The organism is Novosphingobium sp. NPDC080210 (assembly GCF_050281025.1).
Taxonomy (GTDB): Bacteria; Pseudomonadota; Alphaproteobacteria; order Sphingomonadales; family Sphingomonadaceae; genus Novosphingobium.
In genome coordinates, this window is the sequence record NZ_JBNNWL010000003.1 from 111,706 (window position 1) to 169,376 (window position 57,671).

Sequence of the window (57,671 nt, forward strand, 5' to 3'; positions counted from 1 at the left end):
GCAATTGCTGCAGGTAATCGTTGCGCAGGCCCGAGATCTGTCCGCGGATATCGGCAATGCCGCGTTGCATCCGCAGGATCTCGGAACGGCTGACGTCCCCAGTCGCCAGCAGCGGGCGGTTGAGGTCCAGTTCCTGCTGCGCCAGCGATGCCGTGGCTTCCAGGCTGGCGACACTGGCGCGCAGGGCCTCGCGCCGGCGCAGGTAGAGCTGGCGCTGGTTGGCCACGAATTCGGGATGGCTCTCCAGCCCGGCCGGGAAGACCAGCGGGCGGTCGAATAGTTCGGCCTTGATCCGCGCCATGCGGGCGGTGTGCGCGGCAACGGCGGCTTCGCTTTCCTCCACGCCCGCGCGCAATTGCACTTCATCCAGCCGGACAAGCACGTCGCCCTTGCGCACGCGCTGCCCCTCGCGCACGTTGATTTCGGCGATGACGCCGCCTTCCGCGCTCTGGATGATCTGCGTGCGGCCACTGGGGATCACTTGCGCTTCGGCGCGGGTGACCTGATCGAGTTCGGCCCAATGCGTCCAGACGAGGAAGATCAGCACCGCCCCGCTGGCAAGGGCAATGATCGTGCCGGAAAGTCCCCAGCGTTTCATGGCACTGTCCCTCCGCCAGGTCTGGCTGACTGCGCCTGCTCCGCCAGCTTTTTCAGGACCTCCTCGGTCGGTCCGTCGAGCGCGACCTTGCCCTCGTTCATCACGATAACCCGCGTGCTGAGCGCCAGGTTGCGCAGCCGGTGGGTGGCAAAGACCAGGGTCCGCTGCGGCGTGATGCGGCGGGAAATTTCCGCCAGGACGCGCGCTTCGGATAGCTGGTCGAGGTTCGCGGTCGGCTCGTCCAGCAGCCAGACATCGGGATCGAGCACCAGCAACCGCGCCAGGCTGGCGAGCATCCGCTGCCCGCCGGAAAGGCCGCGCCCGCCTTCGCTGATCGGCAGGTCCAGGCCGCGCTGGTGGGCGGCAAGCATCGCGCCGAGGCCGACGGCGTTCAGCGCGGCGATCAGCGCGTCGTCCGGCTGCTGGCCCAGGCCAAGCTGGACATTGTCCCGCAGTGTCCCGTCCAGCAGGCGGGTATCCTGCGGCAGATAGCCGACCGTGCGGCGCAGCGCGTCCGGCGCGATCTGCTGAATGTCGAGCCCGCCGATCCTGACCGATCCGGCACCGGGTGCGTAGAGCCCCGCCAGCACTTTGAGCAGGGTCGACTTGCCCGCCCCGATGCCGCCGATCAGCGCCACCCGCTCGCCCTGAGCGATGGCGAGCCGGGCTATATCGAGCCCGCCCTCCCCAGCTTCCGGATAGGCGAAGCGCAGGTTCTCCACCCGGAAGGACGGCTCGATCCGGGCCGGTGACAGCGGCAGCACTGTCCCACCCGCGTCCTGCGGCAGGGCGAGCATCGCGTCGAGCGCGCGCAGCGCCGAGCGGGAATAGCTCCACTGGATCAGGAAGCCCGGCAGCTGCGTGATCAGCGGGCCGTTCACCCGTCCGGCCAGGATCGTGCAGGCAATCAGCGCGCCCATGGTCATGGCCCGGTCCGCCACCTGGACCGCGCCCCAGGCCACGATCAGGATATAGGTCAGCTGCTGCAAGGCGGCAAAGACCGACGTCGCCAGCGACGACCAGCGCTTGATCGGTTCTTCATGCCCGATCAGTTCGGCGTTGAGGCGGTGCCAGCGCCCCTCAAGCTCGGCGCGGGCGTTGGCCGCCTTGATCGCTTCGCCGGCATCGACTGCCTCGACCAGCAGGCCGTTGCGGCGGTTGCCGTTGAGCTGCGCGCGCTCGGCATCGGCGCGGATCAGCCGGGCGAACAGAAAGGCCAGCCCCAGCGCCAGCGGCAGGGCCAGCAGCGGCACCAGCGCAATCACCCCGCCCAGCCAGGCAATGGCCAGGATGAAGATGACTGCAAAGGGCAGGTCCGCCAGCAGGAAGATCGAGGCCGAGGAAAACAGCGCCCGGATCTGCTCCCACCCGCGCAGCTGGGCCGCGATGGTGCCGACACCGCCGGGGCGGGCATCCAGCCTGACGCCCAGCATCCGGTCAAAGAAGACTTGCGAAACCTCGGCATCGATCCGCGCCGCCTCGCGCTCGATCAGCAGCGCCCGCGCAGTGCGCAGCGCAAAATCGAGCAGGAGCGCGACGATCACGCCGACAGTGAGGACCCACAGCGTATCAAAGCCCGAACGCGGGATCACCCGGTCATAGACCTGCATCGAATAAAGCGAGCTGCCGAGCGCCAGCAGGTTGACCGTGACCGTCGCCACCACCGCGGAAACAAACAGGCCCCGGCGCTGCCACAGCGCCGCGCGGATGATCGCCAGCGCGCTGCTGCCGGCGGCCTGGTCGGACACGAACCCGGTCATTGTGCGCTCCCTTCCGGATCGCCCGGCAGCCAGGCGCAGGCGCGCAAGTGGATCAGCGCGGAGGAGGACATGGCGCTCGTCTCCGCCTCGATCAGGGCCGAACGGGCGGCGACTGCTTCGCGCACCGAATTCATCACGTCGAGCCAGGTCCGCCGACCGGCAACGAACTGGCGCAGGAACGAACGGGCCACGTTGAGTGAGGCATCGGCCGAGCGCGCGCTGCTTTCGATCCGCGCCCGGGCATTGCTGTTCTCGATCAAGGACAGGGCAACCGCTTCGCGCAGTTGGCGCTGGGCAGTCAAAGCATCGAACTGGCTGGCATCGCGCCGCGCTGCCGCTGCTTCGGCCAGGGCAAAGGCGGATAGCCCGCCATCGGTCTGGGCGCGTACCGCCAGCCCGACCTGGTCCCCGCCGAACCGGTCGCGCACATATTGCGCGCCGACTTCGGGCATGATCTTGGCCCGGCTGGCCTTGCGGTCCGCCTCGGCCAGCGAAACCAGCGCGGTGAAGCGCCGGAAGGTCGGATTGCAGGCGCCAGCCTGGTCGATCATCGCCTCGCTGACCGCATGGTGAGCGACCGGATCGTAGACCGGCGGCGCCAGGGCGGCGGCATCCAGGCCCGACAGTTCGGTAAAGCGGCGGCGGGCAATGGCCAGCTGGGTGCGCAGCATGGCCAGTTCCTGCTCGGCCTGCGCGGTCCGGGTCAGGGCGAGTTCCAGATCGGTGCGCGGGCTGACTTCCTGCTGGACGCGCCGCTCCATCGATTCCACCAGGCGGCGATGCTCGGCCACGCTGTCTTCATAGATCGCGACCAGCCGCGCGGTGCGCCCGATCTCGTAATAGGTAAGCGCCAGCCGCTCCAGCAGCGCGAAGGACACTTCGCCATAGGTCGCCGTCGCCACGTCCCGCGCCGCGCGGCTGCGCTCTCCCGCAGCGGAAATCCGCCCCCCGGACCAGAGCGGCTGAAAGACCAGGATGTCGGGCCGCAGATCGAAACTGTCGTTGCGGGTCTCGATCGAGGCGGTGATCCGTGGGAAGCGCAGCCAGTGTGCCGCATCGGTTTCATACCCGGCGGCCCGCAGGTTGCGCCGCGCCGCTTCCAGCGAGGGGAAAGTCGCCATCATCGCGCGGGCCGCTTGGGCGAGCGTCTCGTCAATTCCGGGCGGCGCGGCAAGTTCGGCCGCTGCGGCTCCAGCCGCCGGAGCCGGTGGACCAAAGGACTTGTTTCCTTCCTGTGCCCACGCCTGCGGAGCGGAAAGGACTGCCAGCACAAAGGCCGCGCCCAGCGCCGACAATCGCCGGCACGATCCGCCAGGTGCAGAATGCCTCTTCGCCCCAACCACGCTTTCGACCCCAATTGCCGCACAATCGCGCCTTCCCGCCTGGAAAGCGTTGCGACGGGCACCGGTTAATGCCCGGTAGCTCTTATGGCAGAACAATTACGCAATGCCATTGAATAAAAACGCTTTTCCATCTTGTTGATTGAAATTCCCGGCGTACAAGTCGGCACATATGCCTTTTGTCAGCCGGGCGGGATCGGCGGGAGAAATACCATGGAGAAGTTTGACGTCGTACGCGGTTCGTCAGAAGTAACCGCTGCAACTTCGCTCAATCCGGAGACGCCGGGACTTGTCCCGCAGGTCCAGCCCGAAAGCATCCAGCCGCCTTCCGGCGGGCAACCGGCAACCTTCACCAAGAAGAAGAACCGCCTCGGCGAAGAGGAAGAGGATAACCAGCGCTCCGGAAAGGGCCCCCGCAAGTCGGGCAGCGATGCGCAGGGTGAAGGAGCGTCTGGCGATGGCCAGTCCGGACCGGCACCGAGCGCCGATGAAGGCGATCGCGCAAGCCGCGCGTTGGGTAAAGTTGACAATCCGGGCGGCAACGGCGGCGAGGGCGGCGGCGGCCTGATTACCCTTGGCGCGATCGCGGGCGGCGGCCTGATCGGCGCCGTTGCCCTTGGCGGCGGCAGCAAGCCGAACGTGGCGCCTGTGGCCCAGGCCGACACCACCTCGGCTACCGAAGACGGCGCGGCAGTCACCGGAAGCGTCGCGGGCAATGACAGCGATCCCGACGGCAATCCGCTGACCTATTCGCTCGGCAGCCCGGTCGCCGGCCTGACCCTGAACCCCGACGGCACTTACCGCTTCGACCCGGCGAACGCGGCCTACCAGGACCTGCGCAGCGGGCAGACCCGCACCGTGGTGGCCAATTACACCGTCAGCGATGGCAAGGGCGGCTCTGCTTCCTCGACGCTGACCATCACCGTGACGGGCACCAACGATGCCCCGGTGGCGACTGCCGACACGGCGGCCGCCACTGAAGACGCCGCCGCCGTAACCGGCACGGTCGCCAGCAATGACCGCGATGCCGAAGGCGACACGCTGACCTACGCCCTCAGCGCCCCGGTCGCGGGGCTGACGCTGAATGCCAACGGCAGCTACAGCTTCGATCCGTCGAACGCGGCTTATCAGGACCTGGCGGTCGGGCAGACGCGCAGCGTTGTCGCCACCTATACCGTCAGCGACGGCAATGGCGGAACCGCGACATCGACCCTGACCATCACCGTGACCGGAACGAACGACGCGCCCGCCGCGGCAGTGGACAGCGCCGCCGCAACCGAGGATGCCGCGCCGGTCACCGGAACGGTCGCCACCAATGACAGCGACCTCGACGGCGATACCCTGACCTATGCGCTGGTCGCGCCGGTCGCCGGGCTGACGCTGAATGCGAACGGCAGCTACAGCTTTGACCCATCGGTCGCCGCCTACCAGGACCTTGCTGCGGGCGAGATACGCAACGTGGTGGCCAGCTATACGGTCAGCGATGGCAAGGGCGGCACGGCGACATCGACGCTGACCATCGTCGTGACGGGGGCCAACGACGCGCCAGTTGGCACTGCCGAGAGCTTCGTCACGCTTGAGGATACGGCCGTGAATGGCTCGCTGCTGGTCAACGATACGGATATCGACGGGGACAACCTGACCGCCAGCATCGTCGGCGCGCCGCAGAATGGTACGGTCGTGCTCAATCCCCAGACCGGCACCTTCGTCTACACACCCAATGCCAACTTCAGCGGCACGGACAGCTTTACTTACGTAGCCAACGACGGAACCGCCAACAGCGCCCCTGTCACGGTGACGATCACGGTAACGGCGGTCAACGACGCGCCGGTTTCGGCGCCGGACACGTACACGCTGGACGAAAACACCATGTTCGTCGCGCCGGCGCCGGGGGTGCTGGGAAATGATACCGATCCGGATAGCCCGACCTTCACTGCCGCCCTGGTTTCGTCAACCAGCAACGGCGTGTTGAGCTTCAACCCGGACGGCAGCTTTACCTACTCACCCAATCCAGACTTCTACGGGACCGACAGCTTCACCTATCGCGCGAACGACGCCACGGATTCGGGCGCCGTCACAACGGTCACTCTGGTGGTCCGGAACGTCAACGCGGCGCCGACCGGCGCGGCTGACAGCTATACCATCAACGAGGATCAAACCCTGGCTATCATGCGAGGGGGCGTGCTGGGCAATGACAGCGATCCCGACAACGACACCCTTACTGCCGTGCTGGAAACCGGCCCTCAGCACGGATCGCTGACGCTGAATGCCGACGGCACCTTTTCCTACACACCCAATCCGGACTTCAACGGTCCGGACTCGTTCACCTATCGCCCCCATGACGGGACGGTGGCCGGCGACCCGGTGACGGTCAATATCACGGTCAGTCCGGTCAACGACGCTCCCCGCTCTGTGGTCGACAGTTACTCGGTGAACGAAGACGGCGTGTTGAACATCGGCGCTGCCACAGGCGTACTGGCGAACGACATCGATCCCGAATTCGACCCGATGACCGCGTTTATCGTCTCCGGACCGGCAAACGGCTCGCTGAGCCTGAATGCCAACGGCAGTTTTATCTACACGCCAAACGCCAACTTCCATGGCACCGACACCTTCCTTTATCGCGCCTATGACGGGTCGTCGAATGGCGCATTCACGATGGTGACGATCACAGTGAATCCGGTCAACGACGTACCGGTCGGCCTGAACGACAGCTATACGCTGAACGAAGACCAGACCCTGACCATTGCGGCGGCAGCGGGCGTTCTTGCCAATGACAGCGACGTCGACAATGACCCGCTTACGGCCGTGCTGCTGACCGGTCCGGCGCATGGATCGCTGACCCTCAACGCCAATGGCAGCTTCGTCTATACCCCCAACGCCAATTACAACGGCACGGACAGTTTCACCTATCGTCCCAACGACGCTTCGGTCTCTGCCGCGCCGGTCACGGTCAACCTTACCGTGAACGCGGTCAACGATGCCCCCCAGGCCAGTGACGACGGCTTGCAGACCAATGAGGATGCGCCAGTCACCGGCGCCGCGCCCGGGCTGCTCGGCAACGATTTCGACATCGACAGCACCTCGTTGACGGTCGTTTCGATCAACGGACAGCCTGCATCGGTGGGAACGCCGATCCTGCTGCCTTCCGGCGCGCTGGTCACGGTTCAGGCGAACGGCAGCTACGTCTACAATCCCAACGGCGCGTTCGAATCGCTGCGTCCCGGCCAGATCGGTGCCGACAGCTTCCAATACACGGTGAGCGATGGATCGCTGTCCGACACGGGCACGGTGAACGTCGCTATCGAGGGGCGCAACGAGGTTCCGATTGCGGGCGACGACGCCTTCACCATGACCGGTAACACGCCCATCACCTTCACTGCCGCGCAGTTGCTGGGCAATGACACCGATCCCGACGGACTGGCCTCGGGCCTGACCATTACCGGCGTTTCGGCCGGCACCAACGGCACTGTCGTCAACAACGGCGACGGCACCTTTACGTTCACTCCCACCACCGGGTTCCAGGGCGCGGCCAGCTTTACCTATACGGTCAGCGATCCCGATGGCGGAACCGACACTGGAACGGTGAACCTGACTGTCAGCGGCCTGGTCTGGTATGTCGACAATTCCTATGCCGGAGCCAATGGCGCACCCGACGGTTCGTTCCAGCGGCCCTTTACCCAGCTCACCCAGCTGAACGGCGTCACCGGCGACGGCACCACCAATGACGACGTGGACGGCGCTGGAAACACGATCTTCGTCGCCAATACCGACGTCAACTATGTCGGCGGGATCACGCTGGAGGCCGATCAGAAGCTGTTTGGCGACGGGCATGAGTTCACCGTCAACGGCATCCAGATCGGCGGCGGTTCCACCTCCAACCCGACGATCAACCACAGCGCCTATGGCGTCACGCTGAGCACGGGGAACGAAATCCGCGGGCTGAGCTTCAACGGGACCGACAATGCCACGGTCGCTTTCCAGGATGGCAACGGCTCGGTCGGCAACCTGACCATCGCCGGCGTTTCCTCCACCGGCCAGGGCAAGGCGGTGGACATTGACCAGGGCGGCACCCTGGCCGTGCAGTTCAACACCCTGTCCTCCACCGGTTCGGCCAGCGAAGGGGTACACCTCCAGGGCGTGTCGGGCAGCTTCACGGCGAACGCCGGGACCATCCAGGGGGCAGCCAACCAAGGATTCCTGATCGGCGCGGCGGGCGGCGGCACCCCCAATTCCGGCGGCAATGCCACGATCACCTATGGCGGCGCGATCCAGAATGCGGGCGGCGCTGCGGTTGAAATCCAGGACCGCAACGGCGGGGTCGTCACGTTCAGCGGGAACATTACCGAAACCGCCGGAGAAGGCATCGTGGCCGACGGCAACGCTGGCGCGATCAACTTCAGCGGGCAGATCTCGATCAACAGCGGCGCATCGACTGCAATCTCGCTGACCAACAACACGGGCGCCGTGGCCTTCAACCCGACCGGAAGCGGGCTCGACATTACGACGACGACCGGAAGCGGCTTCTTCGTCGCAGGTGGCGGCGGCACGGTCTCGCTTTCCGGAACCGGCAATTCCGTCAGCACCGGTTCCGGGCGCGCGGTGCATATCGACGGCGTTTCGATCGCGACCGGCGGCGTCAACTTCCAGTCGGTGGGCATCGCCGACGGCGCGAGCACGACCGGAATCTTCCTCCGCAATGCTGGTTCGGGCGGCTTCAACATCACCGGCAGCGGGACCACCGCCGGATCGGGCGGCACGATCAACAGCATCGACACCGGAGCGAGCCTTTCGGCCGATAGCGGGATCGGGATCTACATCGAGAATACCAGGAACATCGCCCTGTCGAACATGAACTTCACCGGCAATTTCGGGAATTTCGGCATTCGCGGCGTGAACGTGAACAACTTCACCCTGCGCGATTCCGTGTTCAACGGGGGCGATGCGGACGATGGCGGGTTCGGGGATAGCGCGGCGGACGATGAAGGCGTGATCCGCTTCACCAACCTGACCGGCACGGCTCTGTTCGAGGGCAACAACTTGTCCGACGGGCACGAGGACGTCATCCGCATCGACAACGACACAGGCGCGCTCAACATGACCGTGCGCGACAGTGCCGTCAACCAGGCCGTCATTGGCCGCAATGGCACCCTGACCGGCAATGACGGTATCCTGGTGCTCGGCTCGGGGGCCTCGAACATTACCTTGCTGGTCGATGGCGTCGATTTCACCGGCAGCCGCGGCGACCTGGTCCAGACCGACGCGCGCGAGGGCGCGACCCAGAACGTCACGATCCGCAACAGCAACTTCATCAACTTGCACCCTGATGTGGTGTCGGGTGGCGGCGGCATTACGCTGGGGCTTTCGGCGGGCACGGGTTCGGGGCCGAACGTGACTTACAACGTCCAGGGCAACACCTTCCGCGGGGCAGAGGGCACGGTGATCCTGGCCAGTGCGATCGGTCCGGTTGGCCGCATGTCCGGTGTCATCTTCGGCAACACGATCGGCACGGCCAATGGCACGTTTGATCAGGCCCAGGCCAATACCGGCGCGAACAACAGCGGCGACGGGATCGCGGTGCGGGTCGAAAAGCTGTCCGGTCCGGGCGATCTGACCCACGCCGTCCGGATCGAGGGCAACACGATGCGCGACATCGATGGCAACGGGATCTTCCTGCGTTCCAACGGCGCGGCTGACGGTAGCGGCACGGCGCGGCTGGAAGCCACCATCCGCAACAACACCATTGCCGAACTGGGCGATGCGGGCTTCGCCGGTATCTACGCCCAAATAGGCGGCAACGTGACGAACGACGATGGACTTATGGGCCTGGATATCGCCAACAATACGATCACCATGGCTGGAGCCGTATCCGCCTTCGGCGGCGGCATTTCCTTTGACGACATGGCGAATGCCTCGCAGTTCTACCTGCCCGGCTTCAACGGCCCCTATTCCGATGCCAACCTGCTGGCATACCTGACCGGCACCAAAGGCAATGTCATTTCCATGGCCGGAGCCACGTTCCCGACCGCATTCACCAGCGCGCAGACCGGGACTTTCGCCAGCGGCAGCGGCTTTGTCCTGCCCACGCCGTTGATGGTGGCAGCGGGCTTTACCCCCAGCGGCCAGGGGACCCAGGCCACCGAAGCAGCGCTGGAGAGCCTGCGCGAAGCGGCGATCCAGCTCTGGGTCGACGCCGGGGCAAGCGAAGCGCAGATCGCGGCCATGCGGGCCATCGAACTGGGCGTGGCCAACCTATACGGCGGGTTCCTGGGCCAGACCACGGCGGACGGCGTCCTGATCGACGCCGACGGGGCCGGGCTGGGCTGGTTCATCGATTCAACCCCCCGGGCCAGCGAGGAATTCGGCGCAGGCCGCGACGGCCTGACCGCCCCGGCGGGCAGCGCGGCAGCCGGCGGGCTCGACCTGCTCACCGCACTGGCGCACGAGCTCGGCCACGTTGCCGGGCTGGACGACCGCTACGACGGCGCGGACGACGGACTGATGCACGGCTTCCTGGCCCCCGGCGAGCGGCACCTGCCCGCACCTCTCGCAACGAGTGCGGGCCAAAGCAGCGCTCATACCCTTGCCCTTCCGGTTGAGCTGGTCGGTGAAGCAGGCGGCTACATCGAACGGCTGGCTGCGGGTGGCTTCGATCTCGACACCCTATTCGGTTCCAGCGGCGGTGGACGCCCCAGCATCACGCTTACGGACCGCAACTTTGTCTCAAGCTTCGACGCCATCGGCGTGCAGATCCAGCAGGACCCGCTCGAACTGGCGCTGGCCGACGCCCGCGTCCTTTAAGCGCGAAACGGGAAAGGGAGCGGAATGATCACGGGGGAAGCAGCAGGCCTGTCCTGGGCCGACTTCGCGGAACGGGAAGGCGCGCGCTTTACCATGAAAGTAGAGGGGGGAACCTGCGATCTGGTTCTGGAGGCGGCGGAGCAGTTCTCCCGCTCCGCCCGCCCCGGCGGCGCATTCCGCCTGGCCTTTCGCGGCCCGCGCGACCCGGTCTACCCCCAGGCCATCTACCGCCTGGAAGCACCCGGCTTTGCGGGCGAAATTTTCCTCGTCCCGATTGCCCAGGACGCTTCCGGCACGCTTTACGAAGCGATCTTCAACTGATCGGGGCGCCCGCTGCGCGGCGCATGAATTCGTAGATGCCGTGGTTCTCGACCGGCTCGAACCCAAGCCGCTGGTAGAGCCTGCGCGCCGGATTCTGCTGCTCAACGAAGACGGTCAGGCCCTTGCCGGACCGCGCTGCGTGCGAGGCCAGGTCGCGCAGCAAGGCTCCGCCCAGGCCGGTGCCCCGCATGGAAGGAACCAGCGCGATGTCGATGATGTGCAGATCGTCCGCCTTCTCGTCCCAATAGAGCCGCCCGATCGGCTGCCCGGCCTGTTCCAGGATTCGCCAAGCGGCGTGGCCAAAATGCGCCTGGTAATGGGCATGTTGCGCGGCGTGCTGCTGGTGCAGGAATTGCCGCTGCATCTCCACCGGCCAGCCTGTCGCCGCCACCTCCTCGGCGCGGGTCGAGGCGTAAAGCGCCTCCAGGAACGGCAGGTCATCTTCCGTCACGGGCCGCAACACGATCGCAAAGGGCAATGCAGCATCTAGCGGGAAATGCACGGGACCGGTCCAGTTCAACAACGATGGGCAGTTTGCGCCAAGAACCTTTTCGTCTCAATAATTTAGGCGAATATTCCGCTGGATAAACAAGCGGTTGTCGCATAAGCTCCGCTGGTATCGGGGAGAGGTCGCATGGCAGAGCCGTTCTTGGGCGAAATCAGGCTGGCGGGTTTCAGTATTGCACCAAAGGGCTGGGCCCTGTGCGACGGGCAGATGCTGCCGATCAACCAGAACCAGGCTCTGTTCTCCCTGCTGGGGACAACGTACGGCGGTGATGGCCGCACCAATTTCGGGCTCCCCAACCTGCGCGGCAGGGTCCCGATCCATTTCGGCGACGGTCGTTCCATGGGGGAAGCCGCCGGCGAAGAATTTCACACGCTGACCGTCGCGGAAATGCCGGCCCACAGCCATAGCGTGCTGGGCACGGCCACCGACGCCAGCCAGGCGGTGCCCAACGGCAACCTGCTCGGTTCCTACAACAATGGCTATGGCGCGCCCGCCAGCCTGGTTTCGCTGGCCAATTCGGTCGTTGTGGGAATCGGCGGAAATCAGCCGCACGAGAACCGCTCCCCCTACCTGGTCGTCAACTACATCATCGCCCTTCAGGGCATTTTCCCCTCGCCCAACTGAAGAGGCACCCATGGCCCAGCCCTATGTCGGCGAAATCAGAATCTTTGCAGGCAATTTTGCCCCGGTTGGCTGGGCGCTCTGCGATGGCACGCTCATGTCCATTGAAGAGAACGAGACCCTGTTTCAAGTGATCGGCACAACCTACGGCGGGGACGGTCGATCGACCTTTGCACTGCCTGACCTGCGCTCGCGCTTTCCGGTTCACCAGGGGCCCAACTATGGCATGGGTCAGTCCGGCGGTGTCGAAACGGTGACCTTGTCGACCGAGCAGATGCCGGCGCATACCCATCCCTTGCAGGCATCCACGGCGACGGGCAGCCAGGCCTCTGCCTCTGGCGCAGTGCTGGCTTCGGGATCGAGCGTCTCGCTCTATCGCGCCGCCACGGCGAGCGCGCCGCTCGCGCCAGAGGCAATGCGCTTCACCGGTGGCTCCCAGCCGCATGACAACATGCAGCCCTTCCTCTGCATTACTTACATCATCTCTCTTTACGGGCTCTATCCGTCCCCTACCTGATAAGGACTGCCTGCGATGTCTGATCCATTTGTCGCCGAAATCCGGATCGTCGGGTTCAACTTCGCCCCGACCGGCTGGGCTTTCTGCAACGGACAGATCCTGCCGATCTCGCAGAACACGGCGCTGTTCTCCTTGCTAGGCAATACCTATGGCGGCAATGGCCAGTCGACCTTTGCGCTTCCCAATCTTCAGGGGTCGGCAGCGATCGGCAGCGGGCACGGGCCGGGCCTGAGCCCAAGGAACCGCGGCGAGCAGGGCGGGTCACCCAGTGTCACACTGATCCAGGCCGAAATGCCAGGCCACACCCATACGGTCCAGGCGGCCGGCTTTCCCGCCAGCGCAGCCGTGGCCAGCGAGGGTGCATCCATCGCCCGCAGCGGGGGTGGCTCCGCCTATGCCCCGGTCGACAGCAACGCCGCCGTCTTCGCTCCGCAAGCCGCGCAAGTCGCAGGGGCCGACCAACCGCACAACAACATGATGCCCTACCTGGCGCTCAACTTCATCATTGCCCTGCGAGGGATTTTCCCGGCACGCCCTTGATCTGACCCCAGGGCGCCTCACATGTGCAAGCGCTTGCCATGGATGCGGACCGCCATTTCATCGGGGTGCCGGACGCTGTCGTCCCGCCCTCGGAGTGAAACCGCATCTGACCAACCTCTCTTTTCCGGCAGAGAGCGTTCGAGCAAATGCGCCAGTTGCGGTTAATGCGCCTCTCCGGGGCTCAGTGCCTTGTCAGGGCGGGGGGCAAGCCAGACGGACAGGATCGCGATCAGGAAAATGGCAAAGCTGAGCGCAAAGACGTAATGCGCCGCGCCGGTCAGGGCCTGGATTTCGACAATGCCTTCCAGTGCGGAGTAGCTTTGCCCCGGGGTCAGTCCGGCGCCCTGCATGGCTGCAGCCGCGCCGCTGGCATCATTCATTCCCTGAACGAATTCTGCCCTCTGCGCCCGCGCATTGTTGATCCACAAGGTTGATGCCGTCGCAGTCGCCACTGCGCCCGCTACCGTTCGGCTGAACGTGACGATCCCGGCAGCGGAAGCGACCTGGTCAGTCCGCACGGCGGCGATCGACAGAGCCGACAGGCCAACAAAGAAGAACGGCATGCCCAGCCCCTGCAACAGCTGCGGGAGGGCCAGCGACCAGAAGGTTGATTCCGTATTCCAGGCCAGCCGCAATAGCGTGGTCAGGCCAAGCCACAACATCCCAAGGCTGACGGTCAGGCGCACATCGACCCGGTTCAGCAGTCCAGCGGCCAGAGGCGCGACAAGGATTGCCAGAACCCCCTGAAACCCCGTCACCAGCCCCGCATTGGTCGCATTGTAGCCCAGCGCTTGCTGCATCCACAGCGGCACCAGCACGACCGAGGCAAAGAAGGCGCCATAGCCCAGCGACATGGCCAGAGTGGATGCCGCCAGCGTCCGGTCGCGCAGCAACCGGATGTCGACCACCGGATGCGGTTCATACCACTCCCAGATCACGAAAGCGGCAAATCCGATGGCAGCCACGATCGCCATTGCCACGACGGTGCCGGAGTTGAACCAGTCATGCTCGCGCCCGGTTTCCAGCATGATCTGGAAAGCGCTGACCCAGACGATCAGCAGGAACAGGCCGGTCTTGTCGAGCGGGGGGCGGGCGATCCCGGTTTCATAGCGGCCCAGGCTGCGCACAAAGGTCAGCAGGCAGAAGGCGATAACCGGCAGATTGATGAAGAATATCCAGTGCCAGCTCCAGTTGTCGCTGATCCAGCCGCCCAGGATCGGGCCAAAGATCGGCGCGGCAATCGTGGTGGTGGCCCACAGACCCATCGCCATCGGCACCTTTTCCGGCGGAAAGATGCGGGTCAGCATCGCCTGGGTCAAGGGCATGATCGGGCCGCCGGAAAGCCCCTGCAAAACACGGCTCAGCACCAGCAGTTCGATACTGGGAGAAATTCCGCACAGGAACGACGACAAGCCAAAGCCCGCGACGCACAGGATCAGGGTACGAACCGTCCCGAAGCGTGCGGCCAGCCAGCCGGTCAGCGGCACGGTGATCGCTTCGGCCACGGCGTAGGAGGTCAGCACCCACAGTCCCTGGCTGGGCGACACGGCCAGCCCGCCGGAAATATGCGGCACCGAAACGTTGGCAATCGTGATATCCAGAACGACGATGAAATTGCACAGGGCCAGCGCAAAGGCGGCCAGGAACAGGGCGAGCCCGGTCAGCGGCACCGGCGTCGATGCTGCGCTGCCGTCAATAGTCTGGCCGGACCTTGCCATCGTCTCAGTCCCGGGTATCGATCTCGGCCTCCATCGAGGCTCCGATCGGCAGCGGGTGCTTCTTCAGCTCGGCAGGATCTAGCGCGATGCGCACCGGAATGCGCTGGACGACCTTCACCCAGTTGCCGGTCGCATTCTGCGCCGGGATCAACGCGGTGGCAGCACCCGATGCAGCCCCGACGCCGACAACCTTTCCGGTAAATTCGATGCTGGAGCCATAGAGATCCGAAGTCAGCCGCGCACTTTGGCCAATCCGTACATCGCGCAACTGGGTTTCCCGGAAATTCGCATCGACATAGACCTGCGCCAGCGGGACGATCCGCATCAGCGGGGTTCCGGGTGCTACCTGCTGGCCAGCCTGAACCTGACGCTGTGACACGACGCCGGCAATCGGCGCGCGGATTACCGTGCGCTCAAGGGTCAGGCGCGCCGCTTCTAACCGGGCGCGGGCCGCGACAACGTCGGGATCGGCCTCGATATTGCCAAAGCCAGTGATCACGGCATTGGCCTGCGCGCTCCCGCTTGCGGCGGCGCGGCCTGCCTCTGCGGCATTCACTGCGCCGAGTGCGGCGTGGTAATTGGCCCGTGCGGTTGCAGCAGCCGCTTTGGCCTGGGCCAATTCCTCGCCAGCGACCGCGCCCGAAGCGACCAGGCCTTCGCGCCGCGCCAAGGCATCATTGGCCCGGCGCAGCTCGGCTTCACTGGCCGCAAGGCGAGCGCGAGCCTGGCCGATATCCGCCGTAGCCCCGGCAACCTGGGCGCTCAGGCTGCGGCCATTGGCCTGGGCCTGCATGAAGCGTTGCCGCGCCTGGCGCAGGGCAGCCTCGGCCGAAGCCAGTTCAACCCGGGCATCGGCATCATCCAGCCGGACCAACAGGTCCCCGGCCTTTACCGTCTGGGTGTCAGTGACCCCGACCTCCACGACAGCGGCTGCAATTCGCGGGGTGATGACTGCTGAATCCGCAGCGACATAAGCATTGTCGGTGCTGACCATGCCGCGTTCGAACAGCAGATACCACAGGCCCCAGGCCGCAGCCGCCAGAACGACGACCAAACCGAGGCGCAGCAGCATGGTCTTGCGGCGGTCGGCCGGCGGAGCATCGCTGTCGGTGGCCAGATTGCTTGCGCTGTCGGGGGTGTTCATCGGTTCAGTTCCGGCTTGTGTTCAGGGGTTTCGGCAAAGCCGCCTCCCAGGGCGGCGGACAGAGCAATATCGGCCTGCTGGTTGCGGGTATTCAGGGCGAGCAGCGCCGCCTTTGCCGCGATCAGCGCACGCTCTGCGGCAAGGGTTCTGCGCATATCTTCCAATCCGGCGGCGTGGCGCTGCCGGGTTGCGGTCAACTGGCGCTGCGCCGCGTCCACCGCGTTCTGTGCCGCGGCGATTTGCCCCACCAGGCTGGCCTTGCTTGCCGCAGCATCGGCCACTTCGCGAACAGCCGCGATCAGGGCCGCGTTGTACAGCGAAACCGCCTCGTCATATTCGGCCCGCGCCGCGCGGTATCCAGCCCGCGCCGCACCGCCGTCGAAGATCGGCAGACGCAGGGCGGGACCGGCATTGGCGGTCAGCGACGATTCCTTGAACAGATTGTCCAGCCCGATGGCCTGAAAGCCGACAAGGGCGGCAAGATTGATATCCGGGTAGAAGGCGGCGCGCGCGACACCGATCCGCGCCGATGCACTTTCCGCACGCAGCCGGGCCGAAACCAGATCGGGACGGCGACCGACCAGATTGAGCGGCAGATTGCCGGGAAGCGTAAGCCCTTGCTGTGCCGCAAGCTGGGGCCGCTGGATCAGCTGGCCGCGCTCCGGTCCTGCCCCTACCAGCGCGGCCAGGGCATTCCGGTTCAAGGCGATGGCTTCGTCCAGCGCCATCAATTCGGCTGTGGCGCGGGCCAGCTGCCCTTCCGCTTCGCTGACAACCGCGCTGTTTTCCAGACCGCGTGCCTGCCGTGACTGAAGCAGTGCGAGTTCGTTTCTGGCATTCTGCAATCTGGCTTCGGCCAGGTCCCGGCTGGCGAACAGGCCGCCCAGATCGGCATAGGTCGATGCGATTGCCGCCTGGAGCAGAAGGCGTGCCTGGGCCACGTCAGCCTGGGCGCTCATGGCGGCGGAAGTGGCTGCGGCAAGGGCAGACCGTTTGCGCCCCCACAGATCGAGATCGAAGGCCAGAAGGGCGCCGATCCGGCCTTGATCGCGCAAGTCTCCCGGAATCAGGCCAGGCGGGAAACCCTGGTTCTGGCTTTGCCGGATCGCACCGGCACTGCCCTCGATCCCCAAGGTCGGCATGGTCGCCGCTTTAGCCTGGGCCTGAAACGCGAGCGCGCGGCGCGCTCTGGCCTGGGCGACGGCAAGATCGGGCGAGGCATCAGTCGCTTCTTCCATCAGGCGGTCCAGCTGCGGGTCGCCCATGGCCGTCCACCAGCGATCGGCCGGGAATGAGCCTGCCCAAGCCTCAGGCCGGTCGCCAAGGGACAAGGTTGCCGGATCGCGCAGGGCAGGCGGCGCATCCAGTTGCGGAATGGACGCGCAACCGGTCAGCGCCAGCATTGCCAGCAAAGCGTGAGAGTGCCTGATCATAAAACCGTACTACGCAGTATCATTGCGGTGCATGTCAGAAATATGCGGGCGGTTGTCAATGCAAATGATACTGCGTAGTATCACTGCATGGCCGAAAAAGAGCATGGAGCGGGAGGTGCGCGCCGCAAGGCAATCCTGGCGACGGCGCGCGAGATGTTTCTTGACCAGGGTTACAAGCCGGTTTCCATGTCGGCCATCGCAGCGCGGCTGGGTGGCTCCAAGACCACCCTGTGGTCCTACTTCCGCAGCAAGCCGGTTCTGTTCATGGCCGTCGCCGAGGATCTGGTGGGCGAATATGCCGAGTTCATTTCCGCGTCGCTGGTCCTGAGCCAACCGCTGGACCGCTCCCTGACCGTGTTCGGAGAACGCCTGCTGGCCGCACTCACTTCGCCTCCGATTACCGCGCTGATGCGCATTGTGACGGGCGAGGCGCGCGACATTCCGGGGCTGGGGCAGATGTTTCACGAACAGGGCCTGGCCCGGGGCTGGCGGATCACGGCCGAATATTTCGCCGAACTTCAACGGCGCGGGCTCCTGCGCAGCGACGCCGACCCGTTCCGCGCCGCCCAGCACTTCATCGCGCTGTGCCAGTCCGGTTGTTACCAGATCCACATGATCGGCAATCAGTTGCCACCCAGCGCCGCAACGATCGCGGCAGATGTCGACGGGGCAGTCGAGGTCTTCTGCGCAGCCTATGGTCAGCAGCCAGACTGACCTGGCCGCCACCGAAGACGTTTCTGTAATTTCCCTTTTATAAATACCACGAGCGAAAATATAAGTATAATCACGTAGTGGTATTTACATTATAAGTACTTTATTTGCCCCAATTAATCCCGGTCAATTTAATTGACGGCAATCCGCAATCATTTCATATTTGATTCAAATTCTCCGAAGCGACTCTGGGGAATGGACGCGGACGCCACTTTGGAGAGGGCCGGGATGCCTGTTTTTTCGTTAGCTCGACCGTTCGATAATCTCCAATCCCTGGCGGAAATGCAGGCGATGGCGCTGGTCAATCACCTGGGAACGGACCTGTCCGCCTGGCGCGAAGGGCGCGATCTTGAACAGCGCAAGGTTGCCAAGGAGCAGCAGCTGGAAGAATTCCGCGCGGGACTGACCGGCGTTGCGGCAGAAGCCGAAGAGTGCGGACCGCTGATCGAGAAAGCCCAGAAGGCCGTCCGCCTGGCAACCTTTGGCACGGTTGCGGCTGGTCTTGCCCTGTTCCTGGGGCTTGTCCCCGGCCTGGGCCTTGTCGCCATCCTGGGCCTTATTGCCGCGGTCGGGCTGCTGATTTACCGCAATACCAACCAGAAGGCCGCCAGCGCGGCAATGGCGCGGCTTGACCAATGCCGCGCCCGGGAAGCCACCCTGAACCAGGAAATTTCCGGAGCCGCCGCGGCAATTAAGAAAATCGGCGAGGAAATCGTCTCGCGCGCGCAGGCCTATCCCGAAGTTGCCGTCGCACCGGTCCGGCTCGCGGTGGAAGTGGCCAAAGTCGGCGAGCGCACCGTCCTGCTCGACAACGCCGGTTTTCATGCAGACGCGCGGCTGCAAGTGCTCGACCCCCGCCCCATCAAGAAAAAGATCAAGAAGATCAGGCCGGAGATCGACAAGCTGCGGAACGTACCCGCCATGCTCTCCGTGCAGGACGGCAAGGCATACGAAGACCCGCTCAACACGCTCTATGGCGAGGAAGATCGCATTGCCGATCTGGTCGACACCTTCTCTGCGGGCCTGGGGGACCTGGACAGGATCGAGATTGGCCTCCCGCTGGTAGAAAGCAGCAGCACGCTGGCCCAGCGGCTGGGCAACGGCGAACTGGATCCAGTGCTGTCCGACAGCGCCATCATCCTGAAGGACACGGAAGCGACGGACCAGATCGAAGGCTTCGTCGACCAGCTGAACGATGCGAAAAAGGATGGCTCCGACGTTCTGGCCGGGATTCAGGAAGTGTCCGAAGGGCTCGGCGAGATTTGCGACCGGTACAACACGGCGCGGCAGGATTCCATCAACACGCTGCACGCCAATCTGCTTGAGGTCCTGGGCAAGGCGCATTGGTGCAATCGCCGCTTCTATTGCCCGCGCACGATCATGTCGCCCGCCTATATCCAGGACCTGATCGGCATCGACCTGGTCGACGCCCACCTCTTGCCCATTCACGTCCTGCTTGAACGCCTGCGGTCCGAGCCGGCAATCGCCCGCCGCCTGGATGGTTCGCCGGATCTGCCGCAGCAACTGGTGGGGCAGCACGAGGCGATCCACCAGATTTCGGCACAGGTCGGCTCGCTCGATATGGCCGGCGATGTTTCGGCGAACGAGCGGGCGCGGATATTCAACGATGAGGAAGCCGAGCTGATCAAGGCGTTCAGGCTGACGCTCCAGAAGGCGATGACCGGCGCGTCCCGGCCGCTGCTGGCCTTTTCGAAGGAGTCGGTGCTCTACTTCGATCCGGAGACGGAAGTCTGGGAATCGCGGACCAGCCCCTATTCCTACTCCACGCTTGATGTGGCGCGGTATGGATCGGTGGTGAAGGTCTATTCCGACCTGCTCGTCCCCTTGTGGGAGAACCTGTGGACCGAGAAGGCCGATTTCCGCAAATCGGAACTGTTCCGGACCAACGAAGCCATGATCTCCATGTCCGAGAAGGAAACGGAGAAGCTGATCGACATTGCCAACCAGTTCCGCGCGGACATGCGGACGGTTCGCGAGAATACCAACATCTTCCGGGCAGAGCTGACTTCCAAGATCGAGGAAGTGCGGGAATTCCGGTCGAGCATGGATCGCATCGGCCTGCTTTCGGACAACCTCAAGACCACCTTGAGCGACGAACGCATAGCGGCACTGGACGTGGAAGGCGGGGATACGGCCTCGATCGACAGTTACGAGAACATCCTGACCTACAAGCCGCAGGCCCAGGCCGAGGCGCGGGGCACGGTGCACGACCCCATCGATTATGTGCGCGAACCCGGCATCGTCATCCGCCCGCTACCCGCCGCCCGGCGGCTGGCCCTGACCGGCGGAGAGCAAAATGGCTGAGGGCGGAGTCAGCTCTTACCAGCTGCAGAGCGCAATAAGCAGTCTCAGAAGCCAGCTTGAGGCGGAAATCCGCAGCGTCGAGCAAAAAGTCTACAGCCTCCAGAACGAGTTGCGGAGGGAGGTCGAACGACTGGAGAGAGAAATGCGAGAGATTGGGGACCGGATCGTAGGCGCGATCAATCAGCAGACAGCTGCGATCGTTGGCGGCGTTGCTGCAAACACGGTCATGATCGAGACCCTGAAGGGGCGGGTCGAGGACGAATTCGGACGGACAATCGAAAAGCTCGATTCCCAGATCGAATCCGCCTTGCAGGTCGAGGTCGTCAAGAAGATCGCTGACGCCAGCTCGATCAGCAGCAAGCTGACGGCCTTCGTGGGCGACATTTACTCACGCTACGAGAAGGCGCTGTTCAGCTCAGCGGCGAACCGCGAACTGTACAACGTCAACTTCAGGAAGATAACCGACGAGTACGAGAACAAGATCCACACCATCGGTCAGCACATCTTTGAAGTGCGCGACCAGGACATTGCGCCCGTGCTGGAATCCGCCAAGGTTCCCTATGAACTGACCCATGGCCTGTCCATCGAGATGGACATTGCCCGCCTGTCCGCCCGTTCCCAGAACCTGGACGAAACGGTCGGCCTGCTGCGCGAATCCCGGGTCAGCGAAGTGCTGTCTTCGCTCGATCAGCTGGAAAGCGACCTGGCCGAATTTGCCCTGCCTTGCGCCCCCCCCGCTGCCGAAATCGAACTGTGCGTAGAGGGGATCGTGACCCATTCATCGACGCAAAGTTCGCTCCACGCCGGGATGAAGGCGCAAAAGGTGTCCGGCGGGAATGCGGTCAATCTGATCCATGAAGCGGGCCTGGGCATCTACAGCTCGCCGGAAGGCCGCCGGCGCGTGGTTTATGAGCTGGAAAAAGCCGATCTGCGCTCCGCCAGCGAGGACGAGGTGGCGGCAATCGCGGCTGCCGCAGAAGCCCTGGCAGAGCGCAAGTTGATTTCGGCAGAAGCGCGCGATCAGCTCGCCGACTTCCTCCGGGCGGGCAAATTGAAGGTTCTGGGAGCGTAGCATGGCGGCAGCAAAAGGCAGCAACATTGTCATCGACAAATCGGTCGCCGGCAGTGTCTTTCCCCAGTCGGAAAGGGACATCGTCTTTCCGGTCCTGATCGACGGCAGCGCCAATGCCGTACGGGTCGAAGGCGCGGTCTATGGCCGCGAACTGCAACTTCGCGGTGACGTGCGCATCGACGGCCCGGTGGTCGTTCGCGGCGACGCGCGTATCACGCCGCGCGGCGCGGTGGTCCGGCTCAATTCCGGCATCACGGTCAACGGATCGATGCGCGCCGTGCCAGAGGGCGATGATCTCGGCCTGCTTGAGGCCATCCGTTCGGCACGGTTGATCCTGCGGGGCGACATTACGGTGAACCAGAACCTGTCCCTGCGCGATGCCATCGTCTTTGGCAGCATCCGCGCGGTCAACTGCACGCTGGAACGCTGCGTGGTTCTTGGCACCTGCATCGTCAGCGAGCAGCTGCGGGTGAGCAACAGCTCCATCGGCGGCTATGCCGCGGGCGAGGTGGAATTCGAAGGCGGCTGCATGATGATCCATGCACTCGGCGAAAGTAAGGAAAAGCCGCGATTCGTCCCCTTCGAAGCTCCGGATGGCACCATCACGCCAGCCGATGTCCGGTTCTATCCCTTGATGCGGTCGCACCAGAGCCTGCTCAACCGGAATGCCGCGGGTGAAAGTTCCGGTTCGGACGAAGCCAGGCTCTACCCCGATGTGGACTGGATCCTGACCGCTGCCACAGCCAATGCCGGCCTGTCGGAGGATGGGGACAACATCTACCAGAAGTGGGTTCTTTCCCTGGGCGGGCGCATCGCCGACTACTCGTCGATCCAGGATTCGATCCAGTCGCTGACCCGGATGCTCAAGTGCGGGTTCGAGTTCGAGCATTACCACCCCAATCACCGCCCCCGCCTTCTGAAGGAAGCCAAGACCGGCCTGACCCTGGAGGAACAGTGGATCCTCGATCAGGTCTGCACCCTGGAGGAAGTGTGATGGCGCGGGGCATTGTCGCCGCGTTCCTGGCGCTGGGAATCTGGCTGTTGTTCGGCGCGCCGACCAGTTTCACCTTTCGCACCGGCCTGGTCTTCCTGGCCCCGATCGCGAGCGGCTGGATGGTCATCTGGAGCGATGCGATCTTCCGCCTGCTATCTGCGGATAGCTATACCTATGCCCTGGTCGGCAAGACGCTCAACGGCTTCGCTTTCTTCATGACCCTGAGCAGCGCCCTCTGGGCCTACTACGGCTACCTACCCCTGGCCGCGATGGCCCATGTCAAGGTTCCGGCCTTCCTCTGGATCGGCATGTTGACCGGGCTGTTCATACCGCTTTGCCTGCCGCTGGCGACCGGCCGGTCGACGCCTCCCTTGCCCGGCAAGGATGTTCGTCGCGACTATGCGGACCCTAGCTGAAGCAAGGAATTACCATGGCCCTGGACTGGCTCAAGAAGTTCTCGATCAAGCAGGAGACGCGGTCGTTCTATATAGCCCGGCCGCCGGAATATGCCGAGCGCCTGATCTATCTGCATCCTGACCGCAGCGTTCCCCGCGGGGCGAAGCTGACGGTCCGGTCGGACGAATGCGCCCTGTTCTTCCGCGAGGGCAAGCTGATCGGCAAGATAGATACCGGAACGTACCTGCTGGATACGGCGAACCTGCCGTTCCTGGGCCACCTGATCGTGGACGAGTTCACGAATGCGAACCACTTCATCTGCGAACTGTTCTTCGTAACCACGCGCGAATGGGCGCAGTCGTTCGAAGACGTCGAAGTCGGCCAGTTCCGCGACAGCAATTCGCGCAACGTGGTGAAGGTGCTTGCTTCATTCGGCTATACGGTGCGAATTGCCGATCCGGCCCGGCTGATCATCGGCCTGGGCGGGCAGAACAAGGAATCGCAGGAACCGATCAACGAGGTCCTGCGCGGCCGCGCCGCGACAACCCTGCGCCAATCGGTTGCCCAGCGGGCGCAGCGCGCCGACATTCTGGATGTCGTCTCGAACATCGATGTCGACGCCATCGGCCAGGAACTGGTCACTGCGGCCCGCGCAGAGTTTCTGCCGCTGGGGCTGGACGTCATCCGCGCCTTCGACCTCAGGCTCGACCTCGACGACGAAAGCCGCGAGCGACTGGTCGAATTCGGGCAGATGGAGGCAAAGCTTGCCTATCAGGCGAAAGGCGCATCCATCGCCACCCAAGACGGTTTCGCCCACTTCAATGCCGTGCAGGGTCAACTCGCAGCGATGGAGGGGCTGGGCAAGGGCCTGAGCACCGGCAATAGTCCGATGCTGCTTTCGGGCAATATCGGCGGCCTGGGCGGGCCGAATCTGGCGCCAAGCTATGCCAACACCCGCCGCAACCTTGGGGCGGGTTCAACCCCCTTGTCGAACCAGGCCAGCTTTGTCCTGGTCGATGGCAATGGCGACAAGGGGCCCTTTACGCCCCGTCAGCTTGCGCTTGTGCTCATCGCCGAGGGACTGGATCCGCAAGCCACCACGATCCGCCGCACCGACGATCCGGAGACGATGGCCTTCGCCGCCGACCTGGAACCACTGGTCATGGCGGAATACAACAAGCGCAAAAAGCCAGAGGCATCGCCCAGGGCTTCATCCACCGTTGCGTCCGCTCCCTTGCCGAACGGGCAGTCGATCGACCTGCTGGAGGCGGCAATGCAGGCTGCGGCGGTGAACGGATCGGTTTCACCCGAAGCCCAAGCGACCCTGATCCAGATGGCCCAGTCGCTTGGCATTGCCAGCGACCCGCGCGAGGCTTCGCTGCTCATTCTGGGCCTGGCGGCCAAGGCTGGTCTGAACCTGGCCGATCCGGACGTGCAGCCATAGGGAGCAAGAGGTCAGTGCAAGATACCTGCGAAAACTGTTCCGCTCCGCTCAGCCCGAAAGCGCGCGTCTGTCTGCAATGCGGCACCATGCGGTTGCCTACGGCTGCTGTGGAGCCGGAGCCGGAGCCGGAGCCGGAGCCGGAGCCGGAGGCCGCAGACGAACTATCGTCCGAAGTGAACAGCGAGCCCGCGCCTGCGCCGGGCGAAGTGTTGGTGATCGATCCAGAAGAGGCAGAAGGGGCAGAAGAAGCAGACGAGCCGGAACAAGCGCAGCCTGAGCCATCCGAGCCTGAAGAGGCGTCAGCCCAGCGGGAAACCTACTCACAGCAGACCGAGCGCTCACGGCTTCCAGTGTCCCTGATCGTGGTCCTCCTTCTGGTGTTGGCAGCATTCGGGGCCATTTTCGGGTTCGGATCGGATTCCAGTCCGGACGAGGGCGCTGAACTGGTCAGCGTTTATGTCTCCGGGCGCGCCAATGCCCGCGATCAGCCCAGCGCCGAAGGTTCGACCGTCCTCGACACCTACGAGGTCGGCACCAAGCTGGCGGGGACCTGGGTCGAAGGAGCGAGCGACGCAAGCGAACGGTGGCTGAAGTTCGAGGATGCGGGGCAAACGCGGTACATCTGGGACGGCAATCTGACGGTCGCGCCGGTCACGGCTGAAACGACAGAAGCGCCAGAGCCTGAGCCGGAGGCGATTACATTTACTGAGCCCATAGCTCCCGGCGAAGCCATCCAGTTCGTCCGCAGCTATGTCGAGGCGACCAACAGCGAATCCGGAATGTCCGCAGCCGATGTCGTTGCCACATATTACGCTGACAACGTGTCCTACTTCGGCAAGTCGGTCGACCGGTCCTATGTCGCCGGCGAAAAGATCCGCTACGCCCGGCGTTGGCCTGACCGGACTTATGAAATCATGGAGGATACGGTCCAGACCGACTGCGGCCCCAGGGCCGGCACCTGCTGGGTCAGCGGCACCATGTGGTATTCCGCATCAAGCGATGCGCGCGAAGCCTATGGCGAAGGCTATGCCGAATTCAGGCTGGGCCTTGAGAAAACAGCTGCCGGGATCAAGCTGGTTTCCGAAAGTTCCAAGGTCATCGGCGACTGAACGCTCCTGCTCACCACCGGACTTCAGCGTTGGTGGGTTGGCCGATCCGTCGCCCGGATTTCCGTATCGATGGCCTCGGCGCTGGCGCTGATGGTGCTGCTGGCATCATCGAAGCGTTCGTCGAAATCCGGTTCGCGGTTGCAGCCGCCCAGGGCTGCGGACAGCAGAAGTGCCGGAACCAGGAGGGCAGGCCGCATCAGTAGTCCTTCCGGATCCGCAGGTTCACGCTGTTCGCGCCGGAACCGCCCGCCTGGCTTAGCAGCGAGAGCCAGCGGGTCAGGCTTACTTCCAGCTGGGTCGCAGTAAAGCCGCGCGCGTCGGTGACCAGTTCGACGTAGATATTGTCGGTGAGATACTGGCCCGCCGCCAGCGCGGTGCCGCGTCCGCTTGCCTCTTCCGGGGCCAGGATCCGCAGCCGGCTGATGCCTGTTGCCGAGCGGAGCCGTCCCAGCGGGTTCAGTCCGCCACTGGTCGCGCGCAAGGCATTCAGCGACGAGGCCAGTTGCACGGCCTGGATCGCGGAGAGGTTGGCAATCGAACTGCCGAACAGGATGCGCGACAGGATCTCGTCGTCAGGCAGGCCGGGGACAGAGCTGAACGTAACGCGCGGGTCCGTGGCGCGCCCGGCCACGTTGACGCTGACCGCAAGATCGCCGACGTCGTCCGAAGCGGAAATCGCCACGGTCGGATCGTTGACCGGACCGCCGGTGAAATTGATCCGCCCCTCCTGCAGGTCGAAAGAATGCCCCGCAAAGTCCAGGGTGCCCCGGATCAGGCGGACCTGCCCCGTCAGGCGCGGAGCGGCGCTGGTGCCGCCCAGTTCGAAGTCCGCGCCCCATTCCGAGTTCAGCCCCATGCCGGTCACATAGAGCCGGTCAGGCGCTTGCAGGCGCAGGTCCAGCCGCAGCGATCCAAACAGGTTGGGCAGGGCGGCAGCGACCTCGTCTCCGGTGATCCGGGCGGCGCGATCCAACTTGAAGCGCACCCCGGTCAGGCGCGGAACGCTGGCCGCGCCTTCGCGCACGATCTGGTACCGCGTTTCCGGAAGCCGCAGGTCTCCGCTGAGCAAGGCGGCCTGCCCGGCCTGCTTGGTCAGGCGCAAGGTGCCGGTGGCCGAAGCGGACAGGGCTTCGCCGCGCGCCAGACGCGCCTGGCTGAGCGTGGCGGTCAGATCCATCGGATAGCCCGCTGCGGCCGACAGGCCGATCCGCCCGCTGGCGCTGATCGTGCCGCTGCCGGCCTGTGCCTTGAGGCTGGAAAGGTCGAGGTTGTTGCCGGTGAAGCGGCCCGCGAATTCCAGGTTGGTCAGCCGCGTTCCATAGGCCAGGTTTTCGTAACTCAGGTTCCGCCCCCGGACCACGCCGTTCAGGCATGGATCGGAAACCTGGCACGAGAAATCGGCGGCGAGCGACAGCGGCCCGGTGATCGACTGCCCGGTCTGCCCGGTCAGGGAGAACAGCGTGTCGGCATTGCCGTCATAGCGGATGCCGCCGCGCAGCGGTGCGCTCCCCAGGCGGGTGGTCCAGTCTCCACCCGATGCGGCAAGCGGGCCAAGGCTGGCGACCAGGCGGCCGATCACCTTGCCCTGGCGGCGGATGACGGCGCGCGCCTCACTGCCTTCCGGGGCCAGCCTGCCGATGAAGTTGACCGCGACCGGCTGGCTGATCGTGGTCGCATTGGTGCGGGTGAAATCGGTCAGCATCAGGCGGGCTTCGACGCGGGGAATGGCTCCGGGGCTGGCCTGCGCAAAGTCGATGCTGCCGCTCGCCGCGCCGCCGATGCCATAGCCGGGGACGAAGGCGTTGAGCACGCCCAGGTCGATCCCTTCGATGCGGCTTTGCAGGTTGAGGCCGGGGCCATAGGTGCCGGCGATCCGCGCCGTGCCGCCCCCCACCGCCAGACTGGCCGGCAGCAGTTCATAACGGCCCATGTTGGTTCCGGTGCCGGGCACGATCCGCGCCGGACTGAGCGTGCGGATCGTCTGGCCCCGCACCCGTCCCTGCAAGGCAACCCGCCACAGGTTTGGAGCAAGATCCGCATTGAGGCCAAGCCGGAACGGCGCGCCGCTGGTTCCTTCGACCAGCACCGCCGCATGGCCACGCCCATCGCGGTAATCCACCTTCGCCCGCGCTGCGGCCAGATCGAACGCGCCCAGCCGGGTGGAGGACACTTCCACATCGGCATTCACTTGCGGGCGCTCGAACAGGACAAGGCGGCCAGTCGCATTGGCCGCGCCGACAGACAGACGCGCCGGACCCGCGAACACGGCATTACGGGCCTTGAGGTCAAAGTCAGCGGCTTGATACCGCCCCTCCGCGCCCAGCCGCAGCGTGCCGGTGACACCGTTGCCATTGGCGCTGAGAGTTCCCGTGAAGGGACCAGCGGCGGTCCGGGTGAGGTTTCCGGCAAAGTCCACGCCGGACAGGTTGGCACGGTTGATCTGCAGCGCAGTGCTCGTGCCCAGCCCCAGCGTCACGTCGGCTTGAAGCGGGCCGTAATCGGTCTCGCCCTTCGCATCGAGGCGATAGCCGCCGGGCGCGGCGGTGATCCGCGCCTCCAGATTGGCAAGCCCGATGCCGAGCCCGGGCTTGCTGGCGGTGATGCGCGCATCCGGGTTCGCCATGGTTCCGCCCAGCCTCAGGCCCAGCGCGCCATAGCGCGGCGAGGTGCCCGCTGCTTCCAGACTGATCCGGCCATCGGGATACCACGCCCCGCGCCCGCCGGTTACGCGCAGTTCCGGCGCGGTCAGGCGCAGGTTGTCAAAGCGGCCAATCCCATCGGCGCCATAGGTCAGGTCGGCGGAGGCGGCGAGATTGCCGCCGAGCGTTGTTCTGAGCGTTTCGTTGGCCAGGCTGGTCGAGCGGGTGCGGACCGTTCCAGCGATCACGAACCCGGAACCGCGCTGGTTCAGGTCGAGCCAGGTCTGCACTGTGAACATGCCTACAGAGGCCAGCCGGTACTGGTCGATCCGCCCGTCGATTGCTCCGGCATAGCGGCCCTTTTCCATGTCAGCGGTGAGGATCACCCGCGCATCAACCCGGTCGGACCGAATCCGCAGGTTGTCCGAAACCAGACGCGGCCCGCGCGCGGCCAGGTCACCGTCCAGCGTGACATTGGTCAGGCTGCCGCCCGCGATCGTTTCCAGGCCCGCGATCTGCCGCGCCTGCGCCTTGACCGGGATAAGCCACTGTTCGCGCCCGCCCCTGGCCGTGCCGGTGGCCGCCAGATCGGCCAGGGTGGCGCTGCCGACCATCAGGCGGTTCGCCCGCAAGCGATAGGCAATCTCCGGCGCGACGAAGGTGCCGTTCGCGGTGAGGTCGGCGGCGAGGCCGCTGCCGCTCAGGTTCTCGGCCAGGCGCGTTTCGCCGGACAGGGCGAGCTTCACCCTGAACTGGTCGAAGCGATTTTCTCCGAGGTCGATCACCCCATCCGGAACGATCCGGAAATTGTCCCCTGTGACAGACCCTGACAGCTTGGCGCGGCGCTTGGTGAACATGGCGGCGAGGTCGAGGTTGGCCTCCGGCGCCAGCATCCGTGCCGCGCGCCCGCCGAGCAGCCGGTCAGCCCGCAGCGGTCCTTTCACGGCGAATGTGCCGCTGCGGGCGGCAAGGGCCAGCTGCGCGAGGTCAGCGCCGCCCAGGTCCGCGGCGAGCGTTCCGTCCCACCTGGCCCAGTTGCCCCGCCCGCCAAGCCTTATGGCGAGCGGCTGGTCGATCCCGGCCAAGGCGGCAATGACCCCACCAGCCGGTGCATCGAGCGCAAGGTTGATGTCCAGTTGTTGATCCGCCGGGCGCGCATCCAGCCGCACTGCAAGACTGTCACCAGCGCCTTGCCCCTCTACCGCCAGAGTCTTTGCAGCGGCGCGAAGCTGGGCGCGGCCATCGGCAATGTGCGCGCTGCCGTGCAGGTTCAGCACCCGCCGTGCGCCCGCCACGGCCGGTTCGGCGATGAACTGGTCGATCCGCAGCGCGCCCACGTCGATATCCAGATCGGGCAGCAGCGGCGCATCGGTTTTGGGCGTCACCTTCAAGGCGGGAACCCGGTGCAGGACCACGCGCGGGGCGCTGGCGCTGCGAATGTCGACATGGCTGCGCAGATAGGCAAAGGGCCGCCAGTCGACCGCCACGCGCGGCGCGGTCAGAAAGGCCCCCTTGCTGTCCTTCAGCGCCAGATCGTGCAGGGTCATCGCGCCGTAGATCGAACCTTCGATCCGCCCGACCGAGACGCGCATTCCATTGGCAAAGTTCAGCGCGGCAATCTGCCGGAGGATCAGGCGGTGGCCGGGGCCGGTGTCGATGCCGATTGCCAGAGCGACCACCAACAGGGCCAGCCCCAGCACACCGGCTAGGGCGATGCGCAAGGGCCCCCGGCGGCGCGGTGCCGTGGCTGGTGCCTCGCCCTCCATCAGAATGCCTGCCCGATCGAGACGTAGACGTTGAACCGGGCCTCATCCGCCTTGCGGCCGAGCGGCGTGGCGATGTCGACGCGGACGGGACCGAAATTGGTATAGAACCGCCCGCCAATGCCGACACCATAGCGCAGGTCGCTGAACTGCGGGGTCGTCTCGCGCCAAGCCTGGCCCGCATCAATGAAGGCCACCACGCCATAATACCCGAAGCGATAGCGCGCCTCGAGCGAGGCCTCCGCCGAACTGCGGCCGCCGGTCGGCCTGCCATCCGGGGCCACTTCGCCAAGCGCGTGATAGCCAAAGCCCCGGACCGAGCCGCCACCGCCGACGTAGAGACGGCGGGACGGCGCAATGTCCTGCAGGTCCGCCCCCTGGATCGTTCCCAGCCGCACCCGCCCGGCGAGGACCAGCGCCTCTGTCACCGGCTGATAGGCGGAACCCTCGATCCGGCCCCGGACATAGGGATTAAACCCCTTGTTCAGGGTCGCTTCGGGCTGGACCAGGCCCGTGAGGCGAAAGCCCCTGGTCGGGTTCAGCAGATCGTCCGTCCGGTCCAGGCCCAGCTGGCCATTGGCACCGGCGACATAATAGGTCTTGCGGGCGCGCTCTCCGGTGACAGGATCGAAGTCGGTCTCTCCGGTCGCCAGTGCTTCAAGGCCAAAGGCATAGGTCAGGCGCTTTTGCCAGAGCGGCGTGGAATCCCGGCTGATGCGCGCGGCGATCCGTCCGGTATAGGCGTCATAGGCATCGTAGTCGCTGCGCAGCGCCTCGACCGTCAGTTCCACGGTGCGGTCGCGCGCCCCGGCATTGGCGCGGCGGAAGGTCGCACCCAGGCCCTGCTCCTGCGTACCGGCCACCCCTTGCAGGATCAGCGCGCCTTCGGGCCGGAACAGGTTGCGGTGAGTCCAGCTGGCCTTGGCAGTCAGGCCCTGCCCGGTCGCATAGCCGATGGTCCCGGCAATCGTGCGCGGCGGCCCGGCCTCCTGCTGGACGGCGAGAGTCACATATTCCGTGCCGTCGCCTACCGCTTGCCCGGTGCGTTGCGGCTCGACCGAAACCGCACTGAACAGGCCCGTGGCGACCAGGGCCTTGCGCAGGTCATCGACCTTGCGGCTGTCATAGAGGTCACCATCGCTGAAGCGCGACAGCACCTTGATGTGATCGGCACCGAAGGCCAGCTTGCCCGAGGTGGTGAACCCCTTGAAGCGGCCGCGCGGCCCGGGCCTGACCGGCAGGACATAGCGTCCGGTCCCCTTATCGCGATCAAGCACGATGTCCCGCTCGCCCAGTTCGGCAAAGGGATAGCCGTTTTCCGGCAGGGCCACCGCAACGCGCGCTTCTTCGGCCAGGACCTGGTCGGCAAGGATCGGTTCGCCCACACGCAGCCGCAGGTTGCGCTGGACCAGGTCGGGGGGATCGGCGGGCGCCGTGTCGATCACGATTTCCGAGAAGGCATAGCGCGGGCCCGGATCGACCGACAGGACGGCAACGACTTCACCCCCGGCCTTGTCATTGGGAACATCGATCCGGCTGCGGATCGCGGGGGAATACCAGCCCTGCGCCGCCAGGATGGTCTGCAACAGCTGGCTGTCCTCTGCCAGCCGCGCCCGGATCATCGCCAGGTTGCCGGCAGAACCCTTACCTTTGCGCAGCGCGGAGAGTGCGTTGAAAGTGGCCAGCAGGTCCGCCTCGGCCTGCTCGTCCGCCGCATCCAGCCCTTCCAGCCGCGTGTGGTAGGCCACGGCCATTTCCGGGGCGGCGGCGTGCTTTTCCTCTGGCAGGGCAGAAGGAAGCTCGGCAACCTGGTCCAGCGGAGCAAGCGGCGCTGCGAGTTCGGCATCCTGCCCGGGCGCAACGGCATTGCCAGCCGCATCCGGACCCTTGTCCTGGTCCACCATGCGCCGTTCGAACGCTTCGACGCTTTCCAGCGGCGCATTGAGTTCCGGATCGTCGCCAGGATCAAGCGCGGGAATGGTAGCATCGAATTCGCGGTCCGGGACGATCGGCTCTTCGCGGGCCGGCCCCGAAACGCCGGTTGCCTGCCCCAATGCTGGACCGGACCAGACGGTCGCGGCAAAAGCACAAGCAAGCAAAGAGGCCGGACCGGAACGGAAGAAGGCGCTGAAGAGATCGGTCGGTTCAGCCATGCAAATTACAACGAATCACTCCAGCGAAAGCAGACCATAGCTTTCCTTCCGCACAAACCGAACCCGCCGCCTTGAAGGCGCAACACAAGACCGGATCGGCACCTGCGCGTCCGCGTGATTCGCGCAATCCATATCAATCCTAACGCGGCGGTCGGGCGCGGCCTGTAACCGCGTAAACGAATTCCCGAAACGGGACCGCGTTTGGTTGCCTGTTACATTTAACGATCAAGTAAGATTCATGCCCCTAAGCAGCTGGAAATAGGACGATTTGTCGTCGCTGATTCGGGCCGCACCACATTATGAGAGTACTTGCATTCGCCTCGCAAAAGGGCGGGTCTGGAAAGACCACCCTGGCCGGACACATTGCCGTTCAGGCGCAATTGACCGGGGCTGGCCCCGTCGCGGTCGTGGACATCGATCCGCAAGGCTCGCTGGCCGACTGGTGGAACGAGCGCGAAGACGACTTTCCGCTTTATGCCCAGACCACGGTCGGACGCCTTGCGCATGACTTGCAGGAACTGCGCAACCAGGGGGTCAAGCTGGTCGTGATCGACACGCCCCCGGCCATCACCATGGCGATCAATTCAGTCATTTCGGTGGCTGAGCTGATCGTCATCCCCACGCGCCCCAGCCCGCATGACCTGCGCGCCGTCGGGGCGACGGTCGAACTGTGCGCGCGTTCGAACAAGCCGCTGATCTTTGCCGTCAACGCCGCCACTCCCGGAGCTTCGATCACGCGCGAGGCAGTAATTGCCCTGTCGGAACACGGCACGGTTGCGCCGGTCGTGCTGCACAACCGCACCGACTTTGCCGCCTCGATGATCGACGGCCGCACGGTGATGGAAGTGAACCCGACGGGCAAGTCGGCGGCCGAAGTCGCCCACCTGTGGAACTATATCCAGGAACGCCTTGAAGTCGGTTTCCGCCGCACCGTTTTCTCCGCGCGGCCCAGCGCGGAATTCGGCCGCCGCGAAGCTGTTTGAGGTGGGCGCGATGACTGCATTCAAGCCGATGGCGGGACTGACCTCGGGCCTGCTCGCGCGCAAGGGCGGCGCCCGTCCGGCCATGCGGTCGCAGCTTTTCTCCAGCCTGCGCCAGACCGAGCAGTCGGCGGAAAACCAGCCCGATCTGGACGACCTGGGCTGGAACGACATGGGCGAGGATGCTCACGAAGTTGCCAGCAGCCAGCTTGAGACCGGAACGGACCTTTTCGCCGATCGGCAGGATTTCCTGGCCAAGCGCATCCAGTTCAACGCCGGTGCGGCCCTGCTGGATGAAACGCCGCTGGAGCCGGAAGGCGACGAGGCGGTCCATACACCGGCCGCAACCCTGGCAGGGGGTGCTGCCTCTTCGCTGCTGGCGCTCAACCCGCCGGTTACCCGCGAAGTGCGTCGCGCGGTGACGGTCCGCATCAATGAAGAACGCTACAGCCAGCTGCGTGAGGTCTGTCATGGCCTCGGCTGGACCGCGCAGCGCGCCATTTCCGAAGCGCTTGAACAGTGGCTGGCCGCTCGTTCGGCCCGGCAGAACTAGTTCATCCGGGACGCGGGATCAGAAACGATGGCACTGATGCGACCAATTGCCGAAGCAGAGCATGAAGTGCTCGATGGACCGGACGCGGACGACACCGCCGAGCAGGTGCAGCTGGAAGAACGCCGGCTGCAAGTGCGCGCCTATTACTGCTGGCTGGATGCAGCGGGCGGGAAAGCCTTTCCGACCCTGGCAGAAATGGAAGCATCGGACTTTCCCGAAATGCTGGTATCCAGCTTCGTACTGGACCTGCGCGAGGACGTGCTGAACCCGCAGTTCCTGCACATCGGCGATCTGCTGGTGCAGGACTGCGAAGCCGAGACTGCGGCCCGGATCAAGTCCATTGCCGACGTTCCGCCGCGCTCCCTGCTGTCGCGGCTGAGCGAACACTATCTCCAGTGTTTCTCCAACCGCGCCCCGATCGGCTTCGAAGCGATCTATTCGGATCTGCGCGATGACCGCGTGAAGTATCGCGGGATCATCCTGCCGATCTCTTCCAACGGGCAGGAAGTCGACTACGTCTGGGGCACGATCAACGGTACGGTCGATGCGGAAGATCTGGACTGTCCGCCGCAGACGGTTCGCGCCACGAAACAGCGCAAGGCCGAACCGGTCAAGGCGGACGCTTCGGACAATTCACCCGAGCACGAAAAACTCGCCGAACTGTGCGCGCCGCGTCTGGCCGAGCTGCTCGAAGTTCCCGGCGTTCGCTGCGCCGCACTGGTCGATAGCGAAAGCCGCAAGCCGCTGCTGATTGAAGGTGCGTTTGGAAAGGTCGACGTGGCAAAGCTGGCCATCGGCTGCGCCAAGGTCCTGTCCGAAAAGCAGGCGCTGGTAGGCGGGCTGACCGATCAGGAACAGATGATCGAAAGCATGCTCTTCACGCTGCCCGATGCCTTTTACCTGATCCAGCCGATCGCGTCCAAGTTCGGCGTGAACTCGTTCATCCTGACAATCGCTGACCAGGACACCGCAAATACCGCGATGATCCAGTTCAAGGTTTCCAGAATATCCGCGGACTTATGATCCTAATCCCGATCTTGAACGGGTCGCACCCTGCTCAAGACGAAACAACCTGCACTCATAAATGATGGAGAACTGAAATGAGTCTTGAAGCAAACCTCAATGCCTGCCTCGAAATCGACGGCGCCGTTGCCGTGGCCCTGGTGGACAGCTCCAGCGGCATGGCCCTCGCCACGGCGGGCACTCCGCGCGGCCTGGACCTGAACGTCGCTGCGGCAGGAAACACCAACGTGATGAAGGCCAAGGAAAAGACCATGAAGGACCTGGGCCTGAAGGACAAGATCGAGGACGTGCTGATCACCCTGACCAGCCAGTACCACCTGATCCGTCCGCTGACCGACGCTTCGGGCAAGGGGCTGTTCATCTACCTCGTCCTCGACAAGGAAAAGGCCAACCTGGCCATGGCCCGCTTCAAGCTGGCCAGCATCGAAAAGTCCGTCTCGGTCTGATCGGACCTGACAATCGAGCCACGACGGCCGGGCGCAAGCAATTGCGTCCGGCCGATCCTTTTTCGCGCAACAAAAACGCCTCTATCCAGCGCGAACGCAGTTAAACGCGCAAGTATCCGCAACAATTACGGATGTTTACCGAACCCATCGATCAAGCCGCATTCATTGCACCGGCTTAAACGCCTCATCGGACTTCTCGGAATTGGAGAACACGATGAGGAATGCATTTGCTACGATCCGGAACTCTTCCGGCCGGAACTCTTCCGGTAAAAGCGCGACGCTGACGGCGGGAGCATCGGCGATTGCCTTTGCCGCGGCAATGATGGCCAATCCGGCCCTCGCCTGTGGGACGGTGCAGGTCGTCTCCGGAACGTGCGAAGGCCCGGTCACGCCAGCGTCCGGCACGTTCGAAAACAGCGGCTATATCCTTCTGCTGAGCAATCCGCAGCAATTGATCGGCGTTTTCGTGCAGGAAGGAGTCAGCATCTCCACTTTCGACAACACCGCGACCGGAACCATCGACTCCAACTGGGCCGGAACGGACGTGGGAACATCGGTTGAAGTCGATGGCACGATCACCACGTTTAACAATGCGGGCCAGATCATCACCGATGGCTTTGGCGTCTATGTGGACCAGCTGGGCAAGATCGGCACGCTGAACAACCTTTCCGGCGCCCTGATCGGCAATAGCAGCCTGGTCGGATATGCCGGGGTGGGCCTTTATTATGGCGGTCGGATCGACACGATCAACAATGCCGGTACGATCCGTGCGCAGCTGAGCGGCGGCATCCATGTCGAAGGCGGCAGTTCGATCGGTGCGATCAACAACAGCGGCACGATCGTCTCCGGCACGGCGGGTGCGATCGACAACAACGGCAGCACCATCGATTCGATCACCAATACCGGCACGATCTCTTCGGGCTATGTCGGCATCAAGAACTATACCGGTGGTACAATCGGTTCGATCAACAATTCCGGTAACATCGTTGGTGGGGGCGGCACCGGTGGTCAGGCCATCCTGAACACTTCCAGCACGATCGGCACGCTCACCAACAGCGGCACGATCAGCAGCGGCTTTACCGCGATTGCCAACACCGGCGGGACCATCACCACGCTGAACAACAGCGGGACGATCACGGGCAGGACCGGGGTTTACCTGCTCTCAAACGCGACCATCGGCACGATCACCAACAGCAACCTGATCGAAGCCACCGTACGCAATGCCATCGATGTCAGCAATGGCCAGGTCGGCACGCTCACCAACACGGCCGACGGTCATATCAAGGGCGGATACGCCGGCGTCTCCAATTCCGGAACCATTACCCAAATCACCAACGCGGGCCTGATCGACGGCCTCTATGCCATGATCAACGAAGGCACGATGGGAAGCGTCGCAAACAGCGGCACGATCACCAGCGACGGTTCGGGCCTGGTCAATTACGGTACGATCAACACGCTGACCAACAGCGGCACGATCAAAGGCGATACCTATACCGGGATCTACAGTGCCGATGGCACGATCGGCAGCATGACCAACGAACTGGGCGGGACCGTGTCCGGCAGCACCAACGGCATCTACAACACCGCCACGGTCACCCTTCTGACCAATGCCGGCACCATCAGCGGCAACCGGAACGGGATTTACAACGGCGACGGCACGATCAGCAAGATCACCAATAGCGGCGTGATCCAGGGCACCGGGGACGCAGGCATTTACAACTTTCGCGGTACGCTGGGCGACATTTCCAACCTGGGCGCCAGTGCAAAGATCACCGGCGGCACGGCGGGCATTTACAGCAGGGCGGCAACTGCCGGCTCGGTCACCAACGAAGGCACGATCCAGGGCGGTTCGTATGGCATCTACGCCAGCGGCACGATGGGCAACATCACCAATAGCGGTCTGATCGACGGCCTCGAATATACGGGTATCTGGCTTTCCGGCGGAACGCTCGGCAACATCACCAATACTGCCTCTGGCACCATCCAGGGCGGGACTGCCGGCATCTACAACAGCAACACGATCGGCAACGTCACCAACAACGGAACCATCTTCGGTAACAGCTACGGCATCTACAACTCCACTCTCATGGGAGATGTCGTCAATACCGGAAGCATCATCGGCACGTCGTATTACGGCATCTACAACGGCGACACGATGGGTTCGCTGACCAACAGCGGCACCATCCGTGGTGGCAGCTATGGGTTCTATAACAGCGGCGCCATGGGTGATCTCAGCAACAGCGGCACCATCGAAGCCACCCAGAGCCACGGCATCTACAACGGCGGCACGATTGCAACGCTGAACAACAGCGGAAAGATCGTCGGGCTGACCTCGAACGGGATCTACAATTCCGGCACGATTGCAGCGCTGAGCAACTCCGGCACGATCAGCGGCCAGGCGACGGCGATCTACAACAGCTACGCCATCACCTCGCTGGTCAATCACGGCACGATCTCAGCCTCTGTTTACGGGCTTGTCAACGCGGCGGAGAGCACGGTGGACACCCTGCTCAACTGGGGAACCATGGGCGGCGTGATCAGCAACGCGGGCACCATCGGCAACGTGACCAATGCCCAGGGCGGCCTCACAGCCGGGGGCTCGCTCGGTCCGCTCTCGCTGACCGGCGCGATGTTTACCGGCGACTATGTCGCGCACATCACGTCAACCACGCACTATGGGCAGTTCGCGTTTGTAGACGGCAATGGCGTGCTCAAGTCGTTCAACCTGACGCCGAATTCGGTGCTGAAGAAGGGCACCTATGAAGATGTCCTTGCGGGTATCACGTCGATCAATGGTCCGCTTACGGGGACGGTCGGACGCGCGCTGTGGACCCTGCTGGCCGACCCGGCGACTGCTGGAACCTGGGACCTGGCCGTGATCCTGCTTGGCCCTGACGTGGCCAATACCCTGCTGGAACTGGGCTATAGCCGCGACGAAGTCCTGACCGCGCTGCGCAACCGGGCCGCATTGATCAACAATGCCCTGGCAACCGATTGCTCCAGCTTCGGCAGCACAGGCGTCTGCCTGTCGTTCGACGTGCGCCGCACCGCCATGGACGAGGAACGCGAAACCAGCGGCACCTTTGCCCTGGGCGTCCGCCTCAGCTCCAAGCTGCGCGCCGGGGCCTTCGTCGAAGTGCCGATGAGCCACAGCAGCAATCTGCACGGCGTCCATCGCGGCGACAAGAAGCCTATCTTCGGTGGCTACCTTGGCTATTCGCAGCATGACCACGGCGATGGCCTGCAGGTCCGGATCGTGGGCGCAACGAACACTTCCCAAGTGTCGATCACCCGTCCGAACGCCTTGCAGGACACCGAAGCCGGTAAAGGCCATGCCCAGGTCAAGAGCTGGGCGCTCGGTGCGGAACTGGGCTACGGGATCAAGCTGGGCGCCCACACCCGCCTGACCCCCTACCTGGGCCTGCAACGGGTCAGCGTCGAACGCGAAGCCTATGCCGAAACCGCGACGGATACGGTGGAATACCCGCTCTCCTACGCCGCCTATGGCCAGCGCACCACGACGGGCCGGGCCGGAGCCGTTCTGTCCGGCAAGCTGGGCGAAAAGGTCCACTACAAGCTCGGCGCCGGGGCGGACTTCGACCTCAAGTCGAACAGCGATGCCTATGCCGGCACCAGCCTGATCGACGACCTGCCCAGCTTCTCGCTGGCCAATACGGCCCCGGCGAAGAAGTTCCGCGGCACGGGCACGGCCGAACTGGGCTATGAAGTCCTGCCGGGGGTATCCCTGTCGGTCGCCGCATCGCTGCGCGGCGAGGCCTTCAGCGACAAGACCCACGCCAGCGTCTCGGGTGGCATTCGCTTCAACTTCTGATCCGAGCGAAACCACCACAGGAAACAGCGGTCACCCTCGCGCCCGGCGGCGCGGGGGTGATCCTGTTTCAGCCCTGGTTCAAGTGCTAGGCGACGAGGTCGCCGATGTCCGCAACGGCCAGGCCGTGCTGGGCGATCAGGTCGGCCAGGTCATCCAGCCGGGCCATTTCGCCATCCTCGCGCATGATCGCGCAAATCACCGCCGCTTCACCCGCCCCGGCGCGGCGGACCAGTTCAATCGAAGCTTCCAATGCCGCCGGACGCTCTGCAACCCCGCCGGGTGCAGCGATCAGCGGGAAGACATGGCCGGGAGAAACGAGGTCGTCTCCGGTCGAGGCCGGATCGACGGCCACGGCCACGGTGCGCGCCCGGTCCGCCGCGGAAATGCCAGTCGAAACGCCGGTCCGCGCTTCGATGGAGCGGCCATGCGGGCGGCCCGACTGGCGGTCGCTGCCCGGATTGATCAGGCTGATCCCCAGCCGCATCGCCTGGGCCGGAGTCAGCGCCAGACAGATCAGGCCCTTGCCGTGGGTGGCCATGAAGTTGATCGCTTCCGCCGTTGCGTGGCGGGCGGCGACGGCGAAGTCGATGTCCCCGCCGCGCAGCCGGTCACCGGTCAGCACGATCACTTCGCCAGCGGCCAGCGCGGCAATCGCCCGGTCCAGCGCCCTGGTCATTGCCCGTCCTGCACCCCGGCAAAGGCCCGCGCCCCGCGCACGACCTGGTGCCCGACCATTTCCAACTGCATCCGCGCCCGATCCTCAAGGCATTCGCCGTCGGGCGAGAACAGGCCGTGATAGGTCCGGATCGTCGCTCCCATCGGCGTGGGCCAGCCGCGCAGGGCGTGAACGATGGCGCGCATGGTGATCAGCGTGCTCATCGTCGCCTGGTCGCCATAGGCGGTGGCGATCAGGCCGACGGCGCGGCCATCGAGATAGGGGCGGCTGTCCTTGGACAGGTCCTCCAGATAGTCGAGCGCGTTCTTGACCAGGCCGGAAATGGTGCCGTGATAACCCGGCGCCGCAATCAGCACGCCATCGGCGGCGCGGACCGCCTCGACCAGTTCGCCGCCATCGCCCTTCTGGTGCGCGCCGCTGCCATAGTGCGCCAGGGTGGAGAGGTATTCCCCCCCGAACACCTGCACTTCCGCCCCAGCGGCAGCCGCCGTACCTGCCGCCAGGCGCAGCGCCTGTTCGGTGGTGGAGCCGGGATTGACGGTGCCGCCCAGGGCGACGATCCGGATGGTCAAGATTGCACCTCTATTTCTGGTCTGATCAGATCGTCAGCGGGCCGTGCTGCAATTGCGGCAGCACATAACGCGCGAACATATCGCACTCGTTCACATGGGGATAGCCGGACAGGATGAAAGCTTCCATCCCGGCGTCCTGATAGGCGCGCAGCTTGGCAATCACCTGGTCCGGCGTGCCGACGATGGCGGCGCCGCAGCCGGAACGCGCGCGGCTGATCCCGGTCCACAGGTTCTCTTCCACGAAGCCATCGCCATCGGCCGCGCTGCGCAGTTCCTGCTGGCGCTGCACCCCATAGTTCTTGGCGTCGAGCGACTTTTCCCGGATCGCCTGGCCCTGCTGCTCGTCCAGCTTGGACAGCAGGCGGTCGGCATAGGCGCGGGCCTCGTCCTCGGTTTCGCGCACGATCACGTGGGCGCGGTAGCCGAACTTGAGGCTGCGGCCCTTGGCAGCGGCGCGGGCCTTCATGTCGGCCACGGTTTCGCGGACCTTGTCCATCGTGTCCGGCCACATCAGGTAGACATCCGCCGCCTCGGCCGCGCACTCGCGGGCTTCGTGGCTGAGACCGCCGAAGTAGAATGCGGGGCACTTGCCGGAGATCGTGGAGATGCGGGGCGGATCGAGCTTCAGGTTGAAGAACTCGCCCTGGAAATCCAGATGCTCGCCGTTCAGCAGGGTGCGGACGATCTTCATGATCTCGGTCGCGCGGGTATAGCGCGGGCCGCTTTCGATCTTTTCCCCCGGCATGTCGGACGAGATGATGTTGACGTTGAGCCGCCCGCCGGTGCCCGCAGCATTGGGGCCCAGGATGCGGTCCAGCGTGGCGATGCGCCGCGCCAGCTGCGGCGGCCAGTCTTCGCCCATGCGCGTGGCCCAGAGCAGCTTGATCCGCCGGACCTGGGTGGCGACCGCTGCGGCAAAGGCCGTGGTGTCCAGTCCCAGCTGATAGCCCGACGGCAGCAGGATATTGTCGAACCCGCCCTCTTCCGCACGCAGCACGATGTTGCGGCAGTGTTCCCAGCTGGACGCCAGATAGGGATCGGGCACGCCCAGGAACTCGTAATCGTCATCGCACAGGGCAGAGAACCACGAAATTTCGCACTGCGGTTGGGTCTGGGTCATGGCAGTCGTTCTCCTCGTGCGGCGACCAGCACGGCGTACCAGTCGGTCCGGTTCCATTGCACTTGCAGGGCAGCCGCCCCTTCAAGGATGCGGGCGGGTTGCTGCGATCCGATGATCGGGACGATCCCCGCCGGATGGGCCATCAGCCACGAATAGGCGGCGACCGAGCGCGACACGCCGTAATTTGCGGCCACGCGGTCCAGCTCTGCCGCAACGGCGCGGTCGCGCTCGCTGGCGGGATAGACCAGACGCCCGCCGCCCAGCGGCGACCAGGCCAGCGGGGTCAGGCCCAGCATCATCGCCTGGTCCAGCTCGCCATTTTCAAAGCAGGTGATCCGCAGCGGACTGATTTCCGGCTGGGTGGCAACCAGCTTGTTGCCGAGGAACTGGTTGAGCGCGGCGGTCTGGTGCACGGTGAAGTTGGACACGCCGATGGTGCGGATCTTGCCCGCGGCGACCGCATCGTCCAGCACCCGCGCCACTTCCTGCGGGTGAGCCAGAATGTCGGGCCGGTGGATCTGGTAAAGGTCGATCGTCTCCACCTTCATCCGGCGCAGCGAAGCATCCAGCGCGCTCTGGAGGTATCCGGCGCTCTGGTCATAGGGCAGTGGCGGCATGATCCCGCCCTTGCTGGCCAGGACCATGCGGCTGCGCAGGCCCGGCTCTGCCGCCAGGACTTCGCCCAGCAGCGCTTCGGCATCGCCGAACCCGTCCGCGCCGTTGAAACCATAGATGTCAGCCGTGTCGAGGAAGTTGATCCCCGCATCCAGCGCCGCATGAACCAGGCGCGCCGCATCCGCCGGGGTGCGGCCATTCTCGGCCAGGCGCCACATCCCCCAGGCAATCGGGGAAATGGCAATTCCACTGGCACCAAGCGTGCGGGTGGCAGGGGGCAGGGGCAATTCGCTCATGTGGTCTTCCTGAAAGGGGGCGCGACAGAGGCGCGCTCGACAAGGGTATGGGGCAGGCGGCGGTGGGTAATGTCACCCCCGGCGATGAGGATTTCCGTGGCGGTGCGGGCAAGCTCCGCCATCGGCTGGTGGATCGTTGTCAGCGGCGGCCAGACAGTGCGGGCCAGGGTCGTATCGTCGAACCCGGCAACCGAAAGGTCTGCCGGCAGGTTCATCTGGCGATCATGGGCCACGGCCAGAACGCCTGCCGCCATGTCGTCGTTCGAAGCAAAGATCGCGCTCGGCCGGTCCGGCAGGTCGAGCAGGTAATTGCCCGCCCGCACGCCGCTTTCGAAATCGAATTCCCCATCGCAGACCAGGCCCGGCTCATAGGCGATGCCCGCGCGGTCCAGCGCGCGGCGATAGCCGAACAGGCGGTCGTCCGATGCCATGTGGTTGGGGTGGCCCTTGATAAAGCCGATGCGGCGGTGCCCCGCATTGATCAGATGTGTGGTCATGTCATCCGCTGCCTGGGCATCGTCCATGAAGACCGAGCTGGTCAGGGCATGGTTGGTACCGGGCGAAATGCGGACGAAGGGAATGTCCATCGATTCCAGCGCGCGCAGCACCGGATCGCAATCGGTCACGGGCGAGGACAGGATGATCCCGTCGACATGGGTTTCGGTGACCAGCCCGCGCACCTGTTCGCCCACTTGCGGATCGGCCACGTCGACGGGCTGGGCGAGCAGGCGGATGCCATTCTCGCGGCAGAAATCCCAGCACCCGGTCTGGATCTGGAACATGTAGTAGGGGCTGTGATTGTCATAGATCAGCGCGACCTGGTTGGACTTTGCGCCAGACAGGATCCGCGCCGCGACCGAGGGCCGGAAGTCCAGCTCGCGCATCGCCTTTTCGACCCGCTCCCTGGTATCGGCGCTGACATAGGGGTGGGCGTTCAGCACGCGGCTGACCGTCTTCACCGCCACCCCGGCAAGGGCAGCCACATCGCGGATATTGGAACGTTCGCTCATTTCCCCAGAACCTCCGGCAATCCGGCGAACAGCGGCGCAAAGGCGCTGTCCGGCCGGTAGAATACCGGTGGCTGGCCGATCGGAGCGGAGACCACACGGGTTCCGGGCGCAAAATCCTGACCCGTCCAGCAATGCCGCCACGGGCCCTCGCCCGGCAGCACCACTTCGCGCGATAAGGCCCCCTCCTCGATCACTGGCGCCACCAGCAGGTCGGCACCGTAGAGGTATTGGTCCTGTACCGCAAAGAGGGCGGCATCGTCAGGATAGTGCAAAAACAGCGCGCGCTGGGCAGGCAGGCCCAGCTCCGCCGCCTCGTCGCACAGGTGGCGGACATAGGGCGCCAGATGGGCGTGGACCCGGCTCCACCGCGCAAAGCAGGACAGCAGTTCGCTGGTGCTGTCATATTGCAGGTTGTCGTCCGGGCGGTTGCCTTCGTGGCTGCGCATGACCGGCGCGAAGGCCGCCAGCTCGCACCAGCGCTGCATCAGTTCGATCGAGCGGACATTGCCATGGAGCGAGGTATAGCCGCCGCAATCGGAATGGCTGTAGGCATTGCCGACCAGGCCCGCGGAAAGCGCGCCGGTAATCACCGTTCCAATTCCGTCATGCCGGGTGAAATCGACCGACTGGTCCCCGGCCCAGAGCAGCGGGCAATATTGCTGCACGCCCGAAAAACCGGCGCGCATGAAGAACACCGCATCGCCGGTCTTGCCCCGGCTCTCCACGGCGCGCGCATTGACTTCGCCCCACAGCACCGGCCATCGGTTGTGCGCTTCCATCGGGTCCGATCCATCGGCGAGCCGCACGTCGGTCGGCAGGTATTCGCCGAAGTCTGCCATCCATCCGGAAATCCCGATGTCGAGCATTTCGCGGCCCAGGACCTTTTCGGCAAACCAGGCGCGGGTTTCCTCGCGGGTGAAGTCCAGCACGCCGCAATCGAACTCGCCGAAGTCGACCAGATAGACCTCGTCCGAATCCTGGCGCAGGCAGAAATGCCCGCCCTCGCGCGCTTCCTCGTAAAGGATGCCATCGTTGGACAGATAGGGGTTGGCATAGGCGAGGAACCGGATGCCGCGCGCGGCCAACCCGGCAATGCGCTGCGGCAGATCGGGGAAGCGCTGGTTGTCGCGCCGCCAGTCCCAGAACAGGCGGCGGCCAAAGCTGGTTTCGCGGATGCCCGCCCAGTCCTCGCACCACAGGCCGGACACGGCGGTTCCAGCCTGGATGAACTGCTCCAGCCGCTCAAAGCTGCGCGCGCCGTCCTTCAGACCGACAATGGCCCCGCCAATCGCCCAGTCGGGTAAGGGCGGCTGACGGCCGAAGCGCGCCGACAATTGCCCGACCAGGTCCAGCGGATCCTCTGCTGCGAACAGTTCGAACGCGGCTGCACCGCTCCACACTTCGACGTGGTGTGCGTTCGCCTCGGTGAAATCGAGCACCGAATAGGCCTCGCTGGTGCAATGGACCGCAATCCAGCGCGAGGTGAGGAAGGTCGGCTGCGGGTAATTGGTATTCCAGTAATCGCCGCCCGCCATGCCCTGTTCGTCCATCAGGCGTGTCAGTTCGGTGGTCTTGTCGCGGCCGACGCCGGGTTCGCTGGTCCAGATCGGAAAGGCCCGGCCATTGAGCGCGAGGTAGCTCATCTGCTCGCCGCCGCCCCAGACGGTTTCACCCGGTTCGGCGGCGAAATAGAGGTGCAGGCGGTCATAGCCCGGACGCAGCAGTTCGGCGCGCAGGGCGTGGCCGTCGAGGACGAGGCGCGCGGCAGGCCCGCCCTCGTCCGACAGTTCCACGCAGTCGCCTTCAAGAGTGAAGCGGGTCGGCGCGATCAGGCCATCGGGTGCATCCTCGATCCGGAAGTTGCCGCGCACCATCTCCACGTTCGGATTGCCCCGCGCCATGGCCAGGACGGGCGAATCAGAATTGTGCGACAGGACGAGACGGCCCGCGAAGTGCAGGTCAAAGCCCTGTTCGGTAATGGAAAATCCGGTCTGCACCGCCGCTTCGTTCCTCGTCCCCGGGTGCTGTGACACTTATGCCACGCCCCCGTGCTTCTCTGTATGACACCGCTTGACATATCGAGCCATTCACCGCATTTCAAGCCTCACAAATGGCAAGGGGGCGAAACGCAGTTCACCGCCTCAGCCTAGGTTCGTAGCAACCACGGCCGCACTTCCGGCCTGGGAGAGAGGAAGGAAAACCCATGAATTCCCCCAAGAAAGCTGTGCTTCGCGCATCGGCTGCAATTTTGGCGCTCAGCGCATTTGCCGCTCCGGCCTATGCCCAGGATGGCGCCGCGGAAGACGATCAGGCACCCGGCGAAATCGTGGTGACCGCGCAGAAGCGTTCGGAAAGCCTGCAGTCCGTCCCGCTCGCCGTTTCGGTCATCACCGGCGATGCCCTGTCCGATACCAACCGCCCCAGCATCGAAAGCGCCAGCCAGCTGGTTCCTTCGCTCAACTTCCAGAAGTCGGGCACCACGCTGAACCAGACCATCTTCCTGCGCGGCGTTGGCACGGCCAACTTCTCTATCGCGGGTGAGCCTTCGGTTTCGACCGTGGTTGACGGCGTGGTCTACTCGCGCTCGGGCGAAGCCTTCTCCGACATGGTAGACGTGGCCCAGATCGAAGTCCTGCGTGGCCCGCAGGGCACCCTGTTCGGCAAGAACGCATCGGCCGGCGTGGTCAACATCACCACCCAGATGCCCAAGTTCGAATTCGGCGGCAGCCTGGAAGCCAGCTATTTCGACCGCAACGAAATGCGCCTGAAGGGTGCCGTGAACCTGCCGCTGGGCCAGGACATGGCGGCCCGCGTTACCGGTTTCTTCGGTTCCTATGACGGCAACATCCGCAACGTCACGACCAACGAATGGGTCAACGGCTACAAGCACTACGGCGTGCGCGGCCAGTTCCTCTATGAACCGGGCGACAACCTGCGCGTCTACCTGGCGGCAGACTATTACAAGAACGACGACGATTGCTGCGCCGAAATCATCGCCACCGGTCCGCTGACCGGCACTGGCGCGGCGAGCACCAGCCTCGGCTTCACCGCGCTGCCCACCCCGGAGGGATCGGACACCCGCGAAGTCGCCCAGAACCTGGTCACTTCGACCAAGGAGCAGGGCTGGGGCGTTTCCGGCCAGGTCGACCTGGACGTCGGCACCCACTCGCTGACCTCGATCACCGCCTATCGCGGCTGGGACAACACCGAAATCCGCGACGGCGACTGGCTGCCGCGCGCCTATGTCGGGTTCAACCAGCTGCATGACAATGGCCCGCAGACCTCCAACACCTTCAGCCAGGAACTGCGCCTGACCTCGCCGGCAGACCAGACCCTGTCCTACGTTGTCGGACTCTACTACTCGCGCGCCGAAAGCGAGCGTACCTTCACCCGCAACGTGGTGAGCTGCACCGCAGTGACCGGTGCGCCGACCAACGTGTTGATCCCCTGCGGCAGCGCCAACGCGAACCCCTCGGTGCTCTACTCCGGCACGGCAACCTTCGGTTCGGTCTTCAACAACTTTGCCGCATTCACCCAGGCGACGTTGAAGATCGGCGAAAAGGCCCGCCTGATCGGCGGCCTGCGCTACACCAACGACAAGCTCTCGGTGTTCCATTCGCGCAAGTCCAGCAACACGCCGAATTCGGCACCGGGCATCCAGGCCAACTTCGACCAGGGCGTCTATGACGAATACCTGCGTCAGCTGGCGCTCAACGTTGCCCCGTCCGCAGCGGTTACGGCGGGCCTGGCCAAGTCCAATGGCGTGCCGTTCCGCACCAAGACCAGCAATGACAACGTGTCGGGCAAGGTCGCGCTGCAGTATGACTTCAGCGACGATACCATGGGCTATGCATCCTATGCCCGTGGCTACAAGGGTCCGGCCTACAACGTCTTCTTCAACCTGACGCCGACCGGCACCAACGTGATCGAGCCGGAAACTTCCGACTCGTTCGAAATCGGCTTGAAGAACACCTTCCTTGACGGGAAGATGACGCTGAACATCGCGGCCTTCTACGCCAAGTACAAGAACTTCCAGGCCAACAATCCGGACCTGGTTGCCGGCGTGGTCGTCACCCGCTTTACCAATGCCGGTTCGATCTCCAGCAGCGGGATCGAAATGGACCTGAACTATCGTCCGACCCGCAACACCACGATCAGCGGCGGCCTGGCTGTCACCGATGCCCACGTAGTGAAGTTCAATGCGCCCCCGGGAGCCGCTGCCACCGCGATCATTCCGGAAGGGACGAAGCTTGGCTATGCGCCCACCTGGAAGGGCTCGCTCTCGCTGGAACAGAAGTTCCCGATGGAAGGCTTTGCCGACGTGGTGTTTGGCAGCTCGATGAACTTCCAGTCGGAGCAGCTGTCGCTCTTCTCGGCCAACCCGGTCGAGCGCGAGCTTGGCACGATCCCGGCCTATGCCCTGGTCAATGCCTCGGTCTCGCTGGTCGATCAGGATGATGCGTGGAAGGTCAGCCTGATCGTCCGCAACCTGTTCGACAAGAGCTATGCCGCTGCGATCAACAGCGGCGGGGTCAGCGGTTCCTACCGCTATCAGATCCCGCGCGATGCGGATCGCTACTGGGGCGTCAGCGCCCGGGTGAACTTCTAAGTTCAGCCGCCAGGACAAAAGCATGAGGGCCTCCGGAGCGATCCGGGGGCCCTTTTCATTGGGCCGCAACCGTCTTGACTGCCGTCTCCCTGAACTTGTTTCAGGGTCCATGGCGCCGCTCAGGCCGTGGGTCAGTCGGCCCAATGGATGCTGAAACAAGTTCAGCATGACGCATTACTTTGCCAGTCTAGTCAGAAGGTTTGGTGGCACAGTTCGTCTTGGCGCGCTGTCGGACAGCCCCCAACGTCACCCTGAACTTGTTTCAGGGTCCATCGCGCCACTCAGGCCATGGGTCAGTCGGCAAAATGGATGCTGAAATAAGTTCAGCATGACGAGTGGTTGGCGGCCGGACCTGGCGTTTGCTGGTTCGCCCCGACGTCGTGTTTCGGGCCAGGCCAAGACATCCCCACCCTCCCCACAAGAAACAGCCCGGCACACGATATGCGTGTGCCGGGCTGCTGCGACCGGAGAATTAGCTAGCGTGCGACCCGTACCACTTCCGGCGCCAGCTTATCCCTCGTCGCGAGCCACGATCCGCGGGACCAGCACGTGGATCACCGCGAGCGCGAGCAGGTAGGCCCCCGATGCCGCGTAGAACAGCGGCGCATAGCCATGGCCATTGGTCAGCAGCCAGCCGGTCGCTTCCTGGATGGAAAAGCCCGCGAGGTTGCCGGCGATGGCGCCCATGGCCATCACGGTTCCGACGCGCGAGGCGCTGACCGTGTCGGCGGCAAAGCCAAAGATGTTGGTCGAAAAGCCCTGGTGCGCGAACAGCGCCATGCCGATGATCGCGGCTGCAACCCAGGGGCTGTCGGCAGTCAGGGCAAGCGGGATCGGCAGGACGATCAGGGCATAGATCAGCAGCGCGGTCTTGCGCGCCTTGTTGACCGTGAGTCCTCGGCCCAGCAGGCGTGGGAACAGGACGCCCGCCGAAAGTGCGCCGATTGCGGCCAGGGTAAAGGCCAGCGCCGTCGGGCCGACCAGTTCCTTCTGCGACAGGCCGAAGACCTTTACGAAGAGGTCCGGCAGCCAGAAGGTGAAGAACCACCAGAACATGTCGGTGATCGCCTTGGCCCCGGCAATCGCCCAGGTGATCCGGTCACGCACGGCTTCGCGGAAGGACGGGCGCAGTTCCCCGGCGGCGAGTGCGCTGGCGACGGGCTCAAGCTTGCGAGTGCCGCCGATCCAGAAGGCCAGCCAGACGAAGCCGATCAGGCCGGTGACGATGAATGCGGCCTGCCAACCGAACAGGGCAGCAAAGGGAATGACTGTCAGCGGCGCGATGATATTGCCCAGGTTCGGGGCGGAATTGACCACGCCCATGGCCATGGAGCGCTGCTTTAGCGGCAGGTACATGGCTGCGGCCTTGACCGCTGCCGGGGTGTTGATGGCCTCCGCCGCGACCAGCGCGACTCGCGCGGCAACAAATTGGGTTACCGTCGCAGCAAAGGCATGGGCGATTCCGGCCAGGCTCCACAGGCCCACTGCCGTGCCATAGGCGCGGCGCACGCCGAACCGGTCGATCAGGTAGCCAACGAAGATCAGCGCCGCCGCCGCAGCCAGCTGCGACATCGAGGCAAAGTGCGCGAATTCTGCGTCGCCCCAGCCATATTCGGCTTCGATGCTGGGCTTGAGCAGCGAGAGGACCTGCCGGTCGACATAGTTGATGATCGTGCCGAAGAACAGCAGGCCGATCAGCAGATTGCGCGAGCGCGCAAGGCTCTGCCCGGTGTGATGGATACCGCCGTCAGACACGCAACTTCCCCCGCAACACTTTATCGTTGCGAGGGAGATTAGCGTTTCATTCGAATATGAAAAGCGATTTATGACACCGCAGGACAGGATTCTGAGATCGAACAGCGGCTCAAAAGTCTACGCTTGCCCTTTCGTACAGGTGATTGCACTTTTTAATCGACCGATTAAGAATGGTGCCAAGGAGAGAATGCCGATGTCGATACTTTATGACGAGGGCCAGCAGGCCATCGCCACCGAATCGCGCCGCGTGCTCGATGCGCGCATGGACAAGGGCCGACTGCTCAAGCTGCTGGAACAGGTGGGCGAACACGACCAGCCGTTCTGGGACACCGCGGTAGAGCAAGGCTGGACCGCGCTGGCCATTCCGGAAGAGCACGGCGGGCTTGGCCTGGGCCTGATCGAGCTGGGCCTCGTTGCCCAGGCCTGCGGCGCCGCGACTTCGGGCGCACCGTTCCTGACCGGCAGCTATGGCTTGTCGCAGGCGCTGCTCCAGGGCAGCGACGCCGCGCTTGCCTCTGCCTGGCTGCCCAGGCTGGCGAGCGGCGAAGCAACCGGCTGCGTCGCCTTTGCCGAAGGGAATGCGGCTCTGCCGCCCTCGCCCTCCGTCACCTATGCCGATGGCAAGCTGAGCGGCACCAAGCCCGCCGTGGCTGGCGGTCTGAAGGCTGATCTGGCACTGGTCTGGGCCAGTACCGGGGGCGAGCCGGTGCTGGTCGTGGCAGAGCTGGACGGCGCTGCCCGCTCGGCCGTCGCAAGCTATGACAATTCGCGGCTCTATGCCGACCTGGCCTTCAACGGGACAGCGGCCAGCGTGATCGCTTCGGGCGCAGCGGCGCGCAAGCTGGCGCTGGACGTGCTGGCCCGCATGGCCGTGGTCACTGCTCACGAACAGGTGGGCGGGTCGGAATTGCTGATGCAGGTCGCCCGCGACTATGCCGTGACCCGCAAGGCCTTTGGCCAGCCCATCGGCATGTTCCAGTCGATCAAGCACCGCATTGCCGAAATGTACGGACTGGTCGAAATCGCCCGCGCCAACTGCATCCACGCCGCCGCGCAGGAGGGCACGGACGAGTTCCTGCTGGCCGCCGCCGATGCGCGGATCAGCGCGACCGAAGCCTATGACACCAATGCCCGCGACTGCATCCAGATCCATGGCGGGATCGGGGTGACCTGGGAACTGGGCCTGCACCTCCACATGCGCCGCGCCCGCAGCCTGGCCGTGGAAGGCGGCAACCTGCTGTTCTGGGAAGATGTCCTGGTGAACGAACTGACCGGAGAAAAGGCATGAGCGAGCTTGAAGCCTATCGCGCCAAGGCGCGCACCTTCCTGGAATCGATGGCCGCGAAGTATGGTCGTGACGCCCGCACCGGCAATACGGTGGAGCAGGACCTGGCCCTGGGCCGCGAATACATGGCGGCCAAGTACGACGCCGGGTTCGGCGGGATCAACTGGCCGGTCGAGATGGGCGGGCAGGGCCTGACCCACCTGCACAAGATCACCTTCGATGCAGAGGAAATGCAATACGGCATGCCGGTGCAGTTCTTCGGCATTTCGCTGGGCATGCCGGTGCCGATCGTGATGCACTATTGCGAGGACAAGGCCTGGGTGAAGGAACGCGTGGTCAAGGCGCTGCGCGGCGAGGAAATCTGGTGCCAGCTGTTCTCCGAACCGTCGGGCGGTTCCGACCTTGCCGCCCTGCGCACCCGGGTTGAGCCGGACGGCAACGGCTGGAAAATGAACGGGCAGAAGATCTGGACCTCATGGGCGCAGTATTGCGACTATGGCGTGATCGTCACCCGGTCGGACCCCAATGTCGAAAAGCACAAGGGGCTGACCTATTTCTGGATCGACATGAAGGCCAAGGGCGTCGACGTGCGACCGATCAAGCTGGCCGGGGGCGACAGCCACGTCAACGAAGTGTTCTTCGATGACGTGCGAGTGGAGGACAGCCAGCGCCTTGGCGCGGTTGGCGGCGGCTTTGGCGTCGCGCTGCACACCCTGATGATCGAGCGCTATATCGCGACCGACAGCGGCGGTTTCGGCCCGCACCTGGACGAGTTCGTCAAGCTGGCAAAGTCGGCGGACCTGAACGGCAAGCCCGCGATCGAGGATGGCCGCATCCGTTCCGCCATTGCCCGCAACCACGCGATGCGCGCAGGGCTGGATTCAATCACCCGCCGCGCCTTTGCGATGATGATGGCCGGAATGCAACCGGGGCCGGAAGGCTCGCTGCAAAAGCTGGTGGCCGTGCGCAGCCGGCAAAAGCTGTCGGAACTCGCCATGGACATGCGCGGGGCGGAAAGCCTGGCCTTTGACGAGCACGCCTTCGTCAAGACCGACTGGGGTACGAGCTGGCTGAACGCTCCGACGGGCCGCATTGCAGGCGGTTCGGACGAAGTGCTGCTGAACACCATTGCCGAGAAGATCCTGGGCCTGCCGCAGGACTATCGCCCGGACAAGGGCGTGCCGTTCAACGCTATTCCGGCGTAGGCAGCGGAGCCAGAATCCTGAAAACCACCCCGGACTGCCATGCGGTCCGGGGTTTTCTTTTACCCGCGCCCTTGCGCGCAAATCTCGCAGAGCGAGTGGATGATCGCCCGGACCACCGGGTCTTTCAGGCTGTAATAGCGCGTCTGCGCCTCGCCCCGGATGGCCACGACATCTTCCTCGCGCAGCAGCGCCAGATGCTGTGACACCGCCGATTGCGACAGGCCGGACAGAGTGACCAGCTCGGTCACCGAAGCCTCCCCTTCGTCCAGCCGGCACAGCATGATGAGCCGTTCCGGATGGCTCATGATCTTCAGCCGGGCCGACATCGCCCCGGCATTCGCCTTCAGCTCGGCAAGATCCATCGGTTTGCTCATGGCACCTCCTAGGGCCGAAACGCTTCCATCTGCAAGAGCAGGCCAAATGAGCGGCCCTAACATTTGCACTTGCTAATATGATGTATAGTGCATATAAGTCAATTCGAATATGAAGGCGAGTTGGCAAAACCCCATAATGCCTTCAACCTATGTCCTGCGTCGCCGCCCACCCCCCACCGCGGCGGCGCAGGACGCCAGGCTGGAAAGGGACTGAAGATGACCGACCCGATTATTGCCAAAGCCATTCAGCAGGTCGAAGCGGCCCGCGCCTCTGGCCAGGTGCCGATGGTCAAGACCTTCTTCGACGGACCGACCTTTACTGCCACTCACGTGGTCTGGGATCCGGCGACCAAGCGCGCGGCCATCGTCGATTCGGTGCTGGATTTCGACCAGGCGTCGGGCCGTACGCACACGGGTTCGGCTGAAGCCGTGGTCGCTTTCGTCAAGTCCGAAGGCCTGAGCGTGGACTGGATCCTGGAAACCCACGCCCATGCTGATCACTTGTCCGCAGCGCCCTTCCTGAAGGGGCAGCTGGGCGGACAGGTCGTGATCGGCGCGGACATCACCACGGTCCAGCGCACCTTTGCCGGCGTGTTCAACGAGCCCGCAAGCTTTGCCCAAGACGGCTCGCAGTTCGACAAGCTGATGGCCGATGGCGAGACCTTCTCGGTCGGCACCATTCCGGCGGTGGCGTTGCATGTCCCCGGCCACACGCCCGCCTGCCTCGCCTTTTTGATCGGCGATGCCGTATTCGTCGGCGATACGCTGTTCATGCCGGACTATGGCACCGCCCGCTGCGACTTTCCCGGCGGCGATGCACGCACGCTGTACCGCTCGATCCGCCGTCTGATGGAACTGCCGGGCGAAACCCGCGTGTTCCTGTGCCACGATTACCAGGCAGAGGGGCGCAACACCTATGTCTGGGAAACCACCATCGCTGCCGAGCGCGAGGGCAATATCCAGGTCCACCAGGGCGTGAGCGAGGACGAATTCGTCGCCATGCGCGAAGCCCGCGATGCGACCCTGGCCATGCCCAGGCTGATCCTGCCGTCCGTGCAGGTCAACATCCGCGCCGGGCATTTCCCGGAACCGGAGGCAAATGGCGTCAGCTATCTGAAGCTGCCGCTCAACCTGTTGTAAGAGGCGCGCCATGATCGACACCGTCCAGGCCCTGCTCGCCGCGCTGAGCGGCATCGCCGTGGGCTTCACTCTGGGCCTGGTCGGCGGGGGCGGGTCCATCCTGGCCGTGCCGCTGATGGTCTATGTGGTCGGCGTGAAAAGCCCGCACCTGGCCATCGGCACGTCGGCCCTGGCCGTTGCGGCCAACGCCCTGGCAGGCCTTGCCAACCACGCCCGCGCACACAACGTCAACTGGCGCTGCGGCGGCACCTATGCCCTGGCCGGAGTGCTAGGCGCCTTTGCCGGATCGACATTGGGCAAGGCGGTGGACGGGCAGAAGCTGCTGTTCCTGTTCGCCCTGCTGATGCTGGTCGTGGCCGGCCTGATGTTCCGCGGACGCGGTGACACCGGCGTGGAAGGCGTGGTCTGCAACCGTGACAATTTCCCCAAGGTGGCCAGCTTCGGCTTTGGCACGGGCACCCTGTCGGGCTTTTTCGGGATCGGCGGCGGGTTCCTGATCGTACCCGGCCTGATCGCCTCCACCTCCATGCCGATCTACCGCGCGATTGGCACTTCGCTGGTCGCGGTCAGCGCCTTCGGGCTGACCACGGCGCTCAATTATGCCGCTTCGGGCTTGCTTGACTGGGGCATTGCCGCCAGCTTCATCGCGGGCGGCGTGCTGGGCAGCGTGGGCGGAACCAAGGCGGCCAAGCAACTGTCCGGCAGCAAAGGCACGCTGAATACGGTCTTCGCCTCGATGATCGTGCTGGTGGCGCTTTACACGCTGTACAAAAGCTGGCTGGCCATGGCGGCCTAGGATTTCGCGCAGAGTTCGCAGAGAGACGCAGAGAAAGATTCATTGCCGAAGGCAATGCCAAGCCTCCCTGCCTCTGCGTTCTCTGCGATCTCTGCGCGAACCATTACCAAGGCATCACCGCGCTTTCACCCGCATCCCATCGACCAGCGTCTTGGCTGGATTGACGATCACCGTCGCCTGATCCCGCAGGCCGCCCAGGACTTCGCCCCATTCCTCGTTGATCTGGCCGATGGTCAGCTTGCGATCGACCGCTCGGCCCTTGACCACTTCGAAGGCGTGCCAGGCGCCGTCGCCTCCCCGGAACATCGCGCCAATCGGAATACGCAGGGCCTTGTCACTGCTCCACAGGATGAAAGTGGCGTCGAACTGATAGCCGTGCCCCAGCCGCGCCGCCTGGGGCAGCGATTCCGGGGCAAAGCCGATGATCACGTTGACGCGCTGTTCTTCGATGCCCAGCGCCGACACTTTCAGCCGCCCGAACGGCTCGATCCGTTTCACAAACCCGCGCAGCGCCTGCGGCCCGCCCCATTGGGTGATCTCCACCGCATTGCCGGGCTTCACCCGCACCGCCTGGCGTGAGAGCAGGTCGACCACGCCCTCGATCCGGTCCGGATCGCCGATGGTCATGATCGGCGTGCCTTCCAGCACCACCCCTTCGCTTTCATTGATGACCGACAGGACCGAGCCACTGGCCGGAGCGCGCACCGGCACGGGCGCCCCGCTGGCCAGGCCGCTGGGCTGGGCGCGCTGGGCCGCGATCCGGCGCACCTCGGCCTGGGCTTGGGCGAGGACCGCGCGGTCCGCCGCGACCCGGGTCCGCGCGGCCTCCAGCTGGGCGCGCGGCAGGAACCCGTCGCGCGCCAGCTTCTGCGCGCGTTGCAAGTCGTTCCACGATTGCGCCAGCGCCGCCTGCGCGCCGCGCTCCGCCGCCCGCGCCGCCGTTTGCGCAGCGGCCAGTTCAGCCGTGCTGCGCGGGTCGAGCGGGGTGGAGGGACGGCCCTTCATCCGCGTGACCAGCGCGCCGCGCGCCACCTTGTCTCCGGCCTCCAGCTCAATCCGTTCCAGATACCCGGTTACCGGGGCAGATACGACATAGAGGTCTTCCGCGCGGGTCTGCCCGTCATCAGTGATCCCGGCGACCATCCGCCCTTTCGAAACCTGTGCCGCATCGACCAGGACCGCGCGCGGCCAGAAGGCAAAGGCCAGGCCCAGCAGCAAGAGCCCCGCAACCAGCAGCGCCCAGCGCCAACGCTTGATCATGGCTGCCATCAATCCCGCCCCTTCAACACGCGCACCATGTCCAGGTGCATCACCCGGCGCGCCACCAGCAGGCTGGTCAGCGCCGTCGCCGCCAGCACGATCAGCACGGCCCGGCCATAAGAGGCCGGTTCGGGCGCGAAGGGCAAGCGGAACAGATCGGAACTGAACATCGCCGTCATCACCCGGGCCAGGCCATTGCCAAGAACGCAGCCAAGCGGAACGGCCATGACCACCAGCTGAGCCAGCTCGCCCAGCAAGACCGTCGCCACTTCGCGGCGGTGATAGCCCAGCACCCGCATCGTCGCCAGTTCGTGCGCGCGTTCCGAAAACAGGATGCGCGCGGAATTGTAGACCACGCCCACGGCAATGGCTCCCGCAAAGGTGATGTAGAAGGCCAGCATGGTGTTGATGTTCTCGTCGATCATGTCCTCGAACCGCGCAAAGGTCGCCCCGCGTTCCGACAGGCCGAGGACCATGGGCATATCCTTCAGCCGCGCCATGATCGCACCGCGCTGCGCCGGGTCGATCCGCAGCAGCGCCGCACCGACCGGGGCGGCATCGCGGGTGATGGAAAGCAGGGTCGCCTCGCTGGCATAGGCGCGTTCGCCGACGAATTCCTCAATCACCCGCACCACCGGCAGGGCCGCCCTGGTCCCGCGTCCGCCCAATTGCTCGACCTGGACCAGGTCGCCCGGACCGGCACCCAGCTTGTCAGCCAGCTGGCGGCTGAGCATCAGGCCGCTGGGGGGCAGGTCGATCTCATTCCCGGCCATGTCGACATGCGCAGTCAGGCGGGCATTGGCCGGCGTGCTTTCAATCGCGCCGCGCTCTACCCGGTTGCCGCGGCTGAACTTCACCGGCACGGCCCGGCTCGGCTCGACCCGCAACACGCCGGGGATTTGCGCCAGGGCGAGCAGGGCGGCTTCGCTGCGCGGTTCGATGAACGAGACGACCAGGTCCTGCCGCTGCGCGCGGAAGAAATAGTTGTCCAGCATCGAGCGGCTGGAATCGAGGAACTGCGTGGTCGCAAACAGCAGACCGATCGACAGGCCGACGCCAAAGACGGTGATCGCAGAGCGCCCCGGCCAGCGCGCGACATGGCGCACGATCATGTGCCCGACGGCCGAAAAGCCGCCCTTCCGCCCCAGTACCTCGACCGCGCCGCGGCGATAGACCGGGGGCGGCGGCGGAGTCATCGCCACGGCAGGGGTCAGCACCAGGGCGGCGCGCATTCCGCCCAGCGCCCCCAGCGCCGCCGCGCCGAAGGCCATGCCCGCCGCGCCCAGGAACACGCGCGGATCGAGTTGATATGACAGGAAGGGAAAGCGGTAATACTCGGCATAGATCCGCGTCATGGCCCGGCCCATCCATACCCCGCTGACCGAACCCAGCACAGTCGCCGCGAGCGCAATCACCAAGGCGAATTTCAGATAGTGCCAGCCCACTTCGGCATTGGTGTAGCCAAAGGCCTTGATCAGCCCGATCTGCGTCCGTTCGGTCCGGATCATCCGGCCCAGCACGATATAGACCAGAAAAGTCGCCACCAGCAGGAAGACCGGCGGGATCACCCGCGTCATCGCGCTCAGCTGGGTCAGCTCGTTGTCCAGAAAGGCATTGCTGACATGGTCCTCGCGGCCATAGGCGCCGGTTCCGCCATAGGGCGCGATGAGCGCGTCCAACTGCCGGATCACCTCGGCCTGGCGCGCACCGCGCTCCAGCGTCAGCGACAGGCTGTTGATCGCCTCGGTCCGGTCGGTAGCAGCTTCCAGCGCCTTCTGCCCCATCCAGAAAATGCCGAAGCGCCGGTCGTCCGGCAGCAGGTCGCCGGGGGGCAGGGCGTAGATGTAGTTGGGCGCAAGACCGGTGCCGACAATCGTCAGCACTTGCCGCTTGCCATAGACCAGCGCCACCACCCGGCTGCCCAGGGCAAGGCTATTGGCTTTCACGAAGGATTCGTCGGCGACTACTTCGCCGGTCGCGCCTGGCTGCGGCAAGCGGCCCGACCGGATGATCAGGCGGTTGAGCTGGCTGCGCCCCTGCTCGTCCACCGAATTGATCAGTGCCCGCACCGGTTCGGGCCGGTCCGGGAAATCGAGCGTGGCATATTGGACAATCGCCCCTTCGGCGCGGCGGACGCCCGGAATGGCCGCCACCCGGTCCACCAGGCTGCGCGGGGCGCGGGTCATCTCGGCAAAGACCTCGGCAAAGTTGCTCCGC

The 57,671-nt window shown here is 64.7% G+C and carries 43 protein-coding genes (2 of these 43 only partly in view); 22 read left to right on the top strand and 21 right to left on the bottom strand.

What is annotated here, in order from left to right; translation table 11 throughout:
• The 3 genes in view from ACQKOE_RS09560 to ACQKOE_RS09570 are tightly spaced (each overlapping or abutting the next) and all read right to left on the bottom strand, a layout consistent with a single transcriptional unit that may run on beyond the window.
• Nucleotides 1-598, bottom strand: the 5' portion of a protein-coding gene (locus ACQKOE_RS09560; protein ID WP_427512578.1) for an HlyD family type I secretion periplasmic adaptor subunit. Its footprint begins 551 nt before the window's first position; only the first 598 of its 1,149 coding nucleotides appear in the window; the start codon lies at nucleotides 596-598; the stop codon falls past the left edge of the window.
• Entirely contained in the window at nucleotides 595-2,358 is a 1,764-nt protein-coding gene (locus tag ACQKOE_RS09565) for an ATP-binding cassette domain-containing protein (RefSeq protein WP_427512579.1), read from the bottom strand. Before ACQKOE_RS09565 ends, ACQKOE_RS09560 begins: the two co-directional genes overlap by 4 nt.
• The gene (locus tag ACQKOE_RS09570; RefSeq protein WP_427512580.1) at nucleotides 2,355-3,629 is read right to left on the bottom strand and encodes a TolC family protein; all 1,275 of its coding nucleotides are present in this window, start codon (nucleotides 3,627-3,629) and stop codon (nucleotides 2,355-2,357) included. Before ACQKOE_RS09570 ends, ACQKOE_RS09565 begins: the two co-directional genes overlap by 4 nt.
• A gap of 282 nt (nucleotides 3,630-3,911) precedes the next feature.
• Between ACQKOE_RS09570 and ACQKOE_RS09575 the strand changes: the two genes are divergently transcribed.
• Nucleotides 3,912-10,499, top strand: a complete 6,588-nt coding sequence (locus ACQKOE_RS09575; RefSeq protein WP_427512581.1) for an Ig-like domain-containing protein — start codon at nucleotides 3,912-3,914, stop codon at nucleotides 10,497-10,499.
• Between the two features lie 24 nt (nucleotides 10,500-10,523).
• Entirely contained in the window at nucleotides 10,524-10,820 is a 297-nt protein-coding gene (locus tag ACQKOE_RS09580) for a DUF6916 family protein (RefSeq protein ID WP_427512582.1), read from the top strand.
• Here ACQKOE_RS09580 and ACQKOE_RS09585 read toward each other — a convergent pair.
• Entirely contained in the window at nucleotides 10,813-11,322 is a 510-nt protein-coding gene (locus ACQKOE_RS09585; RefSeq protein ID WP_427512583.1) for a GNAT family N-acetyltransferase, read from the bottom strand. The genes ACQKOE_RS09580 and ACQKOE_RS09585 overlap by 8 nt on opposite strands.
• Nucleotides 11,323-11,454: 132 nt before the next feature.
• Between ACQKOE_RS09585 and ACQKOE_RS09590 the strand changes: the two genes are divergently transcribed.
• From ACQKOE_RS09590 to ACQKOE_RS09600, 3 genes are read left to right on the top strand one after another with little or no spacing between them, the layout of a single operon-like run.
• Nucleotides 11,455-11,952 carry a phage tail protein gene (locus tag ACQKOE_RS09590; RefSeq protein WP_427512584.1) on the top strand — a complete coding sequence of 166 codons (498 nt, stop codon included), beginning with the start codon at nucleotides 11,455-11,457 and terminating at the stop codon, nucleotides 11,950-11,952.
• 10 nt (nucleotides 11,953-11,962) lie between these two features.
• Nucleotides 11,963-12,466, top strand: a complete 504-nt coding sequence (locus tag ACQKOE_RS09595; protein ID WP_427512585.1) for a phage tail protein — start codon at nucleotides 11,963-11,965, stop codon at nucleotides 12,464-12,466.
• A 15-nt stretch (nucleotides 12,467-12,481) separates the two neighbouring features.
• On the top strand, nucleotides 12,482-13,006 hold the full coding sequence (locus tag ACQKOE_RS09600) for a phage tail protein (RefSeq protein WP_427512586.1): 525 nt from the start codon (nucleotides 12,482-12,484) through the stop codon (nucleotides 13,004-13,006).
• 161 nt (nucleotides 13,007-13,167) lie between these two features.
• On the opposite strand, the gene ACQKOE_RS09605 is transcribed toward ACQKOE_RS09600, so the two are convergent.
• From ACQKOE_RS09605 to ACQKOE_RS09615, 3 genes are read right to left on the bottom strand one after another with little or no spacing between them, the layout of a single operon-like run.
• Nucleotides 13,168-14,724, bottom strand: a complete 1,557-nt coding sequence (locus ACQKOE_RS09605) for a DHA2 family efflux MFS transporter permease subunit (protein ID WP_427512587.1) — start codon at nucleotides 14,722-14,724, stop codon at nucleotides 13,168-13,170.
• A 4-nt stretch (nucleotides 14,725-14,728) separates the two neighbouring features.
• Nucleotides 14,729-15,868 carry an efflux RND transporter periplasmic adaptor subunit gene (locus ACQKOE_RS09610; protein WP_427512588.1) on the bottom strand — a complete coding sequence of 380 codons (1,140 nt, stop codon included), beginning with the start codon at nucleotides 15,866-15,868 and terminating at the stop codon, nucleotides 14,729-14,731.
• Nucleotides 15,865-17,301: an efflux transporter outer membrane subunit gene (locus ACQKOE_RS09615; RefSeq protein ID WP_427512589.1), complete on the bottom strand. Its 1,437-nt coding sequence runs from the start codon at nucleotides 17,299-17,301 to the stop codon at nucleotides 15,865-15,867. Before ACQKOE_RS09615 ends, ACQKOE_RS09610 begins: the two co-directional genes overlap by 4 nt.
• Nucleotides 17,302-17,388: 87 nt before the next feature.
• On the opposite strand from ACQKOE_RS09615, the gene ACQKOE_RS09620 reads away from it, so the two are divergent.
• From ACQKOE_RS09620 to ACQKOE_RS09650, 7 genes are all read left to right on the top strand, one after another.
• Nucleotides 17,389-18,015, top strand: a complete 627-nt coding sequence (locus ACQKOE_RS09620; RefSeq protein ID WP_427512590.1) for a TetR/AcrR family transcriptional regulator — start codon at nucleotides 17,389-17,391, stop codon at nucleotides 18,013-18,015.
• Between the two features lie 225 nt (nucleotides 18,016-18,240).
• The gene (locus tag ACQKOE_RS09625; RefSeq protein ID WP_427512591.1) at nucleotides 18,241-20,337 is read left to right on the top strand and encodes a hypothetical protein; all 2,097 of its coding nucleotides are present in this window, start codon (nucleotides 18,241-18,243) and stop codon (nucleotides 20,335-20,337) included.
• 142 nt (nucleotides 20,338-20,479) lie between these two features.
• The gene (locus ACQKOE_RS09630) at nucleotides 20,480-21,409 is read left to right on the top strand and encodes a hypothetical protein (protein WP_427512592.1); all 930 of its coding nucleotides are present in this window, start codon (nucleotides 20,480-20,482) and stop codon (nucleotides 21,407-21,409) included.
• Nucleotide 21,410: 1 nt separating this feature from the next.
• A complete protein-coding gene (locus ACQKOE_RS09635) occupies nucleotides 21,411-22,403 on the top strand; it encodes a hypothetical protein (protein ID WP_427512593.1) in 993 nt (330 codons plus the stop codon).
• Nucleotides 22,403-22,819 (top strand): hypothetical protein, encoded by a 417-nt coding sequence (locus ACQKOE_RS09640; protein WP_427512594.1) that lies wholly within the window; start codon nucleotides 22,403-22,405, stop codon nucleotides 22,817-22,819. Before ACQKOE_RS09635 ends, ACQKOE_RS09640 begins: the two co-directional genes overlap by 1 nt.
• A gap of 14 nt (nucleotides 22,820-22,833) precedes the next feature.
• Nucleotides 22,834-24,243: an SPFH domain-containing protein gene (locus tag ACQKOE_RS09645; protein WP_427512595.1), complete on the top strand. Its 1,410-nt coding sequence runs from the start codon at nucleotides 22,834-22,836 to the stop codon at nucleotides 24,241-24,243.
• Nucleotides 24,244-24,329: 86 nt separating this feature from the next.
• A complete protein-coding gene (locus ACQKOE_RS09650) occupies nucleotides 24,330-25,352 on the top strand; it encodes a hypothetical protein (protein WP_427512596.1) in 1,023 nt (340 codons plus the stop codon).
• A gap of 23 nt (nucleotides 25,353-25,375) precedes the next feature.
• On the opposite strand, the gene ACQKOE_RS09655 is transcribed toward ACQKOE_RS09650, so the two are convergent.
• Genes ACQKOE_RS09655 through ACQKOE_RS09665 form a run of 3 tightly spaced genes read right to left on the bottom strand, consistent with a single transcriptional unit; the run spans nucleotide 25,376 to nucleotide 31,907 of the window.
• Complete coding sequence (locus ACQKOE_RS09655) at nucleotides 25,376-25,549, bottom strand: hypothetical protein (RefSeq protein ID WP_427512597.1); 174 nt, start codon at nucleotides 25,547-25,549, stop codon at nucleotides 25,376-25,378.
• On the bottom strand, nucleotides 25,549-29,757 hold the full coding sequence (locus tag ACQKOE_RS09660) for a translocation/assembly module TamB domain-containing protein (RefSeq protein ID WP_427512598.1): 4,209 nt from the start codon (nucleotides 29,755-29,757) through the stop codon (nucleotides 25,549-25,551). Before ACQKOE_RS09660 ends, ACQKOE_RS09655 begins: the two co-directional genes overlap by 1 nt.
• On the bottom strand, nucleotides 29,757-31,907 hold the full coding sequence (locus ACQKOE_RS09665) for an autotransporter assembly complex protein TamA (protein WP_427512599.1): 2,151 nt from the start codon (nucleotides 31,905-31,907) through the stop codon (nucleotides 29,757-29,759). Before ACQKOE_RS09665 ends, ACQKOE_RS09660 begins: the two co-directional genes overlap by 1 nt.
• Before the next feature lie 299 nt (nucleotides 31,908-32,206).
• Between ACQKOE_RS09665 and ACQKOE_RS09670 the strand changes: the two genes are divergently transcribed.
• The 4 genes from ACQKOE_RS09670 (at nucleotide 32,207) to ACQKOE_RS09685 (ending at nucleotide 34,909) form a co-directional block, all read left to right on the top strand.
• Nucleotides 32,207-32,890, top strand: a complete 684-nt coding sequence (locus tag ACQKOE_RS09670; RefSeq protein WP_374591920.1) for an AAA family ATPase — start codon at nucleotides 32,207-32,209, stop codon at nucleotides 32,888-32,890.
• Nucleotides 32,891-32,900: 10 nt separating this feature from the next.
• On the top strand, nucleotides 32,901-33,440 hold the full coding sequence (locus tag ACQKOE_RS09675) for a hypothetical protein (protein WP_427512600.1): 540 nt from the start codon (nucleotides 32,901-32,903) through the stop codon (nucleotides 33,438-33,440).
• Nucleotides 33,441-33,467: 27 nt separating this feature from the next.
• Nucleotides 33,468-34,463: a hypothetical protein gene (locus tag ACQKOE_RS09680; protein ID WP_427512601.1), complete on the top strand. Its 996-nt coding sequence runs from the start codon at nucleotides 33,468-33,470 to the stop codon at nucleotides 34,461-34,463.
• A 77-nt stretch (nucleotides 34,464-34,540) separates the two neighbouring features.
• Complete coding sequence (locus ACQKOE_RS09685; protein WP_427512602.1) at nucleotides 34,541-34,909, top strand: hypothetical protein; 369 nt, start codon at nucleotides 34,541-34,543, stop codon at nucleotides 34,907-34,909.
• A gap of 162 nt (nucleotides 34,910-35,071) precedes the next feature.
• On the opposite strand, the gene ACQKOE_RS09690 is transcribed toward ACQKOE_RS09685, so the two are convergent.
• Nucleotides 35,072-35,239 carry a hypothetical protein gene (locus ACQKOE_RS09690; protein WP_427512603.1) on the bottom strand — a complete coding sequence of 56 codons (168 nt, stop codon included), beginning with the start codon at nucleotides 35,237-35,239 and terminating at the stop codon, nucleotides 35,072-35,074.
• On the opposite strand from ACQKOE_RS09690, the gene ACQKOE_RS09695 reads away from it, so the two are divergent.
• Nucleotides 35,232-38,741, top strand: a complete 3,510-nt coding sequence (locus ACQKOE_RS09695; RefSeq protein WP_427512604.1) for a hypothetical protein — start codon at nucleotides 35,232-35,234, stop codon at nucleotides 38,739-38,741. The two genes, ACQKOE_RS09690 and ACQKOE_RS09695, sit on opposite strands and share 8 nt — an antisense overlap.
• A gap of 85 nt (nucleotides 38,742-38,826) precedes the next feature.
• Here ACQKOE_RS09695 and ACQKOE_RS09700 read toward each other — a convergent pair whose 3' ends face one another.
• The 6 genes from ACQKOE_RS09700 to ACQKOE_RS09725 are packed head-to-tail and all read right to left on the bottom strand — an operon-like array spanning nucleotide 38,827 to nucleotide 45,027.
• On the bottom strand, nucleotides 38,827-39,417 hold the full coding sequence (locus ACQKOE_RS09700; RefSeq protein WP_427512605.1) for a 3,4-dihydroxy-2-butanone-4-phosphate synthase: 591 nt from the start codon (nucleotides 39,415-39,417) through the stop codon (nucleotides 38,827-38,829).
• Nucleotides 39,414-39,989, bottom strand: coding sequence for an NADPH-dependent FMN reductase (locus tag ACQKOE_RS09705; RefSeq protein WP_427512606.1), 576 nt, complete (start codon nucleotides 39,987-39,989; stop codon nucleotides 39,414-39,416). The genes ACQKOE_RS09700 and ACQKOE_RS09705 overlap by 4 nt, the downstream gene beginning before the upstream one ends.
• Before the next feature lie 25 nt (nucleotides 39,990-40,014).
• Nucleotides 40,015-41,109 carry an LLM class flavin-dependent oxidoreductase gene (locus ACQKOE_RS09710; protein ID WP_427512607.1) on the bottom strand — a complete coding sequence of 365 codons (1,095 nt, stop codon included), beginning with the start codon at nucleotides 41,107-41,109 and terminating at the stop codon, nucleotides 40,015-40,017.
• Entirely contained in the window at nucleotides 41,106-42,020 is a 915-nt protein-coding gene (locus ACQKOE_RS09715; protein WP_427512608.1) for an aldo/keto reductase, read from the bottom strand. Before ACQKOE_RS09715 ends, ACQKOE_RS09710 begins: the two co-directional genes overlap by 4 nt.
• Nucleotides 42,017-43,030 carry a LacI family DNA-binding transcriptional regulator gene (locus ACQKOE_RS09720; RefSeq protein ID WP_427512609.1) on the bottom strand — a complete coding sequence of 338 codons (1,014 nt, stop codon included), beginning with the start codon at nucleotides 43,028-43,030 and terminating at the stop codon, nucleotides 42,017-42,019. Before ACQKOE_RS09720 ends, ACQKOE_RS09715 begins: the two co-directional genes overlap by 4 nt.
• On the bottom strand, nucleotides 43,027-45,027 hold the full coding sequence (locus ACQKOE_RS09725) for an alpha-glucosidase (protein ID WP_427512934.1): 2,001 nt from the start codon (nucleotides 45,025-45,027) through the stop codon (nucleotides 43,027-43,029). The genes ACQKOE_RS09720 and ACQKOE_RS09725 overlap by 4 nt, the downstream gene beginning before the upstream one ends.
• Before the next feature lie 206 nt (nucleotides 45,028-45,233).
• Here ACQKOE_RS09725 and ACQKOE_RS09730 point away from each other — a divergent pair, with 206 nt between their 5' ends.
• Complete coding sequence (locus ACQKOE_RS09730) at nucleotides 45,234-47,639, top strand: TonB-dependent receptor (protein WP_427512610.1); 2,406 nt, start codon at nucleotides 45,234-45,236, stop codon at nucleotides 47,637-47,639.
• Nucleotides 47,640-48,149: 510 nt separating this feature from the next.
• On the opposite strand, the gene ACQKOE_RS09735 is transcribed toward ACQKOE_RS09730, so the two are convergent.
• Entirely contained in the window at nucleotides 48,150-49,394 is a 1,245-nt protein-coding gene (locus ACQKOE_RS09735) for an MFS transporter (protein ID WP_427512611.1), read from the bottom strand.
• A gap of 193 nt (nucleotides 49,395-49,587) precedes the next feature.
• Between ACQKOE_RS09735 and ACQKOE_RS09740 the strand changes: the two genes are divergently transcribed.
• Entirely contained in the window at nucleotides 49,588-50,682 is a 1,095-nt protein-coding gene (locus ACQKOE_RS09740) for an acyl-CoA dehydrogenase family protein (protein ID WP_427512612.1), read from the top strand.
• Nucleotides 50,679-51,884 carry an acyl-CoA dehydrogenase family protein gene (locus ACQKOE_RS09745; protein WP_427512613.1) on the top strand — a complete coding sequence of 402 codons (1,206 nt, stop codon included), beginning with the start codon at nucleotides 50,679-50,681 and terminating at the stop codon, nucleotides 51,882-51,884. The genes ACQKOE_RS09740 and ACQKOE_RS09745 overlap by 4 nt, the downstream gene beginning before the upstream one ends.
• Before the next feature lie 59 nt (nucleotides 51,885-51,943).
• Here the strand turns inward: ACQKOE_RS09745 and ACQKOE_RS09750 are convergent, their stop codons facing one another.
• Nucleotides 51,944-52,258, bottom strand: coding sequence for an ArsR/SmtB family transcription factor (locus tag ACQKOE_RS09750; protein ID WP_427512614.1), 315 nt, complete (start codon nucleotides 52,256-52,258; stop codon nucleotides 51,944-51,946).
• 216 nt (nucleotides 52,259-52,474) lie between these two features.
• Between ACQKOE_RS09750 and ACQKOE_RS09755 the strand changes: the two genes are divergently transcribed.
• The gene (locus tag ACQKOE_RS09755) at nucleotides 52,475-53,398 is read left to right on the top strand and encodes an MBL fold metallo-hydrolase (protein WP_427512615.1); all 924 of its coding nucleotides are present in this window, start codon (nucleotides 52,475-52,477) and stop codon (nucleotides 53,396-53,398) included.
• 10 nt (nucleotides 53,399-53,408) lie between these two features.
• Entirely contained in the window at nucleotides 53,409-54,194 is a 786-nt protein-coding gene (locus ACQKOE_RS09760) for a sulfite exporter TauE/SafE family protein (protein ID WP_427512616.1), read from the top strand.
• Nucleotides 54,195-54,308: 114 nt separating this feature from the next.
• Here the strand turns inward: ACQKOE_RS09760 and ACQKOE_RS09765 are convergent, their stop codons facing one another.
• On the bottom strand, nucleotides 54,309-55,463 hold the full coding sequence (locus tag ACQKOE_RS09765) for an efflux RND transporter periplasmic adaptor subunit (protein ID WP_427512617.1): 1,155 nt from the start codon (nucleotides 55,461-55,463) through the stop codon (nucleotides 54,309-54,311).
• A protein-coding gene (locus ACQKOE_RS09770) for an ABC transporter permease (protein ID WP_427512618.1) crosses the window boundary here: on the bottom strand, nucleotides 55,463-57,671 show its 3' portion. 155 nt of this gene lie beyond the right edge of the window; the window shows 2,209 of its 2,364 coding nt (coding positions 156-2,364); the start codon falls outside the window, past its right edge; it ends in the stop codon at nucleotides 55,463-55,465. Before ACQKOE_RS09770 ends, ACQKOE_RS09765 begins: the two co-directional genes overlap by 1 nt.

Bases quoted from the DNA above. Each gene is read 5' to 3' on its own strand.
- ACQKOE_RS09565 (WP_427512579.1), bottom strand. From the start codon at position 2,358: ATGACCGGGTTCGTGTCCGACCAGGCCGCCGGCAGCAGCGCGCTGGCG.
- ACQKOE_RS09575 (WP_427512581.1), top strand. From the start codon at position 3,912: ATGGAGAAGTTTGACGTCGTACGCGGTTCGTCAGAAGTAACCGCTGCA.
- ACQKOE_RS09580 (WP_427512582.1), top strand. From the start codon at position 10,524: ATGATCACGGGGGAAGCAGCAGGCCTGTCCTGGGCCGACTTCGCGGAA.
- ACQKOE_RS09590 (WP_427512584.1), top strand. From the start codon at position 11,455: ATGGCAGAGCCGTTCTTGGGCGAAATCAGGCTGGCGGGTTTCAGTATT.
- ACQKOE_RS09595 (WP_427512585.1), top strand. From the start codon at position 11,963: ATGGCCCAGCCCTATGTCGGCGAAATCAGAATCTTTGCAGGCAATTTT.
- ACQKOE_RS09600 (WP_427512586.1), top strand. From the start codon at position 12,482: ATGTCTGATCCATTTGTCGCCGAAATCCGGATCGTCGGGTTCAACTTC.
- ACQKOE_RS09605 (WP_427512587.1), bottom strand. From the start codon at position 14,724: ATGGCAAGGTCCGGCCAGACTATTGACGGCAGCGCAGCATCGACGCCG.
- ACQKOE_RS09610 (WP_427512588.1), bottom strand. From the start codon at position 15,868: ATGAACACCCCCGACAGCGCAAGCAATCTGGCCACCGACAGCGATGCT.
- ACQKOE_RS09615 (WP_427512589.1), bottom strand. From the start codon at position 17,301: ATGATCAGGCACTCTCACGCTTTGCTGGCAATGCTGGCGCTGACCGGT.
- ACQKOE_RS09620 (WP_427512590.1), top strand. From the start codon at position 17,389: ATGGCCGAAAAAGAGCATGGAGCGGGAGGTGCGCGCCGCAAGGCAATC.
- ACQKOE_RS09625 (WP_427512591.1), top strand. From the start codon at position 18,241: ATGCCTGTTTTTTCGTTAGCTCGACCGTTCGATAATCTCCAATCCCTG.
- ACQKOE_RS09630 (WP_427512592.1), top strand. From the start codon at position 20,480: ATGCGAGAGATTGGGGACCGGATCGTAGGCGCGATCAATCAGCAGACA.
- ACQKOE_RS09635 (WP_427512593.1), top strand. From the start codon at position 21,411: ATGGCGGCAGCAAAAGGCAGCAACATTGTCATCGACAAATCGGTCGCC.
- ACQKOE_RS09640 (WP_427512594.1), top strand. From the start codon at position 22,403: ATGGCGCGGGGCATTGTCGCCGCGTTCCTGGCGCTGGGAATCTGGCTG.
- ACQKOE_RS09645 (WP_427512595.1), top strand. From the start codon at position 22,834: ATGGCCCTGGACTGGCTCAAGAAGTTCTCGATCAAGCAGGAGACGCGG.
- ACQKOE_RS09650 (WP_427512596.1), top strand. From the start codon at position 24,330: ATGCGGTTGCCTACGGCTGCTGTGGAGCCGGAGCCGGAGCCGGAGCCG.
- ACQKOE_RS09655 (WP_427512597.1), bottom strand. From the start codon at position 25,549: ATGCGGCCTGCCCTCCTGGTTCCGGCACTTCTGCTGTCCGCAGCCCTG.
- ACQKOE_RS09660 (WP_427512598.1), bottom strand. From the start codon at position 29,757: ATGGAGGGCGAGGCACCAGCCACGGCACCGCGCCGCCGGGGGCCCTTG.
- ACQKOE_RS09665 (WP_427512599.1), bottom strand. From the start codon at position 31,907: ATGGCTGAACCGACCGATCTCTTCAGCGCCTTCTTCCGTTCCGGTCCG.
- ACQKOE_RS09670 (WP_374591920.1), top strand. From the start codon at position 32,207: ATGAGAGTACTTGCATTCGCCTCGCAAAAGGGCGGGTCTGGAAAGACC.
- ACQKOE_RS09675 (WP_427512600.1), top strand. From the start codon at position 32,901: ATGACTGCATTCAAGCCGATGGCGGGACTGACCTCGGGCCTGCTCGCG.
- ACQKOE_RS09680 (WP_427512601.1), top strand. From the start codon at position 33,468: ATGGCACTGATGCGACCAATTGCCGAAGCAGAGCATGAAGTGCTCGAT.
- ACQKOE_RS09685 (WP_427512602.1), top strand. From the start codon at position 34,541: ATGAGTCTTGAAGCAAACCTCAATGCCTGCCTCGAAATCGACGGCGCC.
- ACQKOE_RS09695 (WP_427512604.1), top strand. From the start codon at position 35,232: ATGGCCAATCCGGCCCTCGCCTGTGGGACGGTGCAGGTCGTCTCCGGA.
- ACQKOE_RS09700 (WP_427512605.1), bottom strand. From the start codon at position 39,417: ATGACCAGGGCGCTGGACCGGGCGATTGCCGCGCTGGCCGCTGGCGAA.
- ACQKOE_RS09710 (WP_427512607.1), bottom strand. From the start codon at position 41,109: ATGACCCAGACCCAACCGCAGTGCGAAATTTCGTGGTTCTCTGCCCTG.
- ACQKOE_RS09715 (WP_427512608.1), bottom strand. From the start codon at position 42,020: ATGAGCGAATTGCCCCTGCCCCCTGCCACCCGCACGCTTGGTGCCAGT.
- ACQKOE_RS09720 (WP_427512609.1), bottom strand. From the start codon at position 43,030: ATGAGCGAACGTTCCAATATCCGCGATGTGGCTGCCCTTGCCGGGGTG.
- ACQKOE_RS09730 (WP_427512610.1), top strand. From the start codon at position 45,234: ATGAATTCCCCCAAGAAAGCTGTGCTTCGCGCATCGGCTGCAATTTTG.
- ACQKOE_RS09740 (WP_427512612.1), top strand. From the start codon at position 49,588: ATGTCGATACTTTATGACGAGGGCCAGCAGGCCATCGCCACCGAATCG.
- ACQKOE_RS09745 (WP_427512613.1), top strand. From the start codon at position 50,679: ATGAGCGAGCTTGAAGCCTATCGCGCCAAGGCGCGCACCTTCCTGGAA.
- ACQKOE_RS09750 (WP_427512614.1), bottom strand. From the start codon at position 52,258: ATGAGCAAACCGATGGATCTTGCCGAGCTGAAGGCGAATGCCGGGGCG.
- ACQKOE_RS09755 (WP_427512615.1), top strand. From the start codon at position 52,475: ATGACCGACCCGATTATTGCCAAAGCCATTCAGCAGGTCGAAGCGGCC.
- ACQKOE_RS09760 (WP_427512616.1), top strand. From the start codon at position 53,409: ATGATCGACACCGTCCAGGCCCTGCTCGCCGCGCTGAGCGGCATCGCC.
- ACQKOE_RS09765 (WP_427512617.1), bottom strand. From the start codon at position 55,463: ATGGCAGCCATGATCAAGCGTTGGCGCTGGGCGCTGCTGGTTGCGGGG.